General features: G+C 67.1%; 35 protein-coding genes and 5 pseudogenes. 22 read left to right on the top strand and 18 right to left on the bottom strand.

From position 1 onward, the window contains the following. Positions 1-439: 439 nt before the first annotated feature. Positions 440-1755, top strand: a pseudogene (locus tag ACZ4N4_RS44855) (FAD-dependent oxidoreductase); the annotation flags it as partial. A 60-nt stretch (positions 1756-1815) separates the two neighbouring features. Here the strand turns inward: ACZ4N4_RS44855 and ACZ4N4_RS44860 are convergent. Further along, on the bottom strand, positions 1816-2745 hold the full coding sequence (locus ACZ4N4_RS44860; RefSeq protein WP_467600227.1) for a LysR family transcriptional regulator: 930 nt from the start codon (positions 2743-2745) through the stop codon (positions 1816-1818). Positions 2746-3124: 379 nt separating this feature from the next. On the opposite strand from ACZ4N4_RS44860, the gene ACZ4N4_RS44865 reads away from it, so the two are divergent. From ACZ4N4_RS44865 to ACZ4N4_RS44875, 3 genes are all read left to right on the top strand, one after another. Continuing rightward, positions 3125-3913 (top strand): SDR family NAD(P)-dependent oxidoreductase, encoded by a 789-nt coding sequence (locus ACZ4N4_RS44865; RefSeq protein ID WP_467600230.1) that lies wholly within the window; start codon positions 3125-3127, stop codon positions 3911-3913. A 46-nt stretch (positions 3914-3959) separates the two neighbouring features. Next, the gene (locus ACZ4N4_RS44870; protein WP_382729506.1) at positions 3960-4307 is read left to right on the top strand and encodes a carboxymuconolactone decarboxylase family protein; all 348 of its coding nucleotides are present in this window, start codon (positions 3960-3962) and stop codon (positions 4305-4307) included. A 144-nt stretch (positions 4308-4451) separates the two neighbouring features. Next, positions 4452-5003 (top strand): OsmC family protein, encoded by a 552-nt coding sequence (locus tag ACZ4N4_RS44875; protein ID WP_467600234.1) that lies wholly within the window; start codon positions 4452-4454, stop codon positions 5001-5003. A 63-nt stretch (positions 5004-5066) separates the two neighbouring features. Here the strand turns inward: ACZ4N4_RS44875 and ACZ4N4_RS44880 are convergent. Then, positions 5067-5582 (bottom strand): annotated as a pseudogene (locus ACZ4N4_RS44880) (transposase); the annotation flags it as partial. A 654-nt stretch (positions 5583-6236) separates the two neighbouring features. Between ACZ4N4_RS44880 and ACZ4N4_RS44885 the strand changes: the two are divergent. After that, positions 6237-6671, top strand: a complete 435-nt coding sequence (locus tag ACZ4N4_RS44885; protein WP_467600237.1) for a hypothetical protein — start codon at positions 6237-6239, stop codon at positions 6669-6671. Positions 6672-6862: 191 nt separating this feature from the next. Further along, positions 6863-7222, top strand: a pseudogene (locus ACZ4N4_RS44890) (SsgA family sporulation/cell division regulator); the annotation flags it as partial. 522 nt (positions 7223-7744) lie between these two features. Here the strand turns inward: ACZ4N4_RS44890 and ACZ4N4_RS44895 are convergent. Then, positions 7745-8044, bottom strand: coding sequence for a TetR/AcrR family transcriptional regulator (locus ACZ4N4_RS44895; RefSeq protein WP_467600240.1), 300 nt, complete (start codon positions 8042-8044; stop codon positions 7745-7747). Between the two features lie 768 nt (positions 8045-8812). On the opposite strand from ACZ4N4_RS44895, the gene ACZ4N4_RS44900 reads away from it, so the two are divergent. From ACZ4N4_RS44900 to ACZ4N4_RS44925, 6 genes and pseudogenes are all read left to right on the top strand, one after another. Continuing rightward, positions 8813-9661, top strand: coding sequence for a helix-turn-helix domain-containing protein (locus ACZ4N4_RS44900; RefSeq protein WP_467600243.1), 849 nt, complete (start codon positions 8813-8815; stop codon positions 9659-9661). Between the two features lie 855 nt (positions 9662-10516). Continuing rightward, complete coding sequence (locus ACZ4N4_RS44905; protein ID WP_467600246.1) at positions 10517-10984, top strand: Rossmann-fold NAD(P)-binding domain-containing protein; 468 nt, start codon at positions 10517-10519, stop codon at positions 10982-10984. Between the two features lie 88 nt (positions 10985-11072). Continuing rightward, the gene (locus tag ACZ4N4_RS44910) at positions 11073-11366 is read left to right on the top strand and encodes an RNA polymerase sigma factor (RefSeq protein WP_467600320.1); all 294 of its coding nucleotides are present in this window, start codon (positions 11073-11075) and stop codon (positions 11364-11366) included. Beyond that, on the top strand, positions 11254-11640 hold the full coding sequence (locus ACZ4N4_RS44915; RefSeq protein ID WP_467600249.1) for a sigma factor-like helix-turn-helix DNA-binding protein: 387 nt from the start codon (positions 11254-11256) through the stop codon (positions 11638-11640). Before ACZ4N4_RS44910 ends, ACZ4N4_RS44915 begins: the two co-directional genes overlap by 113 nt. 662 nt (positions 11641-12302) lie before the next feature. Then, positions 12303-13151 (top strand): phosphatase PAP2 family protein, encoded by an 849-nt coding sequence (locus ACZ4N4_RS44920; protein ID WP_467600252.1) that lies wholly within the window; start codon positions 12303-12305, stop codon positions 13149-13151. A gap of 528 nt (positions 13152-13679) precedes the next feature. After that, positions 13680-13989: pseudogene (locus ACZ4N4_RS44925) on the top strand (transposase family protein); the annotation flags it as partial. Between the two features lie 82 nt (positions 13990-14071). On the opposite strand, the gene ACZ4N4_RS44930 reads toward ACZ4N4_RS44925, so the two are convergent. From ACZ4N4_RS44930 to ACZ4N4_RS44965, 8 genes and pseudogenes are all read right to left on the bottom strand, one after another. Beyond that, positions 14072-14860 carry an alpha/beta hydrolase family protein gene (locus ACZ4N4_RS44930; protein ID WP_467600255.1) on the bottom strand — a complete coding sequence of 263 codons (789 nt, stop codon included), beginning with the start codon at positions 14858-14860 and terminating at the stop codon, positions 14072-14074. A gap of 463 nt (positions 14861-15323) precedes the next feature. Next, complete coding sequence (locus ACZ4N4_RS44935; protein ID WP_467600258.1) at positions 15324-15989, bottom strand: hypothetical protein; 666 nt, start codon at positions 15987-15989, stop codon at positions 15324-15326. A gap of 184 nt (positions 15990-16173) precedes the next feature. Continuing rightward, complete coding sequence (locus tag ACZ4N4_RS44940; RefSeq protein ID WP_467600323.1) at positions 16174-17544, bottom strand: homogentisate 1,2-dioxygenase; 1371 nt, start codon at positions 17542-17544, stop codon at positions 16174-16176. An 83-nt stretch (positions 17545-17627) separates the two neighbouring features. Further along, positions 17628-17910: pseudogene (locus tag ACZ4N4_RS44945) on the bottom strand (DDE-type integrase/transposase/recombinase); the annotation flags it as partial. Positions 17911-18295: 385 nt separating this feature from the next. Beyond that, positions 18296-18619 carry a putative quinol monooxygenase gene (locus tag ACZ4N4_RS44950; RefSeq protein WP_467600261.1) on the bottom strand — a complete coding sequence of 108 codons (324 nt, stop codon included), beginning with the start codon at positions 18617-18619 and terminating at the stop codon, positions 18296-18298. Positions 18620-18989: 370 nt separating this feature from the next. Further along, a complete protein-coding gene (locus tag ACZ4N4_RS44955; RefSeq protein WP_467600264.1) occupies positions 18990-19265 on the bottom strand; it encodes a YciI family protein in 276 nt (91 codons plus the stop codon). Positions 19266-19368: 103 nt separating this feature from the next. Then, complete coding sequence (locus ACZ4N4_RS44960; protein ID WP_467600267.1) at positions 19369-20643, bottom strand: alpha/beta fold hydrolase; 1275 nt, start codon at positions 20641-20643, stop codon at positions 19369-19371. Beyond that, a complete protein-coding gene (locus tag ACZ4N4_RS44965) occupies positions 20636-21838 on the bottom strand; it encodes a homogentisate 1,2-dioxygenase (protein ID WP_467600270.1) in 1203 nt (400 codons plus the stop codon). Before ACZ4N4_RS44965 ends, ACZ4N4_RS44960 begins: the two co-directional genes overlap by 8 nt. 589 nt (positions 21839-22427) lie before the next feature. On the opposite strand from ACZ4N4_RS44965, the gene ACZ4N4_RS44970 reads away from it, so the two are divergent. Together ACZ4N4_RS44970 and ACZ4N4_RS44975 are read left to right on the top strand one after the other, a co-directional pair. After that, the gene (locus tag ACZ4N4_RS44970; RefSeq protein WP_390644640.1) at positions 22428-23171 is read left to right on the top strand and encodes a maleate cis-trans isomerase family protein; all 744 of its coding nucleotides are present in this window, start codon (positions 22428-22430) and stop codon (positions 23169-23171) included. Positions 23172-23356: 185 nt separating this feature from the next. Further along, a complete protein-coding gene (locus tag ACZ4N4_RS44975; RefSeq protein ID WP_467600273.1) occupies positions 23357-24460 on the top strand; it encodes an alpha/beta hydrolase fold domain-containing protein in 1104 nt (367 codons plus the stop codon). A 213-nt stretch (positions 24461-24673) separates the two neighbouring features. Here ACZ4N4_RS44975 and ACZ4N4_RS44980 read toward each other — a convergent pair whose 3' ends face one another. After that, complete coding sequence (locus ACZ4N4_RS44980; RefSeq protein WP_467600276.1) at positions 24674-25525, bottom strand: helix-turn-helix transcriptional regulator; 852 nt, start codon at positions 25523-25525, stop codon at positions 24674-24676. 862 nt (positions 25526-26387) lie between these two features. On the opposite strand from ACZ4N4_RS44980, the gene ACZ4N4_RS44985 reads away from it, so the two are divergent. The 4 genes from ACZ4N4_RS44985 (at position 26388) to ACZ4N4_RS45000 (ending at position 32079) form a co-directional block, all read left to right on the top strand. Next, complete coding sequence (locus tag ACZ4N4_RS44985) at positions 26388-28100, top strand: hypothetical protein (RefSeq protein ID WP_467600279.1); 1713 nt, start codon at positions 26388-26390, stop codon at positions 28098-28100. Beyond that, positions 28073-29644, top strand: a complete 1572-nt coding sequence (locus ACZ4N4_RS44990; protein WP_467600282.1) for a hypothetical protein — start codon at positions 28073-28075, stop codon at positions 29642-29644. The genes ACZ4N4_RS44985 and ACZ4N4_RS44990 overlap by 28 nt, the downstream gene beginning before the upstream one ends. Beyond that, the gene (locus ACZ4N4_RS44995; protein WP_467600285.1) at positions 29641-31005 is read left to right on the top strand and encodes an AAA domain-containing protein; all 1365 of its coding nucleotides are present in this window, start codon (positions 29641-29643) and stop codon (positions 31003-31005) included. Before ACZ4N4_RS44990 ends, ACZ4N4_RS44995 begins: the two co-directional genes overlap by 4 nt. Before the next feature lie 315 nt (positions 31006-31320). Then, complete coding sequence (locus tag ACZ4N4_RS45000; RefSeq protein ID WP_467600288.1) at positions 31321-32079, top strand: DUF5131 family protein; 759 nt, start codon at positions 31321-31323, stop codon at positions 32077-32079. A gap of 35 nt (positions 32080-32114) precedes the next feature. Here the strand turns inward: ACZ4N4_RS45000 and ACZ4N4_RS45005 are convergent, their stop codons facing one another. Both ACZ4N4_RS45005 and ACZ4N4_RS45010 read right to left on the bottom strand, forming a co-directional pair. Further along, positions 32115-33224 (bottom strand): three-Cys-motif partner protein TcmP, encoded by a 1110-nt coding sequence (locus tag ACZ4N4_RS45005; RefSeq protein ID WP_467600291.1) that lies wholly within the window; start codon positions 33222-33224, stop codon positions 32115-32117. Between the two features lie 272 nt (positions 33225-33496). Next, positions 33497-34129 (bottom strand): hypothetical protein, encoded by a 633-nt coding sequence (locus ACZ4N4_RS45010; protein WP_467600294.1) that lies wholly within the window; start codon positions 34127-34129, stop codon positions 33497-33499. A gap of 130 nt (positions 34130-34259) precedes the next feature. Between ACZ4N4_RS45010 and ACZ4N4_RS45015 the strand changes: the two genes are divergently transcribed. Then, complete coding sequence (locus ACZ4N4_RS45015; RefSeq protein WP_467600297.1) at positions 34260-34868, top strand: hypothetical protein; 609 nt, start codon at positions 34260-34262, stop codon at positions 34866-34868. Here the strand turns inward: ACZ4N4_RS45015 and ACZ4N4_RS45020 are convergent. After that, positions 34770-36095 (bottom strand): AlbA family DNA-binding domain-containing protein, encoded by a 1326-nt coding sequence (locus ACZ4N4_RS45020; protein ID WP_467600300.1) that lies wholly within the window; start codon positions 36093-36095, stop codon positions 34770-34772. The genes ACZ4N4_RS45015 and ACZ4N4_RS45020 overlap by 99 nt on opposite strands. A gap of 145 nt (positions 36096-36240) precedes the next feature. On the opposite strand from ACZ4N4_RS45020, the gene ACZ4N4_RS45025 reads away from it, so the two are divergent. Next, positions 36241-37218 carry a PIN domain-containing protein gene (locus ACZ4N4_RS45025; RefSeq protein WP_467600303.1) on the top strand — a complete coding sequence of 326 codons (978 nt, stop codon included), beginning with the start codon at positions 36241-36243 and terminating at the stop codon, positions 37216-37218. Positions 37219-37587: 369 nt separating this feature from the next. On the opposite strand, the gene ACZ4N4_RS45030 is transcribed toward ACZ4N4_RS45025, so the two are convergent. Beyond that, positions 37588-39570 carry a hypothetical protein gene (locus tag ACZ4N4_RS45030; protein WP_467600306.1) on the bottom strand — a complete coding sequence of 661 codons (1983 nt, stop codon included), beginning with the start codon at positions 39568-39570 and terminating at the stop codon, positions 37588-37590. 1833 nt (positions 39571-41403) lie between these two features. Here ACZ4N4_RS45030 and ACZ4N4_RS45035 point away from each other — a divergent pair. Together ACZ4N4_RS45035 and ACZ4N4_RS45040 are read left to right on the top strand one after the other, a co-directional pair. Next, entirely contained in the window at positions 41404-43440 is a 2037-nt protein-coding gene (locus ACZ4N4_RS45035) for a DnaB-like helicase C-terminal domain-containing protein (protein ID WP_467600309.1), read from the top strand. Then, positions 43441-44061, top strand: a complete 621-nt coding sequence (locus ACZ4N4_RS45040; RefSeq protein ID WP_467600312.1) for a hypothetical protein — start codon at positions 43441-43443, stop codon at positions 44059-44061. Positions 44062-44483: 422 nt separating this feature from the next. Here the strand turns inward: ACZ4N4_RS45040 and ACZ4N4_RS45045 are convergent, their stop codons facing one another. Then, positions 44484-45788: an AlbA family DNA-binding domain-containing protein gene (locus tag ACZ4N4_RS45045; protein ID WP_467600315.1), complete on the bottom strand. Its 1305-nt coding sequence runs from the start codon at positions 45786-45788 to the stop codon at positions 44484-44486. A 62-nt stretch (positions 45789-45850) separates the two neighbouring features. Beyond that, positions 45851-47224, bottom strand: a complete 1374-nt coding sequence (locus ACZ4N4_RS45050) for an AlbA family DNA-binding domain-containing protein (RefSeq protein WP_467600318.1) — start codon at positions 47222-47224, stop codon at positions 45851-45853. Positions 47225-48311 lie beyond the last annotated feature (1087 nt).

Raw genomic sequence — 48311 nt, forward strand, 5'->3', positions numbered from 1 at the left:
GTCCGGCCACGCCCAGGCCGTCGACCCCGACGCGGATGGCCGGAAAAGCCGAGGCCCAGAGGACGACGACCCCTGCCAGGGCGAGGAAGCTGCGGCTGCCGGTGCTTCTGCTCATGGGAACGACGATGCCCCGCCCAATGGTAAAGATCCAGTTACTTATTCTTGTGTTACCAATAAGGATCGCTTACACATTTTGGGAGCGGCCCGCCTGGCGACTGGATCCCGCTTGGCGCCTGCCTACAGGGGGATTTGATCGATTTTAGGGCGGTCGGTAGCGACGGTGAACGGCAGCTTCGCACCGGCCGGTTCGCCACGGCCGGGAGGCTCCGTGATGTCGCCCCGTCTTCCGCAGTTCTGAAGGGCACCGTTTTCCCGGTGCTCGCGAGTGGGGTCGCGGAGGCGGACGTCGGAGACTTGCAGCAACAATTAAGACTCTTATTCGGTAAAGCTAGTGGAGGGTGAGCTGGTCGGTGGCGAGTGCTCATTCTGGGCCTGTGAGCCCAGCAAGGCGCTGCTGCGGCAGCGCGCGCGGACGCGCGACATGTCCCTGGACTGCGCCAAGCGGTGCAGGGGCCCTGGATGTCGCCGCTGTTCTGTCGCACCGCGATGCCATGTCCGGCCATTGGCAGGACGAGGACCAGGTCGAGTGGCTGCGGAAGGCCGACGTTGACCTGGTACGCGGTCACGGACGCCTTGACGGCCCGAAGCGGGTGACAGTGCGGACCTCCGAGGGCAAGACGGTCTGGCTGTCCGCCCGGCACGCCATCGACCTCTGCACGGGAAAGCACAGCTAGTGCCGGACCTGCAGGGACTGACGCAGACCCTGGACCAGCCGAGGAGCCACCAGCGCCCACGAGGTTCCTGGTCGGCTGGCCGTGGTGGGTGGGGGAGTTGTGGCTGTCGAAATGGCCACTGTCTGGCAGGCGCTCGGCTCCCACGTAACCCTGCTGGTCCGTGAGGACGGACTGCTGCAGCGGATGAAACCCTTCGCCGGAACGATGGTTGCTCAGAGCCTGCGCGAGGCTGGCGTCGACGTGCGCTTCGAAACGAAGGTGACCTCGGTGGCACGGGCCGGCAGCGAGGTACGTGTCGAGCTTGCGGACGGCGGAGAGCTGACGTGCGACGAGATCCTGTTCGCCGTCGGACGGGCTCCGCGCCTCCGACGTCGGCCTGGAGACCGTCGGCCTCACCCCGGGCGACTGGCTGACCCGTCTACGACACCTGTCAGGTAACCGCCGTGGACGGCAGCTGGCTCTACGCCGTCGGCGACGTCAACCATCGCGCTCTTCTCACCCACCAGGGCAAATACCAGGACCGGATCGCTGGCGCCGTCATCGCAGCCCGCGCCAAGGGCGAACCGGTGGACGACACACGGTGGGGCGCGCATGTCGCGACGGCCGACAGCGTCGCAGTCCCCAGGTCGTCTTTACAGACCCAGCAGTCGCTTCCTTCCGTCGGCCTGACCGTGCGGGAGGCCGAACAGAGACGGCGACGGGTGGATGTGGTGGACCACGACATCGGACAGGTCGCGGGCGCGGCCCGTTCGCCGAGGACTACCACGGCAAGGCCCGCACGGACTGCCGCACGGTGGTCGGGGCCACCTTTCTCGGCTCGGGAGTCGGAGAACTTCTGCATTCGGCCACCATCGCTGTCGTCGGCGAGGTGCCCCTCGACCGGCTCTGGCATGCCGTACGTGCCTTCCCGACGATCAGCGAGGTCTGGCTGCGACTGCTGGAGGCCTGTCGCAGCCAGTGAGGCCGGCCAGAAGCGCGGCTACTGCTGGCCCGCCTCGCTTCTTGGCCGCCCACATAGCCATTACCTCTGCTTATCCCTTGGACGTTCGGGACGTGATGTTCGAACGGCCGAGGGCGTTTCCCCGGGATCGGTCAGCGCGATGACGAAGTCCTCCAGGTCGGCGCCGAGGGGTGTGTCGCAGTCCCAGACGGCTTCATAGGCGATCTCGACGGGTTTCCCGGCTCGGAGCAGGGGACGGCAGCCGGCGTGCTCGTGCGTGACTTTGGAGCGGGGTAGGAGCGCGGCCCCGAGGCCCATGGCTGCCCACTCGTCGACCGCGCGGAAGCTGGCGGCTTCACCCGGATACGCGCGCAGCGCCAGGTCGTGGCTGCGGAAGAGTTCGGTGGTGAAAGTGGTCAGTCCGCAGGTGGGGGGCCCAAGGATGTAGGCGGCGTCTGTCGCGTCCTCCAGCTCGACCGGACTGTCGGTCGCGACGGCGGCAGGGTCGATCACGACTATCGGTTCCCGGGCGACGACATGATGGCGCATGGCAGGCATGCCGGGCACGGCGGGGACGAGGACGATGTCCAGGCGGCCCGCCTGCAGGTCACTGCGCAGCGGATCGAGGTCCGCCTCCCTCAGGACGAGATCACGTGGGGGCACCAGACTGCGGGCCGCGTCGAAGGCGCGGGCGACGAGTTCCGCCCCGACCAGGGGTGACACACCCATGCGAATCGTTTCGACGGCCGGGCCGGCCAGCCGCTGGGCCTGGGCAGCCAGCATGTCGAGAGAGCCGAGAGCATGGTCGATCAGGGGCAGAATCCGTGCGCCGTGCTCGGTGGGCCTCACGCCGCGGGGTGAGCGGTCGAAGAGCTTCACGCCCAGCTCTTTCTCCAGCCGTGCGACGCCGTTGGACAGCGCTGGTTGCGTCACGCCGTAAGTCCGTGCTGCGGCACTGAAGGACTCCGTTCGAAAGACGGCCTGGGCGTAGCGCAGCGCCTCGATATTCACGCCTCTGCCTTTCCTGGTCATAGCCAAAAGCTATATCTGCATCACCAAAGATCCTCTACCGGAGCTGCGCGGGGCGATCTACGGTCGAGGACATCGCCGGGATGTGGGCCTCAGTAGATCAGTTCAGCCCAACTTACGTATGCGTAAAAAACCACTAACTGGACCTTAGTCCTGTATTACTGCACTGTATGGCGTAAGGGGACGAACACCCACCCGCTTCTGCAGTTTCCGGGCCACATCCGCTCCAACGCGGCAGGCCTGGCCTGTTCCGGCGAACGGACCCCACCGGTGGATCCGGGGGCGCCACCTCGAGGACGCCGGCCGTCGTGTCCCGCGCCCGGCCACCAACTTGCAAAGCCACCAGATTCAGGAGAGAACCATGCCCACCAACGCTTTCGATTTCACCGGGCGGAAGGTCGTCGTGATCGGCGGTACCAGCGGCATGGGGCTGGCTTCCGCCCGCCGTGTCCTCGAGGGCGGCGGCAACGCCGTCGTGACCGGCCGGTCCGAAGCCAGCGCCGCAAAGGCGGTGGCCGAACTGGCTTCCTACGGGAAAGCGGTCGGACTGGCCGTCGACCTGTTCGACCCCGCCTCCGTGGACCGCCTGCGCGACACGCTGACCGAGCAGCACGCCGATGCCACGCTGCTCGTCAACGCCGCAGGCGTCTTCGAGCCGAAGACCTTCCTCGCGCACACCGAGGAGGACTACGACCGCTACCAGGCCATCACTCGGGCCTTCTACTTCATCACCCAGACCGTCGCCGGCAACATGATCGCCCGCGGCAGCAAGGGAGCCGTCGTCAACATCGGTGGCATGCTGGCGCACCAGGCCATGGCCGCCACGCCGTCCTCGGCGTACTCCGTGGCCAAGGCCGGCCTGCACTCCCTCACCCAGCACCTGGCCATGGAGCTGGCCCCGTACGGCATCCGCGTCAACACCGTCGCCCCGGCTGTGGTGCGCACCCCGATCTACGAGGCGTTCATGCCGAAGGACGAGATCCCCGCCATGCTCGAGTCCCTCAATTCCTTCCACCCCATCGGCCGCGTCGGAAACCCCGATGACGTCGCTCCCGCCATCGCCTTGCTCCTCTCCGACCAGGCTGACTGGGTCACCGGCGCCACCTGGGATGTCGACGGCGGCGTCCGGGCCGGACGCAACAAGTACTGACAGGCCCTCCCACCCCGCTCACCAGCCGACAGCCCAGGAGCACGCCGTGTCCTACCACGAACACACCGACCACCAGTACGCCAAGCACATCCGCGCCGGCGCCCCGGAAGCTTTCAAGGCGTTCATGGCCTTCGACAACCAGGTCCTGCGTGGCAGCGACAAGGTCATCTCGCCCAAGCACACCGAACTCATGGCCGTGGCCGTGGCCTTGACCACCCAGTGCGCCTACTGCATCGAGGCACACACCAAGGCCGCACACTCCGCAGGCGCCACCCAGCAAGAACTGGCGGAAACCGTCATGATCGCCGCGGCACTGCGCGCGGGCGGTGGATACGCCCACGGCTTCATGGCCATGAAGTTCTTCGACCAGGCCGAGCAGAACAACGCTCTGTGACCTGACATGGGAACCATGCCGATGACCACCTCTGTCGGCCTGCGGTGAGCGCCGCGCCCCGGACGCAGCCCCGCAACTCGGCTGTGAGCACGGCGGCCGGAGCTCACGGCAGGCCGCCCCTATGCGACGAAGGAGACCACACCGATGACCGATATCAATGAGGTCGACGTCCGTGCCCTGCGGGACAGCGTCGACGCCATGCGAGCCGATCCCGGCCTTGGCCGGGCCACATTCGCCATCGACGGTTCGTGGCAGGGCGGCTACCGCATCACCACGCGGACGGGTGCTCTGAACCAGGGCGGCGAACGCGATGAGACGCGCGTCGCGAAGTTCGCGATGCCCAGCGACGAACCGACGGCGTCGCTGGGCACCGACACCGCACCCACACCCGCTGAATACGTGCTGCACGCGCTCGCCGGCTGCTACACCGTCACCATCACCACGCACGCCGCCCTGCAGGGCATCGAGCTCAAGGCCATCGGTCTGGAACTCGAAGCCGACATCGACATGCGCGGGTTCCTCGGAATCGCCCCCTCGGTTCGACCGGGCCTTCAGCAGATCCGCGTGCGCGTCGACCTCGACGCTCCCGCCGCCACCCCCGAGCAACTCCAGGAACTCATCTCCCTCGTTCAGAAGCGCTCGGCCATCCGCGACACCCTCGCCAACCCGGTCGACGTCCACACCACACTCGCCTGAGTACAACACCAGGCGCCAACTGCGGCGATCCAAGTGCCAAGGAGCTTCCCGATGCTGATGTCAAGCCGCTTTCGTGGCAGTGTCGTCCCCGGGGGCCAGGCGAAGCGCGTCCAAAGGCGCGGTCCAGGAACTGCGACCCGGCTCGAGTGCGCAGATGATCGAGTACGGCCAGCCGGGAACAGGGATGTGCTGGTCCTTTCCCCGGCCGTAGGTGTGACACAGGATCCGCTGCAGTGAGGTGTGGGCATCGGGGCGTAGCCAGCAGGTGATATCGATGGTCAGGACCAGCCTGCCGTCGGCGGCCCGAGACAGTGGCATTGCGGCCAGGGTCCGCTGCAGCCGGCTGGTATCGATGCGGCCACGGGCGACGTCGGCGTAGAGCCCGCCGTGACCGCGGCGGTGCTCGCCGACCAACGACAGCTCGGCCAGCGATCTCACCGGCCCGTCGCCGCACAGGATGGCGTCAGCCAGCTCGAACAACGCATCCGAACGAGCGGTGAGACAGGAGTAGAACTCGCCCCGGAAGCATGACAATTCAGCCAACGCCTCTTGTCGGGTATCGCGATGCAGCAGACTCATCCCCACGGCCTTCGTGCTGGACGTGTGTGTTCCTTGGTCGGAGCACATGTTCAGACGAAGGCCGCTTTGGTGTACGGCGGTTACCGCACCGAGCGATCAAGTTCGAGGCACCATTCGACGTCGGCCGTTAAAGATCAAGTTAGGCGGACCGGCTGGCTGGACGTCACACGTGCGACGCGGCCGCCAGCCCGCCGCCAGAAGCTCAACAACCACCCGCCGCCAGAAGCTCAACAACCAATGGAGTGATGACAGCGTGCGGAAGAGCCAACCGACTCGCTCATCCCGCCCTGAGCCCTGGAGGCGTCTGTTGTGCGCGACGGCGCACTGCTGTATGCCGTTGCGCGTCTCCGTGCTGTGCCCCGTGCGGTAGACCGGCAGCCCGGTGGGGGAGCATCGATGCCGGTGCCCATGGAGCGACAGCCTCGCCCTATGGGGACGGGGATCCGCCAGGCGTTCCACCGCCGGTATCTGGCCTGCATTGTCATAGGGCAAGCAGCGGAACCGACGGCCGGGAGACAGGCTGATGGACATGGGATCCCCTCCGGATCCCTCGTCGCTCGTCCCCGGTTGATTCGGAATTTCCGGATCGCAGACCACGGACATGGCTTCGGCCGCCTAGTCGGCGGAAGCGCGGCATGTCACAAGGAGATGACTATGAACAGGTGGATCAGGCGCGTCTCGATCGCTCTCGTTTCTGCGGCGACGGCGGGCGGAGCCCTTCTCGGTGCCAGCGGCTCGGCGTCAGCCACGACGGCTTCGGGGTCCGTAGAGCGCGCGCAGACCTCGATCGCCGCCTTCGGGACCGACGGCGGACGTGACGGCTACCGCGACGACGGGTACGGAAGCGGTCACGACGGGGAACGGGGCGACGGCGGGGCCGGACACCTTGGCTGGTACAGGGTCGACGACCGTCGAGGTGACCACCATGGCCGGCACCACCACCGCAGGTGGGAAGAATGGTGGGACGGTCGCCATCTGTATGTTTGGGACGGGGACCGGTGGGTCAAGGTGACGTGGCGGCACGACGTCGATGTCGATGTCGACCGCTGGTATCTGGACCAGTTCGTGTGGTACGTGAGCCACCGCTGATGCCGCCCAGGCCACGAGGTCGGCAAGGACGCAGCCTGGGGTTGCGTCCTGTTGGATGGCCGCTCGCCGGGCCGGAGTCAGGCCCGGGCTGATGAGATTGCTTCCCGACCGAACGGGGGTACACGCAGAGGCCGCGTGCGCTGTTTTCGTCTTCCAATCCTTTCGGCTGCGCTGCCATGCCGCCATGTCTCATGCTGCGAAGCGCACGGGGAGCGATCGGAGTGCTCGGCGAGCGGAAAGAGGTAAGTGAGGCACAGGTGAGATCGGAACGAACCGTGGCGTACGAGCTGCCCGTGCGGCCTCTCGTGTCACAGGTGTCGGTGTCGCTGCGTGTAGCACTGCGGTACGAGGCGGATGATCCTTATGCTGTCCGTGCCGCCTTCTATCCCCTGGGCCGGGGTGGGAGGGTTGAGTGGTTCCTCAGCCGTGACATGCTGGCTCAGGCCCTGCGCGGACGCAGCGGGCAAGCAGATGTGCGGATGTGGTCGACGGGCGGTGCGGGACGCGAGGCGCTGTGCATCGCTCTTCGTTCGCCTGCGGGATCGGCCCTGCTGGAACTCCTGCGCGGGGCATGGAATCCTTCCTGCGCGAAACGCGGTCCGTGGTGCCGCCGGGGGCCGAGTCCAGCCGGTTCGACCTGGACGCCGGGCTGGCACAGTTGGTGGCGGGGAGCTGAACGCTTGCCCTGGATGGTGGCGCCCCCTTGGGTGTCAGGTTGCGGTTGCCGGCCGCGCCCCCCCGGGGCCCGCTGTATGTCCTATTGCCCGGCGACCTCGCCTGCGGTGGCGGGCCATGCCTTCTCGGGGCGGTCGAGAGTGGTGAGGGTTCGCTCGACCTCCTGGGGGCAGCGGGGGCTCGGGCAACTCGTGGACGCACTCGGCGCAGAAGGCGTCGAGCACAGGTGAAAATGGCGGCGCCGGGCGGTGGGGGCGACGGTGCGTGTGGTCTGGATGATCCCGGCCTGGGACCAGACACGAAGACGATGTCTTCCGGGGTGACGTCGTCGCGGAGGACACCCTTCTCCTGGGCGTTGCGGAAGATCTGAGCGCCCAGTTCTTCCGTGCTCTCGAACGTTATCCTGCCGAGGGTGTGGACGGGCAGCCGCACCGTGCCAAGTAGTTGAAGGCGCTGTCACAGGCCTGCAGCTCACATAATCTTTCCTCAAAACCCCTCCCAGGCGTCGTCCATGGCTGCGGCCTCTCGGTGGTGCCGAGCAGCTCTGGGAACTTCGCGGCGAAGAGCTCTTCGACCAAGTCGAGCCGGTTGGGGAAGTGGCGGTAGAGCATTCCGATCGCGACTCCGGCCTCTCGGGCGACGCCCTCCAGAGAAGCATTCAGGCCCTGCTCGGCGAAGGCCTTGCGGGCGGCGGCCATGAGGTAGCCGGGGACGCTCCACCAACGCACCCCCGGTTCGAGTGACAGCTACGTGACCTCGGCCGCTGGCATGGCGGGAATCAGCAACAACGCCGCCTGCGCGGCTGCCAAAGCAGCCCAGATCTCACTGATCCGCAGGGCCGCCGCGGAATTCGCAACCGAGGTCTGCTGTCCCCTGCTCCATGAAGCAATCCTTCTTTGTTTCCAAAGCATAAGTAACTGGACATCTCGTTTTGCTCGATGCACCGTAAATCGTGTGAACGCAAGCACCGGCAACCGCAGCGCCCGTGAAGGGGGCGTTTTTATCCTGCCGTCGCAGGGTCCGAACGCCCGGACGGCTTGGCCCGTGCGACCGGGTACCCCCAACCCGTCAACATGCGAAAGCAGTAGGCCATCAGGCCTCGGGCCCCGTATTCAGTATGTCGGCAAGGGTCGGCTTCCCTGGGGTTGGCGAAGATCGGCCTCGGCTGCTGGACCAGCAGGCCGGCTCGCCGATCGTCCCGGGCGAGATGCTCGGACCGAGAAGTCGTCACGTGGACCGGGACACCGAGGGCGAAACGTCCATCTGGCGGCTGCGGTCACGGGTGTCCGCTCTGACCGGGGCGGGAAGCGTGGGCAGCTCGATTGTTTGCATTGGTTGCCGCTGTGTTGGGGCGTCGCCGGGAACCCTGGCCGTGGGGCATTCCTAAAGCAAAACTGGCGCCCCGTTTGGGAAAAGTGAGGTGGACATGCGGTTCGGAATCTTCGGCGTGGGAGATGTGTTTGCCCATGGCTGAGTTCGCAGAGGAGATCAGGTCAGGCGAGATGTCGTTTCTGCGATCACGCCGGGAACAACTTAGACCTGAACAAGTGGGTTTGCCCTCCTTTGGTCGGCGGCGGACCCCTGGGTTGCGGCGGGAGGAGCTCGCTGCGCTCGCCGGTTTGAGTGTCGAGTACCTGGAACGGCTGGAGCAGGGCCGGGATACCAATCCCTCACATGCGGTGCTCGCCGCGCTTGCCGAGGCGCTGCAGCTCTCCGACAGCGAGAGGCAGCACCTTGCGACGTTGGCCATGAAACGTCGCAGCGCCGCGCTCTTGCCGCCTCCCCGTCCGGTAAGCGATGACACACGACCCTTGGTGCGTACGCTGCTGGATCATCTAGATCCCATGCCGGCGAGCGTGTTCGGGCCGATCTGCAACATTGTGGCATGGAACAGCACATGGGAAGCCCTGGTCAGGCCGCTGGGGGTGTTGGATGAAGAATCGCCCAATTTGATTCGCTACCACTTCCTGAATCCCATGGCGCGCGGGATATTCACCCAAAGCGACTGGGCTACCAAGGCGGACGAGCTGGTTGGCTGGCTGCGGGCTGCCCAACCGGACTGGGGTAGCGCTGATGAGTTTCACGCGCTGGTCGACGGCTTGGGCTTGGTCCCCGAGTTTACGTCGCGATGGGCTGCCCACCCGGTTGCTGAATACACGCAGCCTTCCGACACAATTTTCTCTCACCCCGATGCTGGAATCCTGGGCATCACTACCGAGGTGCTCCTCGTCGGGGAGGCGGGTCAATGGCTCCAGATGTTGATCCCGGCCGATGAGGGGACTGCGTCCGCCATCAATGCCCCTACTCCGGGCTGACGGCGAGCCGTGAGCGGGCCCTCAGCGGAATCGCCTCGCCAACCTGAAGCAGGTCAGCCCTGGCGTACAGGCCCCCTGTCCGTGCCGCGGGTGACCTGAGCCGGAGATTGGTCGGCAGCACTTGGCGACTTTGTCGAGGATCTCGGCGGCGGTCTTCGGTGGTCTTCGTGCAGATGAACGGCCGCGGGTGTGTTCAGGTCTGCGGGTCAGGCTTGGATGTCACGTTCGAGGGCTTGGACGGAGCGGTGGACGTTATCCCGGAGGCTCGTGTGGGTGAGTTCGGCAAATCATCTTTCCACCAGACTCAGCTCGTCCTGTGTCGCACGGCGACACCGGACGGGCTGAGGTCGTTACTGACTTCGGCTCGTCAGGGAGTCGGTACGGATGCAGGCGGCCGAGTTGGGGGCCCGCACGATCGCGTGTGGATCCGTCCCGAGGCCGGCTCAGTCGCACCGGAATACCTCCTCGCCCTCGGTTCGCCTGCTTGCCCAATGACGATGCAGGCCACGCACCGGCGGTGGAACCCCGGGCTGATCCCCGTCCTCGCAGGGCGGGGGAGTCTTTCGTGAGCTGCGGCATCGAGCGGACGGCCTTTTCGGCCTCATGGACATTGGCCGACTTGCCCGCGGCCCCCTATCTGCCCGGCTGACGTCACGCACGTCGCCTCAATCGCTCACGCGCGAAGCTCTCAGGCAAGCGGTCAAGGAGTCTGCGTCGCCGGGCGACACCATGTGGTGCCCAACAAGCGGCAGCCCCGCCCTGTGGGGACGGGGATCAGCCTGGCGTTCCACCACCGGTACCTGGCCTGCATCGTCATAAGGCAAGCAGTTGAACCGAAGGCGAGGAGACAGACTGATGAACATCAGGCCGATGCGATCGTGGATTCACCACAGCAGGGGCAAGGTGCTGCGGCAGGCGCAGGCAGGAGTGACCGACCGCACAGCCGAGACCCTGCAGGAAACCGTCCGACTGGTCGAAGCTGCTGGCGACTTGGCCGAGCCCGTAGTCTCCGAGGCCACTGATGAGTCCCAGACCGAAAGAGGCGTCACGGCCGCGACCACAGACACCGGCCGGCTCGCCTTCGCCCTGAAAGACAACGGCTACGAAGGAGAGTTCCCACTCACCCAGGACTACTCCACCGACCCACGGAACCTGGTGATCGCCATCGTCGTGCGCGGCACCTTCCTGTCAAGGGGTCGGCATCGTGGGCGAGCAGCGGTGGACCGTCTGCCGAACCTCTGGCTTTCCGGCCAAGGACAGCATCGCCGCCCTGCTGCTCTCCACGGCCCAGGAAAGGCAGCAGTGAGCCGGGTACCGTCCTGAGACCGCCGCTGTGCAAAACGCTGGCGCTGCGAACGGCCCTCTCACCGCTGCGCCGGATCCAGCCGAACTCGTCGTGCTCTTCGAGCGCGTGGCCACGCCATTCCTCGACCAGTTGTACGCAGCGGCAGTACAGATGACCCGCGACCGCGGGGACGCCGAGGACCTGATTCAGGATACCTATCGGAGAGCGTTCGACGTCTTCGGGTCATTCGCTTGGAAGACAAATCTCAGGATGTGGCTGTTCCAGGTCTTGGCCGACACCGCGCTCGATGCTTGTGGCGAGCCGCAGCCCCCCCGTGCGCTCAAGCTCCCCGCCGGGACGCCCCGTCGGCCGGTTGCCGGAACCAACGCACCCGACGTTGCGGGTTCCCCAGACCGCTGAGGCGCAGGCTTTGAGCCGGCTGTCAGACCATGAGGTGAAAGCTGCGCTTCGGCAACTCCCGCGGAAGCTCGCCATCGTTGTACACCTGGCTGATGTTGGAGACTTCTCTCACATGGAGATCGCGGAGATCCTCCGCGTCCCCTCCAACACCGTGCGATCCCGGTTGCACTACGGGCGACGATGTGTGCGGGGGCTGCTCACCGACGCCGCTCGCCGGCGCGGTCTTCTCAGTCGCACGGGCAAGGGCTCTGTCGGAGACTCGGCTGCGCCGTGAGGCGTGGAATCCGCGCGCGGGTGGAGCCTCCACCGTCGTTCCGTCGCGGCTGGACCGCGGTCCGCATGTGCCCGCGCGTGCAGAAACTCCCGGATCGGGTTGATCTTGCCGGTCAACAGGCCGGAGTGAGGACGGCGGCGTCACCGCAAGACCTCAGGGCGAATGGGTGCCAAAAGCCGCACAATCCACGCATGGGGGGAGCGCAGGGAAGGCTGCACGCCCTGCCAGCTGCTCCCGCTGCGGCTCGGGCTCGAGTAGCCAGCGGCAACACAAACTCACGTAATTTCAGCGAAATTGAACCACCAATCAGGTAAGGCGAACATGGGACCCCTGGCCGCAGCGGCACCTGGTGCCGCTGTATCACACCGTAGGACCAGCGCGCAGTTCCCCGTGCCGCTGTCGGTCGTGCATACGGTGACCAAGCGATGCCGGCTGCTGACCGATGACGGTTTGCCGTCCTCCCGCCAGGCCTTGGCACCGCACGTACGTGCCGTCAGGCAGTACGTCACCGACGCCTGGAGCGGACACCAGCTTGAGGAACTCGGTCGCGTCCACCACGCGGCGCTTACCCGCCTTGCCCTCCTGGGCCCCGACCGGAGCGGGCCCCGCCCCGCGCCGCACCCGGGCGTCCAAGGCAGCCGCCACATTGTTGAGCACACGCGATGAGGGTGGTCGCGTTCTGCGCGCGGCGCCCCCGCTGCGCGGTGTCCAGGGCTTTGCTGGGTCGTTCGCCACGTCTGTCGCGGCCATCGGGAGCCTCATCCCGCATCGTCCTGCGGATCGGTATCGTCATAGGGGCCGTCCTCGGCTACTTCGGTGTCAGAGGACTGACAGACAGCTCGCAGGTCACGGCGTTGCACGACGCCGCACGAGTCGAGGCGGCCGAGCGGGGCCTGCACCTTGACTGGGAGCCCACCGTGCAGAGCCTGGTGGTCAACGACCAGGCCATCACTCGCCTCCTCAACTGGATTTACATCTTCGGCCACTGGCCGGTCATCGCTCTAACCCTGATCTGGTTGTTGTCCCGGCACCCGGAGCTATACGTAAGGGCGGCCTGCGCGATGCTGCTCTCCGGGGCGGTCGGTCTCGTCGCCTTCGCCGTGTTCCCGGTGGCCCCGCCCCGGCTGGCGGCCCTGGGTATGACCGACACCGTCACCGAACAGTCCCACGCCTACCGGGTGCTGCAGCCGCCCGCCTTCACCAACCAGTACGCGGCGATGCCCAGTCTCCACGTCGGCTGGAACCTGCTCATGACGCTGGCGATACTCGCCGCCACCAGGACGATCTGGCTGCGTGTCCTGGCTGTGGCGCTCACCATGTCCATGGACGCCACGGTCGTCCTGACCGCCAATCACTATGTGCTCGATGCATTTGCGGGCGCGGTGCTGGCGCAACTGAGCTGGTATGTGGCAGGACGCCTTCAAGCCCTGGCCACGCGCCGGCACCGGCCCACGGCGCAGGACGGAGACGAGCTGTCACCTCCGGTCCTTGTGCCGCTGCGAAGAGGCTGACCACAGTAGATCTCCCCACCTCGTCGAGACCGCCGGCGTGTGGCCGTGTGCTGCCATCAGGACCGATCGGTGCCTCTTATGCAAGCATCGATCACCGTTCGCTCGGCGGAGAGCTGCGCGCGGCGGTGGGGTCCGCGGCCGAGTGGCTCCGCCGCGACACCAAGCGGTTGCAGACCCGAACCCGAGGCCGACGCCCTGCAGGAGACCATCTGGCGCGGCGCGGAGCGGAGCGTGGGGAGTGGCCGCCGACCATCCGGCGTTGGAACACATCCCCGCACAGCTGACAGGTATGGCACGCCTCTGCCCGGTCCGGGAGAGACGGTAGGCGGATGAGGAGTACCGCACATGCTTCGTCGACGTGGCGGTGCCTCTCCGGCTCGGATTGACGTGAGGCCCAGGTCGCTGTCCGTGGGATGACCGGACGACGGCCTGTTCGCGCCGCATCGTGGGGACGGTGCGGCGCACCCGGGCCGGGTGGGGTTCCTCCTGAGCGGAGAGGAGCTCCACCCGGCTGTCGGCGAGCAGGACTTCGGCATTCCGCTGGGTCGTGTCCTAGCCGGTGCCAATCGCCGGATTCCCCGCTGCTCGCTGCGACTTGGACCGCCTGGGCGACCTGGAACCATTGCCCGACGGCATCACTGTGCACCTGGACGCCGGCTACGACTCAGGCCGAGACCAGCGCCCTGCTTGACGAGCGCGGCCTGCACGGTTGCGTCGCGCACAATGGCGATACGGCACGATCCTGGCCAGTCAGCGTTGAGAACCCGAACGCACCCAGGCTTGGCAGAACGCCTTCTGCCGCCTCGCCTGCTGCTACGAGCGGCGCGCCACCGTCATCTTCTGCCGCGGCAGGCCGTTGAACAGGTCGTGGACGGGGTGGTCGAGCACGTGGAGCGCACCCACGCCTGACAGAACGACTTCTACCGGCTCACGGGCCGTGACCTGTGGATGTACTGGTCGGCCCAGGCGCTGACGATGCGGGCGGCCCGCTGCGCTTGTCCTCGTACAGTCAGGAGATGGTCCGCTCCTTCGAGCGAGACGAAGCTTCGCGGGTGTCGTGCCTCGCGGAAGATCTCCCCCGCGTTGGCGATGTCGACGGTGTTGTCGGTAGGCGAATGCAGGACGAGTAGCGGAACGTGCAACTCGCGTATCCGGTCACGCAGACGAGCATGGCGGACGTCGTCGACGAAGGCACGCTTGAGGACCAGGGTCCTCCCGCCGACGAACCACTCGTGCGACCCTTCACTGAGAACGCGATCCACGACCGCGTTGTACTGCCCCTCGACGTGGCTGGGGTCGACAGGTGCCCCGATCGTGGCGACCGCGCGGACGCCGGTTGCCTCGGCCGCTGCGGCGATGGCGGCGGCGCCTCCCCACGAGTGCCCCACCAGCAGGTCTGCTGGAGTGCCCCGCTCCGCCATCAAAGTTGCCGCACGGATCGTGTCCTGGACCTTGATGGTGAAGGAACCGTCCCCCCAGTCGCCGTCGGAGTCTCCGATCCCGAGGTTGTCGTAGCGCAGCATCCCAATGCCCTCGCGTGCCAGCTGCTTGCTGACGCGCGAGGCGGCCGGCGAGTTCTTGCCGAGTGTGAATCCGTGGACGAAGATTCCCCAGCCCCGGATCTCGCCGTCTGGCAGATCGATTTCTCCTGCCAGTTCCGGGCCGACGATGCTGTTGAATCTCACTTTTTCAGTCATATCGTTGATCACCTAGGCATGGAGCTGTTCGCGGGGTCGGGGAGATGAGAGCGAGACCGGCGAGTGCCACGCGCGTGCTCCGCGCCAGAGAGCAGTGAGCTCGGTGCTTGTCACTGTCGGCGCGTCAGAGGGTGGCTTGTGGACGGCGGCCGGCTGGGTGGTGAGCAGCTGGCAGTCTCAGGGCTACAAGTCCTTCAAGGACTCGTGGGCCCGCCTCAGATCGGCTAGACGAACCGCCGGATGCGAGGCCCGCATCTCCGGTGGTCGGGGGAAGGGGGAGGGCCGAGCGAACCGGCCCTACCCGATCGACGGGTTCTCGCGTGGGCGTGCTCGGTGAGGTGAGCGGGGGACCGGAGGCGCGGCTGATACAGTCAGGGCAGGACAGGTCGCGCCGCGCCTCCGGGGTCTTGCCGGACTCGGATGAGGTCCGGTGGTGAGGGATGACGGTGCCTCGTCGATGTCACTCGGGGTGGGCTCACATGGCCAGGCTGAGGGCCACGGCGGTGGCAGCGGAGAACCCCGTGAGAATGATGGGGCCATGGCCTTTTTCCGGGTGTCGGGCGTTGCGTAGTCGCCGGACTGGGCATGGAAGCCCCCGGCTCCGATCATCGTGAGTGCGAAGCCGATGGCGGCCGCGATGCCCAGGGGCTGCCAGAAGAGCCCCACGTGACGGCATCTGCACGCAGGCACTTAGCACGACGGCGTCGGCGCCGCGAGTGTCGAGTCGGCGCGCGAGTTCCGGCAACTGTCCCTGGTCGAGGCGTCCGATGGCAAGGTTGTCATCCATCTCCAGACGGATCGTGTCCTGGACCTCGATGCCTTTTCCCTCGATGCAGTCGATCACGCGGGCGGTGAGCGGCTTGAGGTACGGGGTCACGAGTGAGACTTTGCGGGCACCGATGTGGTGCAGCCCGGCGGCGAGGGCTCCCGCGCTCGAGACGATGTCCACGGCTGCATCAGCGTCTGTTGACGTCTTGGTGAGCGGCCTCGCGATGTGACGGTGCGCGCGGCGGCCCTGAGTCATGGTGGCGACCAGGCAGGCGTAGGCCATGACGTCCACGGACGCGTCAGCCGGCTCGACCGCTGCACGGTTGGCGTCCGCGTTCATGGCGGCGAGCTCGCTTTCGCTGACTGTCTTCATCCGCTGCCCCCTCCGGCGACGAGGGCTGTCCTGCCTGCGTACTGATAGGTCATTTCTTTGTGTTTTCTTTTTTGCTTTGTCGGGCGCCTGCGGGCGACGACCGTCCGCAGGCGCCCGGCGCCCGCAGGTGTTTGTCGCCGAGGGTGCACTGTGGCCCGCGGGCGGCATTGGGGCTGAGGCCGTGTCAGTAGCGGAAATTTTTCGGGAGGTTGGCCTCGCTGCGCAGCACCTCACCGTCGGGGGATCCGACCGCCTGCGCCGCCTGCGGCGTGAGCACAATTGGCCACTGGGTCTCCACCATGACCATCATTCCCTCGGACTTCTCCGGTACGAGGTCGGCCTGGGTGGCGGCCTCCCAGATGGGTTCTCCCATCCCGTGCGCGGTCATCATGTTGGTCAGCGTGCTGATGCCCTGCCGGTAGCCGCCCGGATTCGGCGCCTCCTCGATCACGCCGACCCACTCGGTGCTCACGTTGCGGTGGTACCACGGGGGCCGGAAGGTGTTCTCGGCAACGGACCACACGGACGGCACGATGAGGAAGTCGATGTTGGGCAGGCCCGGTGTGCTGGTCGTCGAAGTGAGGGCCGTCAGCAGCGAAGGATCCGGGTGGTCGTAACTGACCGTGCCCAGGGCCTGGAAGTCATAGAGGTTGTAGACGAAGGGGACGCTGTTCCCGTGCCACGCCACGACGTCCAGCGGAGAGTGGTCGTAGGTGGCGCTCCAGAGATTCCCGGCGACCTTGTGGATCACCTCGAAAGGCCGCTCTTCGTCGTCATAGGCGGCGACGGGGGCACGGAAATCGCGGGCGTTCGCCAGTCCCGTGGCGCCGATGAGGCCGAGTTCCGGGAGGGCGAACGGCGTGCCGAAGTTCTCGCACACATAGCCGCGGACAAACGACGGGGCCTCTTCCTGACCAGCGGTACCCAGGATCTCGACGCGGAACTTGACGCCACGGGGGATCAGGGCGACCGAGCCGGGCTCCACGCTCAGCAGACCGAGTTCGGTGTGGATGAGCAGGCCGCCCAGCTCGGGCATGATCAGTATTTCGCCGTCGGCATTGCTGAACACGCGGTCCGTCATGGACGTGTCGGCCGTGTAGTAATGGAGCGCCATGCCGCTACGCAGGGCGGGATCGCCGTTGCCGCCCAGGGTCCACAGGCCCGAGACGAAATCGGTTCCCGGCGCAGGTGCTGGCCTCGGCGCCCAGAACAGCAGCCTCGGCTCCACGGGAACCTGCGTGAACGGCGGCGTGAGCAGGGTCCCGTGATCGATGCGCGTGAAAGGCGGATGCACGATCGACGGACGGATGCGGTAGAGCCAGGTGCGGCGAGTGATCGGCCGGAGTTCGGTGAACGCCGTGCCAGACAGCAGCTCCGTGTACAAGCCGTATGCAGGGTGCTGAGGGTTGTTGTGTCCCCTCGGCAGCGCCCCCACCAGGGCCTCACTGCTGTGCTCGTTGCCGAAACCGATGGAGTAGCTCAGCGAGGCCGCCCTCTTGCGGGCCTGTTGCCGCACCCGAGCCTCTGCCGTGATCTCCTCAGGGGTGACTGTCATTTGAAGGTCCTTTCGCGTTGAGCTTTGCCCGATACGTCTCACCGTTCGGGCGCTGTGATGTTCGTGGCACACACAGTCGTATGGCGCCGGTTGTAGTGGGCGAGCCGGCGGAACAGCTCGAGCCGCGTCTGGGCCTTCGAGGTCCAGCTCCCGCTTCAGGCCCTGGAAGGGGCATTGTCGTGGCTCGATCCGACGCGCCCCGTGCTGCGGCGGATGCCGTGTCGTCGGCAGGCGTCGGCGAAGGTCCGGCTCACGTATTGGCGCCGCTGTCCGTGTGGAATACGACGCCGTTGACGTGGCCGCCGTGAACGGCGACTACCATCTCGTCGCGTCGGTCACCAGGGACGTGCGCATGTGATCAGCGATCACGCAGCGTGTGGGTGGCTGCCCGGCGGAGAATCTCGCGCTTCAGTTGCCACTCCTTCTCCACCTTGAGCAGCCGGGCGTTCTCGGTCCTTAGCCGAGCCAGTTCCTCAGCCGGACTGTGGCCGGCCCCGGCGACGCGTTATTCGGACGTGTGCTGGACGGTGTCCTTGCGGACCCACGTGCGCAGAGGGGTGTCCACTCCCAAGGATCAGCCTCAACATCAGGTGCTTCCCGGTAGTTGCGGCACTACCCGCCACCGTGCTCAACGGTAGGCAACCCGCGTTAAGTTACGCGGGGGGCATCGGTCCTCAGCTCCCGGACAGTCACGGTCCCGAACGCTTCATACGGTCTACTCGGTCCGGATCCATTTCGCTTGCCTGTGGTCTCACGGCGCCTGTGCCGGCCGCTTACCGGCCTGCTCGTGCAGGAAGGTTATCTCCATGGACACCAGGTACTGCTCGACCTCCTTCGCCATCGTCTGGGTGTGAGACTGGTTCACGTGGGTCTGGAAGGCGGCTTCGTCAGGGTAGAACTCGTAGATGACACGCTGGAGGGGCTCGTTGTCGGGGATGTGGTTGACATAGACCAAGGCGCCCGGCTCCTTACGGACGCCTTCCAGCGTGCGATCCACAAGGGCGTCGAAGTGCCGAGCGGCATCGGCGTCGCGGATGGTGCAGCGCACGATGAGCGCGTACCCACTTTTTGTCATAGATCCTCCTGAAATGCCGTAATACGGAAAAGTGATGGTGCTGGCCGGTGCCTGTGTGAAAGGCCGCTTTGGGCGCATCGACTTTTGCGGCCAGTGGGGCGTTCTTCGGGGTCTCCTCTGAGGTGGCGGTCACGACCGCTTCCGCCTAATCGACCCGATGGCGGGCGGACTTCCCGGCGGAACTGTCCACCAGACCGTCCCTCCGCTAGGCCGGGGACCGACTGCAACAACTGGTGCAGGACCCCGGCCGATCAATGTCTCGGTGATCCCGGGGGTGGTCCGCGCGGTGACCTTCGCTGTGGTCGTCGACATCCGGGGCCAGCTCCCGGCGACCGCGCAGGTCGCTCACGTCACAACTGGTGGTGGGCGCTTACTGTTGCATCGATCCCCTCACGACGTTCCATTCGCGCACATGGAACGTTGCCTGGCCGGAGCGGATGAGCGGGCTGTCCTGATAGATGTCTCGCGCCTGCTCGAGGGAGTCACAGCGCAGGACGGCCATACCGCCACGGCCGTCGACGAACGGGCCCGCGAGCACGAGGGTGCCCGCGTCGTACAGCTCGTCCAGGAGGACTCCCTGCGCTGCACCCACTTTCTGGTCCGGCGGTCCGCCCGGAAACTCAAGCGTTACGACGAATTGCTTCACAAGATCCTCCACATTGCTGGTCGACCGAGATAACAGTTCTGTTGGTCCATGCCCGACCGGTGTGGTGGCGGGGCGCCCCCACCACACCGGCCAGATGATTTGCTCAGCGGTTCTCCGCCGCGGGGAAGCGCGGAGCGAGCCATTCGACGAGGGTCTGCAGGGCCTTCTCCCGCTCCGGGAGGGGGAGGCCGAAGTGGTCGGCTTCGATGAAGTGCATCGTCTTGTCCTCGGCCGGGCTGGCGTGGAACTGTGTCTGGTTGTCGTCGGGGAAGGCGAGGTTGTCCCCGGTGAAGTTGATCACGAGCAGTGGTTCGTGTACTGACTCCACCGTCTTGAGCAGGTTGGCCCGTGTCGACAGTCCTGACCAGGTGCTCAGCCACGCGCGCGGTGTGATCAGCCGGCCGAACCCGTTGGGCGCGTAGTTCGTCTCGTCCGGTCGGGGCCCGAGAATCGAGGCGGGCTTGCGGGTGGACTTCCAGGAGTGCAGGCTCACGTCCAGGAACGCCGGGTCGGCCTCGGTCCGGTGGACGACCATGTACTGGCCGACCAGTGCGCGGCGGGTGATGTAGTTGCGTTCCTCCAGCGGCAGGTCGGCGAACCCCGGCTCCTGCGTCCGCTGCCGGTGGCGCTGCTGGTCGGCGATCAACCCGCGGGCCCGGGCGTCGAGTCGGGCCACGCGGGCCCGCTGCGCCGCGCGGTAGCGCTCCAGGAATTCCTCGGAGTAGGTGCTGGGCTCCGGGGGTTCGCGGAACCCGTTCGCCGGGTTGTACATGTCCAGGTCCGGATCCACCGCCAGCGGATCGTCTTCGTCGATCACCGAAGGGTCGATGCCGGTCAGCATGAACGCTCCCTGGCCGGGGTGCGCTGCGAGCAGGACGAACCCATCGGCGCCGGGCATCTCCACCGCGTTGAGATCCAGCGGCTCCCCGGCCGCGGTGTCCGTCAGCCGCCCCGGCGGTGCCGTGCTCGCCTGCTGCTGGTAGAACGCCAGAAGCGATCCACCGCCGCTGTTGCCCAGCAGCACGATCTTCTCGAAGCCGCGCTCGTTCTTGAGATGGCTCAGCCCGACCGCGAGATCGAGCAACACCCGCTCGTGCTCGCAGTCGACGTCGTTGTTCAGGCTCCGGGGCTGGTGGACATAGAAGGCATACCCGGCCTCCAGGACCGCCGGAGCGGCGTAGTGCCGACTCATGTCGCCCCGGGGATGCGACGCCACCACGACCGTCCGCTCGCCGCCCCGGGCGTAGAGGATTCCGCGTGAGGCGACACCGTCAAAGGCGTTGACCGGGATGACCGTCGTTTCGGTCCCTGCGGGCAGCGCATCGAAATCGATGATGCCGACGCCCACAGTACTGATCTTCTTCTGCTGCTCAGTCATTGTCCGGTACCTCGAATGCGTCGTTGTCTGTGATCGTTACTGGGCCGAGCCCCACCCGGAATATCTGCTCCTCGCGCTTCTTGGCCTGCGCCTCCGGCGTTGGGGTCAACGATTGCGCCGTGTCCACGAAAATGAACTCGAAGTCCGCACGGTCGCCCGGCTTGATGTTCTTGCGAAGCTCCTCCTCGACCGAGGTGGGAAGGCCGTGGTGCAGCCCCCGCGGCGTGAGCGAAACGCTGGCTGGGGCTACGGGCAGACCGAGAGCTGTCCCGCTGTGCGTGAACATGAACTCGTCGTAGTCCATGTTGCGGTGGTACGGGGGGAATTGCTCCGCGTCCGGAGCCGCCTCGAGCGGACGGGGAAGGAGATTGCCCACGACGACAGTCGACGTGGCGAAAATACTGTGTGCGCTCGGCATGAGATGGATGCGGTCGCTGGTGATCGGTCGAAAGTCCCGGATGTTGATCTTGAATGGGAACAGGTCGCCCTTCCACCCCTCGGCGTCGATCGGGTCGAAGTCGTAGAACGCCGAGGTGTACTCACCATGCAGCTTGATCCGTACGGGCCACTCGCCGTCCTCGGTACGGCCGTCGCCCAGCTCGTCCAGGGCCGGGGAGGGTACATACAACAGGGCCGGGTCGAACGGAGCGCGGCGACCCAGCGGGCCGATGTCGGCGAAGCCGAGCTCCTCGGTCGTCTCGACGATCAGGAAGTAGTTCACCGGACCGGTAGGGCGGATCCGGTATGTCACGCCCTTTGGCATGACGACGTAATCACCGGGCTCGTAGGGGATCGGGCCGAACTCGGTGTAGAAGGCGCCCGTGCCCTCGTGCACGAAGTACAGTTCGTCCCCGTCGGCGTTGCGCGCCGAATAGGTCATGTTGGCGCTGCGCCGGCTCACCCAGATGGAGACATCGGGATTGTGGAACAGCCGCAGCGGGCCGCCATGGGCGTGCGTCAGGTCGGAGGGCTCCAGCAGCCGCCCGTCGATGTCGAGGTGGTTCCCGCTTCCCTCGGCGCGCTTCCAGGCGGTCGGTTCGTTGCGTCGGTACAGGTGTGCGTCTCGGCCCTCGAAGCCATGCCGCGTGAGCATGTCCTCATGCAGGTCACCCACCTCGTGCCGGGCCACGCCTGCCTGCCGCAGCACCGTGCCCCTGCTGTGGTGAATCCACGATCGCATCGGCCTGATGTCCATAGGACTGTCTCCTTCGACTGTGTCCGACCGTTGGGCATGACGATGGACGCGACGTGCTCCGTGGTGGAACGCCGCAGGGATACGGGTACTCGCAGGGAGACGCTGCCGCTGCGCGCCGGTGCTGTTGGGTATTGCCGAGCCATGCGAACCGCACGACCTTGGTGCGTGAGCGCCGTGAGGTGCCGCGCGTGACGTTCCGGCCGGGCCTGCGTGGGTCCGTGGGCAGCAGGCCAACCTCAGCGAAACCGATGGACGTCCACCCGGTGCCGCGCCTGCGAGAAGGAGCCTCGCCCTGCGGGTACGCCTATTCCTGGGGCGTTCCACCACAGGTACGCGGCGTACATCGTCATGGTGAGCGGTCGAAGCAGAGCGCAAGGAGACAGTCCGGTGTGATCGGGCGGGCCGGGCGGGATCCACAATCCCGGGTGCCGGCGAAATCAACGGATGCCCTATTCACCACCTCTCGTCCGCGCGAGTCGGGCGGTGGTCTTGCCGGCGACTCACGCGCGGTCCGATGAGCGGCGTCATCTGTGCGTCGCAGCACAGACCACCAGTGCCGATCCACACTTACAACGAGAGGCGACTATCGATGAGTTCATACCGCGTGGGACTGTTGGTGCCGAGTTCCAACACAACGATGGAGACCGAGGTTCCCGAGGTGCTGCGCCGGGTGGCGGCCACAACCGGCGACCGGTTCACGTTCCACTCCAGCCGGATGCGGATGAAGACGGTAAGTGAAAGCGAGCTCGCCGCGATGAACGCGGACGCCGATCGCGCGACGGTCGAACTGGCCGATGCGTCCGTGGATGTGATGGCCTACGCATGTCTGGTCGCCATCATGGCTCAGGGCCCTGGCGCCCACCGTGACATCGAAAAGCGGCTCACCAAGACGTCGGCGGAGGCGGGTGCAGCCGTGGACGTCGTGTCGAGCGCAGGGGCTCTCGTTGCCGGGCTGCACCACATCGGCGCCCGCAAGGTCTCCCTCGTGACCCCGTATCTCAAACCTCTCACCGCACGCGTAGTCGAGTACATCGAGGAAGAAGGCATCGAGGTCCAGGATGCGATCAGTCTGGAGGTGGACGACAACCTCGCCGTCGGGCGCCTCGACCAGGGACAGCTGCCGGACATTGCGCGTCGGCTCGACACGCGCGGGGCCGACGCGGTGGTGCTGAGTGCGTGCGTGCAGATGCCGTCACTGGAGGCCATTCCCGCCGCCGAAGCCGCCGTCGACCTGCCAGTCATCACTGCTGCCACCGCTACGTCCTGGCAGGTGCTGTCCGCGCTCGGGGCCTACGCCTCAGTCCCAGGGTCTGGCGCACTGTTCAAGGGCTGAGCCCGGGCGGATTTCCGAGGAAGGCTGACAACAGCCATGGCCTGTGAGGACCGCTTCGGCGAACGAATGATCCTGTGCGGCGGCACGTGGGGGCGAGCCCGTCCCGCCCCCACCTCGCGAGCGCGCAGGTGTCTCATGCCTGGACCGCATTCCGTACTCATCATTTCCTGAAGAAGGAGTCGGCCGTGACGGCTGAATCTGCCGGGGAGCTTCGCGATGGCGCTCTGAGACGTCCTGGTGCCCCTGAGCGCTCGCTCAAGACCGATCCCCAGGTGCATCCAGGTGCCGTAGCGGCGCTGGCGCCGTTCGGGCTCGACCAGTTGGCGCCGGCGCCACCGGTGAGTTTCCATTCCGCACGTGCGGAGCTTCTGCATTTCGCCGTCGCTGCCGAATCCGCCTCCGAGCCGATGTTCGACACGATGAACGCCGGCCTACCTGAAGTCGAGGGCGTCACAACCAAGACGCACACCGTCACGGCAGCGGATGGCCATCAGATCCAGCTGTACGTGACCCGTCCGGAGACCGTAGAGGGCCGGCTGCCGTGCCTCTACCACATACACGGCGGCGGCATGGTCATCACGGGGGCCACAAGCGCCGGCTACACCCGCTGGCGGCAAGAACTTGCCGCTACCGGCCTGGTCGTCATTGGTGTCGAGTTCCGCAATGGCGCGGGCAAGCTCGGGCCGCATCCGTACCCGGCCGGCCTCCAGGACTGTGCAGTCGGCTTGCAGTGGGCCGCTACGCATGCCGCCGAGCTGGGGGTGTCGAACATCGTGGTATCGGGCGAGTCAGGTGGCGCGAACCTCGCTCTCGCGCTGACCATCAAGGCCAAACGGGAGGGCTTCCTCTCCACGATCTCCGGGGTGTATGCCCAATGCCCCTACATCTACGGTAAGTGGGCCCACGACGGCGAGGAGCTGCCATCGCTGGCCGACTACGACGGGTACGTCCTCGAGCGCGACATGATGCAGGTACTCGCCGAGATCTACGACCCGGGTTCGGAGAACTCCGACGAGGCGACCTGCTGGCCCTCCCGGGCCACGAGCGCCGACCTGGAAGGGCTCCCGCCGCACGTGATCTCGGTCAACGAGGTCGACCCGGTGCGGGACGAGGGACTCGACTACTACCGCAAGCTGCTCGCGGCGGGCGTCCGGGCGGTGGGCTGGATGAACATGGGGCTGCCCCACGTCGGAGAGACCCTCTTCCGTGTGGCGCTGCCCGATGTCTACGCCGCAAACGTCCGCAGCATCAGCAGCTTCGCATATTCCCTGCGGCGCCCGGCGCCATGAATGTGAGGAATCCGCCGTTGTTCCAGTCGGCGATGCCAACAGCGGCCGTGATGAGCGGTGCGATCCGGTTCCCGGCGTGGAAGCCGGCTTCCTCACTGATGCGCCGACGCAGAGAGCCGACGGGCAAGGGACTGCGCGCCGGCGCTGACCTGCTCAGGGTTGGGCAAGCGGCTGCACTGTGGCCTGCTCGCGGTATGCCGTCGGCCCGGAGTGCTAGCGCGACGGGGCGATGTCGAGGGGTGCGGAGAGAAGTGCATTGATGGCGGGCGTGGTGTTTTCGTCGGGCAGCCACAGCTGGAGCCAGTGGTCGGCCTCTCCGACGCGGAGAACCTCGACAGCGACGTGCAGGACTCCGGCATCGGGGTGGAAGAGACGTTTGACGCTTGACTGCTGGTATGCGATCGGGTGGGCAGCCCATCGGCGCGCGAACTCGGGAACCGTGCCCAGTTCGTCGACCAGGGTACGGAACTCGTTGTCCTCGCCCCAGTCCGTTTGGGCGGAGCGCAGCCAGCCGACCAGCTCGTCCGCAGCAGCTGCCCAATCGTTGTCGGCGAATACCCGGCGCCCCCGGGGGTTCAGAAAGTGATTGCGGAGCAAGTTGGGAGGGTCCTCATCCAGCACTCCCAGCGGCTTGACCACGGTTTCCCACGCCTTGTTCCATGCCACAACGTTGCAGATCGGCCCGAGCAGGAACGCCGGGGTGGGATCAAGATGATCCAGCAGTACACGTACCGTCGGGCGTGGCTCATCACTGACCGGGCGGGGAGCCGGCCAGAGCTCGGCGCTGTGCCGTTTCATGGCCAGCATCGCAAGGTGCCGTTTGTCGTCATCGGAGAGCCGCAGTGCCTGGGCAAGAGCGGCGAGCACCGCGACGGAGGGATTGAGGTTCCGGCCCTGCTCCAGCCGTTCCAGGTATTCCACACTCAAGCCGGCGAGCATGGCGAGCTCCACTCGCCGCAGCCCGGGGGTTCGCCGCCGGCCAGAGGAAGACAACCCCACGAGTTCAGGTTTCAACTGTTCCCTGCGTGATCGCAGGAATGCCGCCAGCTCGCTCTTATCGGTCATCCCTCCATGATGCTTCCCGGTCCGCGCCGTATCCTCCCCCTCTGGTTACCATGATCGAATCGACCGGTCGCCGTCTGCGGCGACCTCCCCGGTGAGGGGCACCCGCTAAAGCGTGTGCCGCCAGTGAGAACGAATCCGAGTGGGCGGCCGCGTCCGTCGCAGCTCGATTGCCATGCGGTCCTCGTTTTCGGTCGCAGGGGAGGGCGCGGGCCGCTCGTCACGCGCTGGTGCCGGGCACGTTCCGCAGCAGTGCGGCGGTCATCGCCAGCAGTGTCTCCGCCTCGGCCCGGTCGTACTTGAAGTCCTTGGTGACCGCGTCGTTGTGCAGGGCGCCACGTCTGGCTGTACAGGGCGTCCTGGATCCGCCACCACCGCTCGGTCTGGTTGCACTGGCTGCCTTGCTTTTTCGACCCGGGGTAGTCAGCAATCAACGCAGCAGGGCAGCGACGCTGGCCCCCGAGCGGATCGAGCAACTATCCGTACGGATCGGGCCCTTATAGCGTACGCACAGCGTACTAATCACGCACCAAGGGCTCGGAGTGCGATCTCAGACCCTGCCTGCCTGGAAAGCGTCTCGGGCAGTGCTCTCGAGCGATCCGTGCCGATGTCCAGGCGTCGCGGGGTGCGATCGGCCGGTCTGAGCCTTCCGGCTCTGCGAGGTGATCCCCGCATGTATCGCTGGGTTCGCGGTGGCCCCGGCCGAAAAGCGCGATTGGCACCGCTGCCTTCGACGAGGGCTGGCCCGTGGCGCCGGGAAGTCATTCAGGGCGGGGGATTTGGGTGAGCGTAGAACCCATGTCGGTGAGACCTCGTAGGCTTGAGGGCTCCGCCGTCTGGGCGGATTCGTCCGTAAGGGGTGCGGGTGCCGGCTCTTCCTCTTCCCAGCGCCACGGGTGCGCGCGTGGCCGGGGACACCTATCAGTGGCTGTACGTGTGGGAGGGGTGCGTCCAAGCCTACAAGGACGCGCTCGACGGTGTCCGCGGCGCGGTGGTGGCGGTCGGTGTCGAGGTCACGGGGGCCGGCAATCTGGATGACGTCGTCTACTACTACGCGGATGGGAAACCGACCCGCTACGCGCAGGTCAAGTACGCGGCGGACGCGTCGACCGCGGTGGGGGAGGAGTACCTGTTCAAACCGAGCGGCGACGGCGGACTGTCGATCCTGCAGAAGATCGCCCGCTCCTGGCAGACCCTGACCCGGAACGGGGAGCAAGTCCAACTGGCCCTGCTAACCAACCGGTCGTCAGATCCCGCGGACGTCCTGTTGAAAGGCCGGGACGCGCGAACCGGTCTGCTGCGGCCCCGGGCAGACCAGCAGGGCCCCCGCTCGGAACGGGGACAGGCGCGGGCCCGCTGGGCCGCCCACGCCGGGCTCGATGAGGCCCAACTCCTCAGACTTCTGAGTGTGTTGGAGTTCGATCTGGGGCGCGAGGAGCCCCTCCAGCGCAAGCTCGTCTCCCGCCTGATGCAGGCCGCCGGTCTGCAGCACGATGATCAGGCGATCATGACCGGCATCCAGTGGGTCACCCAGCAGGTCATCAACGGCAAGCGCCGGCTGTCCCTCACCGACATCCGCGCGGCGGTCAGTAAACTCGGCCTGCTGGCCGGTCGCTCGGCCGGCCCGGGCACCGCCCTGAACGGCGAGGCCCCCGCGCTGGTCGCAAGGCCCCGCCCGGTGACCGCCTGGCAGCCGGACCGCCTGGGCGTGCACCGGGCCGTCCAGGAGCACGACGGCATGAAGTTGCCCCCTTACATAGAACGGGACCACGACGGCGAACTCCGCAGCCACTTGCGCACGGTGGCCGACAAGGGTGCAGGCATGGTCGTCGTGCGCGGGGACTCCTGCACCGGCAAGACCCGCTCGGCCTGGGAAGCGGTCACGGCCAGCGTGCCCGACTGGCAGCTGCTGTATCCGAAGTCCGCCGCCGGACTGCGCTCCTGCCTTCAGAGCAACGTGTTTGCCTCTCCCACGGTGATCTGGCTGGACAACGCCCACTATCTGCTCGCCGAGGCGGACGGCAACCGCGCTGCTGAGGACCTGCTCGGATTGCTGGAACAGCCGCCCGCCCCGGTCATCGTCCTGGCCACCATGTGGCCCACCCCTCTCGGCGCGCCCGGATCCAACCCCAAGATGAAGGGCCGGACCCGGCACATCAACTCTCTGCTCGATCTGGCCCGTACCGTCCACCAGCCCAGGGTCTTCGACACCCCTGGGCTCAACCGGTTCGAGGACCAGGCCCGTGGCGACGGCCAGTGGACCCAGGCAGCCGCCCAGGCCCGCGCGAACGGTGAACTGTGCCAGCGCCTGGCGGCCGCCCCGGAACTCCTGGACCGCTACCGCCATGCCGACCGCGCATCCGGCAAGGCCGTGGTGACCGCAGCTGTCGAAGCCCGCCGCCTGGGCGTACGCGGGCCGCTTCCCCTGGCCTTCCTCGAGCACGCCGCCCTCGGCTATCTCAGCCCCGACCAGTGCCGCAAGCTGGACCGGCAGACCTGGTTCACCGACGCCCTCGCCTGGGCGCGAACCCCGGTCAAAGACGTCGTCTCATGGGCGAAGTCGACGTCCAGGCCCTGATGCCTCATCGTCTTGACCAGGCCGCCGAGCCGGGGCAGGCGTCCGGCGTGCGCGCGCAGATGACGAGCCTCGGCGGCAACGCCCAACGCGCCAGCCAACTGCGCCACCTCCACCTCAGCGACCAGCCACTGATGCTGCTGGCCCTGAAACAGACCGGGCCCGCCGCACGGCCGCTGGCCGTCATGCTGGGCACCGACCCGCACCGCCCCCAACTCCTGCTCGCCCCGCCCTCAGGCAGCACCACTCCCATGCTCGCTTCCCTGGCAGACGCCGTCACCGCCTACATCGATGCCTGCCAGCGGCACAGCGAACACCTGCCCGCCACCTCCAGCAAGCCGGCCCGCCGCCGCTACACCGACGCCCCCCAGATCCTCGTCCCCAACCCCCAGACCGTGCAGCACCTGAGAGACCTCGGAGCCGATCTGCGGTTCCGCAGCACCGACGACCACCATCCCGGCTCCCGGGCCGTCCAGCGCCTGGGACACTGGCTCACCTATCTCACCGACCGCGCCGACCTGGCCGGTTCAGCCGCCCTCATCCCCATGACCAGCTTCCTCGGCATGCACTGGATCAGCGGCCAAAGCCCCCTAGAGGACGAGGACCTGGCCACCCTGCTGGCCTGGATCGACCCGCCCCGCCACGCAGCCTCCGGACGCGACGCCGCACTGGCAGCAGAAGACCCGGCCACCCACCGCCCAGCGGGACCGGTCACCGACGCCGCCTTCGACAACGACCACCTGGCGCCCCTGTTCGACGCCTATGCCCGCGCCCGGCGCCAAGCCCTGGCCCAGGAGCAGACCCGCACCCTGCACGAACTCGACCGCCTGCTGGCCACCTACCTGCAGCCCACCTGGGACCTCATGTGGCAGGCTTACGCACTCCTGCAGGCCCTCCCCGAAGCCAAGAGCACCGCACGCCGCTGGGACCACGAACGCACCGCCTTCACCGACGAATGCCTGCACCTGGCCCAGGACGGACGCTCCCGGCCGGCCCGCGACCAAGCCGTCGCCGCCGCCGTCCGCCTGGCCCACATGGAACACGCAGCAGCCGCCTTCGCCGCCGAACGCACCGCCGACGACCCCTTCGCACGAGCCGAACTGCGCACCACCGGCGAAGCCTTCGGCGGCACCGTCACCGCGATCGACTCGAAGCACACCCTGCGCGGGCCCACCGGACGGCCACAATGGCGGCCCCGGTTCACCGTGTCCACCTCCGACCCGCTGCGCATGGAACCCGGCCAGCTCCTGGCCTGCCACGCCTACTGCAAGGTCGGCTACAAGATCTGCGAGATCACTCCCGCCGACGGCGCCACTCTCGTCAAACTCGAGATCATCGCAGGCATGGGACACGCCCACCGTCCCACCTACGACGTCCTGCCCGAAGCCGGTGCCTTCCTCGTGTTCACCATCGCACCGGATTCCTACCGGATGCCGGAATTTCCCTCACGAGAACAGACCCCCTGGACCCATGGCGGGCCTCCTGCCGACCATCCGGACGACAGCGACGAGGACACGGGCGCGGGCGAGGGAGAGGAAGAACAGTGACACCTCCCCACCAGCCCTCGCCGCAGCAGCAGATGGATACGGCCGCCCGCGCCATCCTGGAGCAACTGCCCACGCTCACCCACCGCGGAATCGTCGTGCACTCCCCGCCTGGTGCCGGCAAATCCACCCTGGTCGCCCGAGCCGCCGACGCCCTCGCGCAGTCCAGCGCCCCCTGCCCCGTCATCGCCCAGACCAACAGCCAGGTCGACCAACTCGTACGACGATTCGCCCGGCACCACCCGCATCTGCGCACCGCCCGGCTCACCGCAACGGAACACTCAGTCCCGCACGATCTGCAGGCACATCCCGGCATCCGTATCGCTACCCGCATCGAAGCCCTCGAGAAGACGGCCGACGTCATCGTGGGAACCGCCATGAAATGGGCCACGGTCACCGACCGCCGATGGCCGTGGGCGATCATCGACGAGGCCTACCAGATGCGTTCCGACAGGCTTTTGTGGACCGCCAACCTCTTTGACCGGGCCCTCTTCGTCGGAGATCCCGGCCAACTCGACCCCTTCTCCGCGGTCGAGACCGACCGCTTCCAAGGCCTGCCCCATGACCCCATGACCAGCGCGGTCGCCGTCCTGCTCGGCAACAACCGCGACCTGCCCGTCCACTTTCTGCCCGTGTCCTGGCGCCTGCCGCCCTCAGCCGTCCCCCTGATCAGCGACGCCTTCTACCCCTTCACGCCCTTCCACGCCGGAAGCCGTGAAGCCGACCGCACCCTCACGTTCTCCATCCGCGGCATGCGTACCCCCACCGACGAGGTCATCGAACACGCCGCCCGAACCGGATGGGCACTGTTCGAACTACCAGCCCGCATCACCGGCCAGCACGACATCGAAGCCTTCCAGGCCGTCCTCCGCATCGCCGAGCGGCTGCTGGCCCGGCGTGCCATCACCACCTGCGAGGAAAACCCCGAAGGCCACGTCCTGCAGCCGGGGGACATCGCCATCGGCACCGCCCACCGCAGTCAGGCCCACCACATCCGCGCGCTCCTGGCCCGCCACTACCCCCAACTCCACGGCGTCACCGTCGACACCGCCAACCGACTCCAAGGCTGCGAATTCCGCGTCATCATCGTCCTGCACCCACTCTCCGGCCGCGGCGACGCCTCCGCCTTCCACCTGGAAGCCGGCCGCCTGTGCGTCCTCACCTCACGCCACCGCCACGCCTGCATCGTCGTGGCCCGCGCCGGCATCGCCGAACTCCTCGACGCCCACCCCTCCAACGACCCCGCACACCCCGGAGCCGCCTCCAAGGTCGCCGACGGCTGGGAGGCCAACCACGCCGTCCTCGCCCACCTGGCCGACCACACCGTCCAGACCCGGGCACAGCCCGGCCGCCGACGCGGATGAGCAGTCCCCGGCACGCGCCCGCCCGCAGCGTGCGCATCGGCAGGGCCCCGGACACTGTGCAGCAGGTTCGGGCCGTCAGGAAACGCTGTCAACAAGCCGGAACCGCTTGCCGACCGTTGGCAGGGTGGCCGGTTTGCACTGGCCCACCATCTCCAAAAATTAAGACAAACGTTCTATTATTGAGTTAGTGGCTACAGTGCGCCGACCAGGTGGTTGGATGCCGGTGTCCGGTGATGCGACACGTCGTTGGGGATGCAGCGGCTCTGACCGGGCCGCCGACGTGAGGCGCGGTTCGAGGGGATGGAGGGCCGGCCAGTGAGTGACCGCAGCGCGATCGAGTGGACCGAGGCGACGTGGAACCCGACGACGGGCTGCGACCGCATCTCCGCCGGATGCGATCACTGCTATGCGCTGACGCTGGCGAAGCGGCTGAAGGCGATGGGCTCGGCCAAGTACCAGGCCGACGGTGATCCGCGTACGTCCGGGCCGGGCTTCGGGCTGACGCTGCATCCGGACGCCCTGCGGGTGCCGTACGGGTGGAAGAGCCCGCGGACGGTGTTCGTCAACTCGATGAGCGACCTGTTCCACGCCCGGGTGCCACTCGACTATGTGCGGCAGGTCTTCGAGGTGATCACTGAGACGCCGCAGCACACCTACCAGGTCCTCACCAAACGTGCCCGACGCCTGCGGCAGATTGCCGGGCGGCTGGAATGGCCGGCGAATCTGTGGATGGGGGTCTCGGTGGAGAGCGCGAAGGAGCTGCCCCGCATCGAGGATCTGCGCCAGGTGCCGGCCGCGGTGAGGTTCTTGTCGTGCGAGCCCTTGCTCGGCCCGCTGAGCGGTCTGGATCTGACAGGCATCGACTGGGTGATCGTGGGGGGCGAATCCGGGCCGGGGGCCCGTCCCATGGACCTGGCCTGGGCGGCGGACGTGGTGGCCAGGTCCCGGCAGTTCGGCTGCGCTGCGTTCGTGAAGCAGCTCGGCTCCCGTTGGGGCAAGGAACACAAGGAGATCAGCCAGTTCCCTGCCGCTCTGCGGGTCCGTGAATACCCCGAGGAACGCGTCCACGTCTGATCCGCGGACTAGAATGCCCCTGGACGGGTGCCGTTTCAGGCGGGCAGGCTGACCTGGCTCTTCGTCGTGAGTTTCCCACTGGAGAGCAGGGTCACCTGACCGTTTTGCCGCATCTCCCGTATGGCCTGCAGGGCGTGCTTCGGCAGCCAGCGCGAGGTCTCGGCCAGCAGCCATTCGCCCACCGTCTCCACCGTCGCCGGTCCCATCGACAGGCGCTGCGCGACCAGTTCCAGAAGCTCGGTGTCGGCGAGCCCAGCCGCCTGGAACAGGTCGATCTGGCCGTCAGGGACGGCCCCGCGCGTGCGCGGGTCGCGGAAACTCTCTCCATCCCGGTCGTCGACCTTCCACATGGCGTCCTTCATCGCCTTCAGGCCGGCCGTGCTGCCGGTGCCGAAGACGAGGTAGAGAGGCTGTCCGGTGCGGGGGACGAGCTCGAACTGCAGCTGGTACGGGAAGCCCGACCGGCGCAGAGCGTCCCGGTAGGTCGACAGCCACACGCGCCACCGCTCGTCGGGGCGCAGTTCAGCATCAGCGGGCGCCCAGAACGCCCGGCCGCCGAAGACTGTGTCGAGGACATCCGGGTTGAGGTTCTCGCGACGGCTGAACCAGTTGGGTCCGAAGGTGGTGACGACCTCGCTGGAGGGATTGCGGGCGATGCGCCTCATCACATCCAGCGGAACATTGACACTGCCCCAGCTGTCGAAGATACCGAGGATGGGGTGGCCCCAGGCACCCAGCCGGGTCAGTAGGGGCATGCTGTCGGTGCCGGCGTCACCGCGCTGGACCTCGAGGTGGACCGGCAGGTCCCGCAACGGCCCGAAGCGAGCGTGGAGTTCGCCCATCAGATGCTTGTGCCGGGCAGGGTCCTTCTCGATGAAGATCAGGTGCACACGCCGCGGACTGAGGTGCATGCGGTCGACCGCGCTGTGGTTCAGCAGACGTTCAAGAATGAAGACGGGCGAGCCCGGCTCGCCGTCCTGATAGCGGCCGGGACCGGCAAACGCGTCAAGGAGCGTGACGCGGGGGCGGGCATAACCAGTGCGCTGGGACGTCTGCAGCAGAATGGGCCACCAGGCATCCAAGTAACGCTGGTACAGGCGGTGTTTGGCGGCTGTCGCCGGTTCCAGCTTCCATAACACACCCATCCCGGCCCCCTCCAGGTCGATGGGCGGGCATGTGCCGGCCGCACCCCTAGGCCATTGATGGTGAGAGCAACCCGGTTCGGTGTAAAGAGCACGTACGAGCCGTCCGCTCCTGTTTGTGTACTGCAGACGCCGAAGCACGGCGATGCTTTGATCGGTGGTTCGTGAAGGCGGCAGGACAGGCCAACAGGCTCTTGCTGTGCCCGGTCAGACCCGCTCGGGGACGCCGCCGGGCCGGTGGCCTCACTCGCGGCCGCGCACCACACCACAAACGATCATGATGCGACGTGCCGATCAGTCGCGGCTCTCGTTGTCAGTTCCTCTCCGTAGCCTTGGCACAGAGTCATCTGCGACAGGAGGGCAATGTGGCCCGCAACTCCCTCAATCAGCGCGCGATCGAGAAGCACCTCAAGGAGATCGCCAAGGGTTATGAACGCGCGGCCCGGCGAAACCCGATCCGCGTGCCGATCCAGACGGAGGCGTCTGCAGAAGGAGGCGCGTTGCCCGGCCGTGACACCGCCGAAGGCGCCCCGGTCCTGTCCCGGCTCCTGCTCTGGCTGGAGGAGCAGGCCCAGCTCAGTTCCGGAAGCTACGTCAACGTGACCCGGTTCGTGGAGGAACAGCAACTGGATGGCGAGGACCCGTTGGTGCTTGCCATCCAGTTGGAGAAAGGCGACCTGGTCAAAGTGCTGCGCGCCTATGGGGGCATGCCCCACGTGCATCTCACCGACGCCGGACGCGCCGCGATCCACCGGTTGAAGAAGCTGCGGACAGACCGCGCCGCTCGTCTCCGCTGCACCATGGACGCCTTCCAGCGGTGGCTGTTCGACACCGCCGGCAACCAGCAGCCCGCCGACCCGGCCCTCTTCCTCACCTCGCCTGCTGCTTATTTCGCCGGGGTCCCCCATTTCCAGCGACGATCTGCACCAGGCTCTCGCCCACCTGGTAGAGCACAAGCTGATCGAACTCATCGACACCGACCCCGCCACAGTCGCCATCACACCCCAGGGCGTCAGCTGCGCCCTGGCAGGAGGAAGCGTGCAGGACCACATCAACCAGCCCCGCCCCGGCGCCACGTACAACAACTACATGCCGAACGCCAAAAGCGTCATCATCGGCGAACAGCAGCACTTCACCCAGACCAACACCGACAGCGTCGACCCGACGCTGTTCGCCCAGCTCGCCGGGTACATCGGCCAGGTCAGCACCACCCTGGGCATGCCCGAGGCGGACCGAGCCGAGCTGGAGCGCGTCGCCCAGGACCTCCACACTGAGGCGACCTCCGACAACCCTGAGCCGGGCCGCCTGTGTCAGTTCGCCACCCAGCTCAAGGACAAGCTCCTGGAGGCCGGTACCACCATCGCGGCCACAATGGGCGTCCAGATGGCAGAGCAGGCCCTCGCGGCGTTGACCCAGTCGACCCGCTTGCAACACCGAAACTCCCGGGGATCAACCACATCCCCGGGCCCCCGGGCTTGGGACCGCGTGGTTCAACGGGCGCCGGCATCATGGTGCGCCAACCGGTCAGGGCGACCGGGCCGGAGCCCGCTACCTCTTCGCCAGCAGCTTGGCCGTGCTCACGCGGTCCGCGTCGACGAACGGGTTGACGGTGACATCGAGACCGAAGAGCGCGTAGATGTGGCGTAGTGCTTCGTAGGCATCGCGTTCCGGATCGCCCAGGGCCTGCCAGCTGTGGTTCCAGTCATCGCTCGTAGCTGGCTGCGGAGCACCCCGCAACGGGAAGGCCGGGTCATCACCAGCGGCGAGTACGCGTCCGGGCGACTGGGTGAAGTCCGAGGCGACGATCCGATGTGTCCATGAGCCGTCGACCAGCGGCAGCACATGCCGGTCGACCAAGCGGAAGTACTCCAGCGTGATCTCGGTCAGCACCAACACGCTGATCCTGCGTGCTCCGCCGTCGGAGTAGCGCTCCATGGCCCAACCCAGCATTTCCGAGGTCGCCGACGCGGCCCCAGTGACCGCCCCGTCCGACTCGACCAGCAGCCCGCGACGGGGAGCGTCGGCCAGCAGGAGACCGCCCTCGCGAGGCTCCGGACGCCTGTACACAGAAGCCCAGTTGAAGGCATTGGCGTCCCGGAGCGTGTCCTGCTTGTCCAGGACGTCCCGCAGACCACCGTCGGCATACATGCCGGGGACAAGGCCGCGCGGGTGATCGGGAACGCTCTGGAAGAAGAGCACCGGCGTCTCCTCCATACCCAGTGCGGCACGCAGGTCCTCCCGGCTCTTGACGCGGTCCGCGGCCGGAGCGGGCACGGCGGAGCCAGGTCGGCCATGTCGCACGCGCAGGCCGTCGTTCACGAGCCGGTACACCTCATCCGGCGGGAGGAAAGCGGTGGTGTCGCCGTTGCGGATCGGGATGGTCCAGCTGTTCTTGATGAACTGGCCGTCGTCGTTGATCCCGCGGGTGACGAGTGCCCACCGCTCGGACTCAGGCAGCGCCGGTACCTCGAGGACGAAGTAGTGCCCGGCCGCCTCCGGGTCGCCTTGGGGGTGGTCGTACCAGAAGAACTTGACCTTGAGCAGCGGGCGTACGTACTCCGTGAGGACGTCCTTGTAGGAGTCGGTGTTCACCACCTTCTTGTCGAAGGGCGTCACCTTCTCCACGACCTCGTGGAGCTCGTTCGGCCGCTTCTTCGCCTTGAAGCCGCACACGATCAGACCGCCGCCGGCGTTCGCGAACGCTGCGACATCCTTGGCGAGTTCGAACTTGCCCTTGTGGGTGCTCAGGTCGTACGGCCCGTCGGGAGGGACGCTCTTGAAGTCGACCCACTCGCTCTCCGGCGTGCCCACGATGTCGTACGGCTGCTGTGCGGTGAGGTAGGAGACGAGCTGAACCATGCTGTCGGCGGCCATGCCGCCGGAGCCTATGCGATCGAGGCCATCGTCCGCACCGAGAATCGTGATGCGCCGACCTGCGACAACTGTTGCGCGAGCCGAATGTCCGCCGTGGAGTTCGCCCATGTCACCGCAGGCGTACGGGCCTTGCAGGGAGCAGGGCTTGCGCGTTGGTGTCGCTGCCTCTGCATCAGTCCGTCGCCGCCTCGACGCGCTGACGGGAGGGCTTGTCAGCGGCGTGCGGCATTATCGGCAGATGGCCTCCACACCTGCCCCGCCGACGTACCTGGATCGCCTCCGGGCGGACCTGGACCTGATGGAAGCGGACTTCCTGCAGGTCCTCGCGGACTCACAGATTCGCAACGTTGATCCGAACCGTCACTCCAACGGCATTGTTCACTTCGGAGCGCCGAAGTGGGGCTGGGTACCCAGCAGTCCCGAACTCGAAGTCCGAAGGATGGAGCTGCTGGGGCGAGTTCGGGAATGGGAACCGCTGTTCCGGCTCCTGTTCCCACACCCGACGCCGGAGGTCACCAAGCGCCTCGATAAGAGCGTTGCCCTGCTGCAGCGCTGGCTTGAGCGCCCCCGGGACACCACCATTCCTGCCACCATCGAAGGGGCTGCCGACAAGATCAAGGAAGCGGCGGCCACGCTCCGGAAGCTGGGCGAGCTCTTGCCCGAGGACGAATGGCCGGTGCGCGTCACGGTCGACACGAACATGCTGCTCGATGACCCCGACGTGGCGATCTACACGTCCGTGCTCGGCAAGCGGTACATGGTCCACCTGTTCCCGGTGGTCCTGCGGGAACTGGACGACAAGAAGCTCGCCGGCCGCACCCCGGATCTCCGGGACGCCGCGAAGAAGGCGGACCGCCGCCTGAAGGGGCTGCGGACCAACGGCAACGTGCTGCGCGGCGTACGGGTGGCCGGCGATGTGCACGCCATCTTCGAGCACATCGAACCCAAGAGCGACACCCTGCCGAACTGGCTCGACCTGGACGTGCCGGATGACCGCTTCGTGGCCTCCACTTTGTTGTTGCAGTCCCGGCACCCAGGTTCTGCGGTCTATGTGGCCACGAGAGACATCAATCTTCAGACGAAGCTCGCTGCCGTCGGATTGCCGTTCTTCGAGGCGCCTTGATGGAAATGGGTGGCCCCGGCCTGGGGTGGGGGACCGGGGCCATCAGTTGCGCCGGGTCAGCGCTGCTGGATCGACCGGAGAATCCGCCGGTCGCGCTGACACTCAGGGCGCCGGCGGCACCGCGGACGATGCCGGGGCCCGCTGTACGGGCGAGAGAGCACAGGCGATGGCGGCTCCGCCGTCCACGAGCTGCCGCAGCCGGGCCCGGGCTGTTCGTGTCGTCCCAAGGCCGTCTGGCCCGGCCATGGCTCCTCGATTGTGTTCATCGGTGGCCCGATGTCCGGCCCGGGTGTCTGCCGCAGCCGATGGACCGCAGGAAGGCGGGACGGCCAGCAGACGCCCGGACCGGAGGTGGGGTGTGGCCAGAGATCAGGTGGCGCGCAGGCGGCTCACGGTGCCGGTGAGGTCGAAGAGCTGGTTGCGGGTGCCATCGAGCCACTGCTGGGTCACGGTGCCGGTCGGGCCGAGGTGGAGCGCGTAGGCGGTCAGCGCCGTATCAGCGAGGGCCAGCTGCTCCGAGACGTTCGTCTCGTGCTGATCATTCGTGATGATCTTCCCAGGGCGCCGGTTCTGCCAGGCATGACGGAGCCACTTGTCGGTGGCGGGCACCGGTTCGCCGTTCTTGGTGACCGGCTCGTAGCGGGTGCCGTTCGGCGGCGGGCTGTCCTGGACGACCTGGGGCGGGATGACAGCACCCTGGAACTGCCAGTAGGTAGTGACGATGGCTTCGGCCTGGCGTCGGCCCCATGCGGCTCGCGGAGTGGCGCCGTCGGTGAGCATGCGGTTGACGAAGGCACTGGCCTGGCCACGTGGCCGGGTGCTGGCCTGGGAGCCGTAGGCGGCCTGCATAATCCCGCTGGCGGTTGCCGCGATCAGCGTGCGGACGCGCGCCTCGGCCAGAGCTGCCGTCCGCAGCCGCGGCGTCGGATTGCCGGTGATGTCGTCGATCACTTCGTGGAACGATCGCTGCACGGGCTCCGTGGGCAGGCTGTTCGAACCAACCAGCAAGGATTGTGCCGCGGCCGCGTGATATTCGGCCTTCGCGCGGGGCAGGCAACGCCGCACAAGGTGTGCGACGACCTCACCCCTGTTGTGCACCTGCGGGCTGCCGGCGCCACCGTTCAGGCCGAGAGCCTCGTAGACACGCTGGGCGGCGGCCGTCCTCCGGCTGAACGCCCACACCGCGAGCAGGGCCAGGTACTCCAGCTCCAGTCCGGCGGGGCGGCCGGAGGGAAGCTTGAGGTACCGCGCGATCGTCCGGCCGTAACCGGGGACGGCATCCAGGACTCCGGCGTCGGCGAGTTGGTCCACGGCCTGCTCCGCGAGCCGCGCCGCCCCGGTCCCGCCCGGCAGCGAGGTGGCGTCGTTGTGGATCGACTCGTAGCGCCGGGTGATGGACGCGGAGAAGTCTGCGCGCTCCTGCTCCTGGTAACCGGCGACCACCACGGAGGCCGTGGTGGTCCAGCTGTTCACCGCCTCCAGAGCGAGCCTGGCCGGGATGCTGACCTCCCGGTCCCGGCCCTTGTACCGGACGGTGAAGTCGACGGTGCCGGACGACCCATCCGTCTCGTTCAGCGCGGCTCGCGCGGCGCGTACCGCCGCGCCGAGGTGGTCCAGAATGAGGATCTGCTCCTGGGCGGGCAGGGTCGTGAATGCCGGGAGGTCATAGGGGAGATCGGTTTCCTGGCAGAACCGACACAGTGCGTCCTGCTTGGCGGCGACCCGGCCGTGGCCGTCGATCACCAGCAGGCCCCTTGCCAAGATCTTTCCGGAACTGTCCACGACGCGGGCGAGGGCTACGTCTGCTGGTCGACGCTGGCCTTCGGTGGTGACCGTTGCGATAGAGCGGCCCGACATGCTGAGCCGTACCTGCTCGAGCGCCCACCGCTGCCGTGCCGCAGTCCAGTCCAGCGCCTGCGGGCCGGAGGCCAGGAGTTCCAGGACTGCGGTCTTGTCCGGTGCGGTCGCAGCGGGGAAGGGCCGTGCGCCGAGGATCTCCTCGGCGCCGCTGTAGTCGCTCTGCTCCAGGTCCCGGATGTTGGAGACGAGCAGGAGATCGAGAGTGTAGAGCCGGGTACTGGGGGCGAGGACCTGCCGGACACCGGCCAGTACGCCCCCGTTGAGGAAGCCCAGCTCCTCCCCGGTGCCGGCGAAGTCCGCCGGGAACAGCGGGCGTACGGCGCCTGGTTCCACGCATGCGCGGGCGAAGATCGCGCTGCCGTCGTTGTCCGGAGTCCAGTCCGCCTGGGAGACGGCGGGACAACCGCGGATGTTCTTCTGCAGGTGCTCAGTGGCGTCCGTAGGGGCCCGCTCGGGGATCGTGGGCAGGACCATGTTGGCCGTGCTGTCCATCGGAGTTTCTGCCTTCGGTCGGCAGGACCGGAGCAGCACGTGCCACCCGGTCCGTGACGTGGAAGGGTGCACAGGGTTTTCCTGTGCTCCCGGCCAGATCGGATCCCGGCCGTAGCCGGGCCTGCGCCTGGGCCGGCCGCGTACGGAGGCATCAGGGTGCGATTCCGGCCTTGGCCGGACCTGGCGATCCCGAACCGTGCCCGTACGGGGCGCGATGAATGGCGAGCCTAGCGCAATAGCCGTACTCCGTACTCCATTTCGATCAGAGGGAGTTGAGCATCATCGCGGGGAGGAGCGGGCAGAACCTGTCGCCGGATCCCGAATTTGTCCTTCCGCTAGAGCAGCAACCTGGTGGCCCCGCCGCTGTGATGGCTTACGGGGAGTAGTCATGCGCGGCCGCCCAGAGCCCAGCCCCGAGCGCGTCGGCTCGGGGGCGACCGAGTCTCCAGCGTGTGCTCCTGACGATGAGCCCGAGGACGAGACCGAAAGACAAAACGCAGCCCGTCGAGCAGGCCGCTCTCCGCGCTCAGCTGAAGGCCAGGGCGGAACCTGTCACCCCATGGAACGGGCCGCCGCTCATCCCTGACGGCCCCGAGCTGAGGGCCTGGAGCACCGTCACCCTCCGGAGACAGGACCAGGCCCCGTGATCACACGAGATCCCGACCATAGCGTTACATAATTCAGCGGCGGACGTTACATCACTTCGGGCGAATATTATGTACCGTCAGCTAGGCTGGGTGGCAGCGTTACATTTTTGACGGCACGGTCCTCCGCACCCCCTCGGCGGCCCACTGCCCGACCTGTCCCTCGCAACCCGCTTACCGCTTCTGCTCTTGGAGTCCCCGGGTGTCCTCCTCGCGTTCATCCCACACCGCCGGTGAGGCGTCTTCCGGCGCGGCCGTGCCGGACAACTCCGCCCCCACTGCCCCGCCCGCAGCCTCGACGGAGCCGTCCGACCCGGCTCCGCGCTGGGCGGGCCACTGGCCCCTGAGTTTCCCTGAAAACGCCGACCGCCCACACGGCGAGGACAGTCAACCCGAGTCAGCTGAGGGCCTGTTGGACGAGCGGGAAACAACCTCCACCACCCCTGACACGGGAACACCACACACCCTGGCGCGCACCCGCCCTGCGACGCTGCACGGGGCCCGCAACGCACTCAAGCAGCTGATCGACGCCGCCATCCAAGGGCACCCCACCCCCCTGACGCGCGGCCCGCACCACGCTCTGCTCACCACCCCCGCCCACGCAACCGAACTGGGCTGGGACCTCATCCAAGCCCCCACCCACAGCATTGCGGACGCCCGCAGACAGCTCGGGGATCTGGTCCAGTACGGCGCCCAGGGCCACCCCCAGGTGCTGTGCCGCCACAAGACCCCCGTCGCCGTACTGATCGCCGCGGCCGCGGACGGCACCCCCGCCCCGCCCGCACCTCACGCCGAGCCCGCGCCTGACACAGCGGCCCCGGACTCCGTTTCACCCCCCGAGGGCCTGCAGACAGTCCAGAACCCCCTTCCGGCCACACCAGCAGACGAAGCCGCCAAAGACCTCGCACCTGCGACGGTAACTACCTCTGTCGAAGCGGCCATTGCCTCCACCATGTCCTCGGAACCGCAGCCGGAACCGGCAGCCCACGACACGCCTGCACCTGCCGATACGCCCCCCGCCTCACCCGGCACCACCCCAGCCCCACTGACCGCCCCCACCGGCTCGCCAGCCGCTACCGCTCCAACCCCCGCCGATCCCGTACTCCAGCACCCGGTCACACCGCCGACCGCCCTCCCAGCACCACCCTCGACCCCGTCCGAGCCGAGCCCGCCGGCCTTCGCTCCCGCGATGCCCGGCACCGGTCACGAGCCCGCACTCCCGGCCGGCGGCCCACCAGCCATCGCTGCGCCGCGTACCCCGCGACGCCTGGCCGCGCTCGCCCAAGCCCTCGACACCGTCCTCCCGACCACCGCCCCCACCGGGGAATCCACCACACCCACACCCCTGATGGGCCTGTCGACCGGCATCCGCGCCCTGGACGACGTCCTCGGCGGCCTCCAGCCCGGCCGCTTCTACCTCGTCGCCGCCGCCCCGGGCGCCGGATCCAGCCTGATCGCCACCGCCGCCGCCCGCACCAGCGCCCTCGACCAGCATCAACCCGTCCTGTACGCCGCCTCCGGACTCACCCGCGCCGACATCGCCGCGCGTATCGTCGCCGCGCACCTGCCCGTCGACTACCGCCGCCTGCGAGCGGGCCGCCTCACCCCCACCGAACAGGACGACACCGCAGCCCTCCACCACCACCTGGCCCAAGCCCCGCTCTACATCGACGACGGCACCGACCTGACCACCGACGCGATCGCCGAAAGCGTCCCGGATCTGCCGGGCCTGGCCCTCGTCGTGGTCGACCGCCTCCAGACCACCGAGGACCCCCGGCTGCCGCTGTCCGGCCCGTCCCAGATCGCCGACGCCGCCCAGGCCCTCGCCCACCTGGCCCGCACGCACGAACTCCCCGTCCTCGCCGCCGTCGACACCGACGACTCCCACCTGATCGCCGCGCTCAGCCTCGACGTCACCATCACCCTGGCCCGCGACGCCGACCAGATCCACGCCACCGTCACCGAACGCGATCTCGGCCCGCAGGCCACCCTCACCCTCCACGCCGACCTCGCCCACGCCCGCATCACCGATCCCTACGTCAGCCCCGTCACCCCCACTTCAGCACCCCAGACGCCCCCGACCGCGACCCCGCCCGCCCCCGCACAGATCCCGCAGACGCTTCTCCAAGCCCCCACCAGCGCATCCTCGGCCCCCACGGCCACCCAGCCCGCCCCGACGGCCCACACTGCCGCCCGACGCAGGCCATCGCCCCACCGCACTACTGCCCCACCCCCGCCCCAGGGCGGCTACGCCAACCGGGACTACAGCTACTTCACCGGCATGATCACCCGCGCCGTCGACGAAGCCCTCCACGACCACGACGGCGACATCGCCACCGCGACCGAAGCCCTGGTGAAAAAGGCCGTGCCGAACGCAATGGCTCTGTTCGAAGCGACCCGCGTCGGCGGAAATTACGAGCACACGGTCTATCCGGAAACCCTCGAATTCCTCCGAAAGAAAACCAAGGACGGCGCCGATGAAATCTGGGAAGGCCGCCACAACTGGACCAACACCCAGCTCACGGACGCCCTACAAAACGGCACCCACCCCCCGATCACCGTCAACGCCCTCGACACCAACGCCAGCTTCCTGTCCGCCTTCAAGACCCACTTGCCCATCGGCGCCCTGATCCACGACCCGCACGGCGGCTTCGACCCCAAACGCTCCGGCATCTACCGCCTTCCCACCCGCCCCACCTGGCACCACCCCGACCTGCCGGACCCGATCGGCAACCGCCGCGAAGACGGCCCAGTCCTCCTCGACGACGCCACCATCCGCCTCCTCATCCGCTGCGCCCGCCTCGGCCTGTGCGAGGCCCCGCACATCACCGAATGCTGGACCTCCGGCGCCAGCGAAGGACTCCTGGAAAAATTCCGCCGCGTCCTGACCGAGGCCCGCGCCAACGCCCTCGAAGCCGACGGCACGGTGACCGTCGAATACATCAAAGCCATGTACTCGAAATTCACCTCCACCATCGGAGAATCAAGCGTCAACCGCGACATCCGCCGACCCGACTGGATGCACATCATCCGTTCCCAGGCATTCGCCAACCTCTGGTATAAGTCCCATCGTGCCTACAGCAACGGCCTGGCCGTCGTCCGTGTCCGCGGTACCGACGAACTCCACGTGACCGGCGACTGGCGCACGGTCTTCACCGAAGGCCGCCTCACCACCCAGATGAAACAAAAAGACCAGTACCCCCTGCCGAGGAAGAGCGCCCGATAGATGTCGACCGACGGATGGAAAAACTTCGGCAACTACGGGGCAGATCGCGACCCCGGAAATGTCCATGGCAAAATCGCCCTCGCCCGTGCCCTCGAAGACGCCCTCGAACGCCTGATCATCGACGGCGGAATCAAATCCCCGGTCGGCACCCGCCGCGGCCTGAAAGCCCGCATGCGCTACCTCACCACCACCAAAGGAGGCCCCCAGGCTCTGGCCGACGCCGGCATCCACGCCACCCCCACAACGATCCGCGCCTGGACCCGCGGCACCCAGCGCCCGCGCCCGGCCAACCTCGAAGCGATCGACACCGCCTACTGGAACCTGCGCGCCCACAACGTGCTCGCCAACCCCGGCGCCCTCAAGCAGCACCTCAACCGAGGCGGCCGCGGCACCCGCATCGAGATCCACCCCGTCAACCAGGCAGCTGTTGACGAGCCACGCCGTCGCGACAACCTGAGGATCCAGCACCGGCAAGTCCGCTACATCTGGGACGACGCCGTCGACGCCCTCGTCGCCAGCGACCTGGACGCCATGGAAGACCTCTGGGACGACGTTATCGCCGAACTCGACTCCGACTGGGGCGCTTACACCTACGTCTCCTACATCGGCATCGGCGCCTGACACGACCGCCCGCGGCCGGCCCGACCTGCCCTGAAGGTCTGCGGGGGAGTGTCAGTGGCGCAGGTGCGGTGACCTGGTTGTTGACGCCGACGGATGGTGCTCACCCGTTGCTGGCATGAGTGACGAAGGGCCATGCCATTCTCACGCCGACCACCAGGCCGGGCCAAGGCCGCACATCTATTTGAACCCCTTCCGCCCCCGGCCAGCGCTCGCCGTCCTGCAACCCAACGCTCATGCCGGTCAGACGGAACCAGTTGCTCACACGCTGCCCGAGGGCAGCGTGGAGGGGACCGCGGGTCGAGGCCTGCGGGAGCTGCGGCCACAGCGACAGTGTCCCCGATCCGCTCATTCCGTCACCCCGCGAACCGCATTTCGTCGGCTTCCCAACAGAAGCGGCAGTGGCAGGCGGGGCCGGCAGCTTCTCAGGTCGGCAGGATGTCCATCCCGAATTGGTGCAACAACCCTTCTGCGAGATCGCTAGCCGCTGCGATGAGGGCATGGTCGTCGGCAAAGGGAGCCAACTCGGTGTGAGCGGGCTGTATCGTCCGCGGCTGCCGTGCCCACTCGGCTATCTCGGGGCGCCCATGGCTGACGACGACGGGGATGAAGCGGAAGCCAGCACCGGGCTCTAGGGCGGCGCGCAGGTCGATGGGAGTATCCGCGTGCAGAGCCAGTCGATGTTCGTGGACGAGGGACACGGTCTCGAAGGCGGCGCTGATGAGTACCCACGCTGCCACAGGCAGATGCACGTCCCCTTCCTCGACGCCCGTATACGGCGAGGCGCTGTGGGAGAGGTCGACGGCGGTGACGACGGTTCCGTCGTGATGCAGCTCCACAAGTATTCGACACTGGTGTGTGGCCCGTGCCGGGACGAGCATGTTGGTGTCCACCCAGCGCCGCAGGCCCTTGCGTGGATTGTTGGCGAGGAGCTCAGGGAAGAGCTGCGGGCCCAGTAGCCGCGGCATCGGGATGGCGCTGGCGAGCAGGCCCTCAGCCCGCTTCGAGCTCCGGGACATGACGTCCTGCGCCTCCGCGCGCGACAGCGCCGGGACCATTCGGGGTATAGGGCGCGTGGGTCGTGCGGCTACGACCAGCCACGCGGCCGCGTGGTTCTCCGACTCCCCAAGGACAAGCTCGGTGGTGTGCCGCATGTGCTGGTTCAAGGCTGCATCAGCAGCATCCTGGCGGGCGAAGCGGGCCCGGTAGGCGAGCGCAACCTGGTGCTCGGGCATGTAGTACGTGTCGTCTCGGTGTCGGAAGGGCGCGTTGAAGGTGGTCTTGTCCTTGTCCTTCTGCTGCCATCCGTAAAGGAAGTGCGGCGCCATCTCGCTGGCTGGAACGTCAACGACCAAGAGGTCCTTACCGCTGCCATCGGTCGCCGGCAGCTTGAGGTAGCTGACGCCGCTCACAGTGGGCTGGAGATGCACACGTAGCCATTGGCCGAGCTGCTTGTCGTTGACCTTGTCCAGGTCGATGCCGACTCTCTCGATGGTGTCGCTAACGCCGTAGACGAGGAGGCCGCCTCGGGTGTTGGCCATGGCGGCGACGTCCTTGGCGAACTCGTTCCACTCTCCTTTGACCTTGGATTCGGTCGGCAGAGCCTCTTTCCAGTCCAGGTCGTCGCTCTCGCCGAGTTTCCGTCGCACGGCCTCGGCGACCATGTCGTAGGTCACCGGTCCGGGCGGATGGCCGAGGTAATCGTGCAGCCGTGTCCATGAACGCGCCATCCGAGCAGAGTAGATCCCGAATGGTTGGGCGTGGTGTCCAATTTTCGGGTATCTGCAGGTCGTCAGGCCAGCAGGCTTTGCTGCCGCGCCCAGACGGCGACGGCCCCAGCGTTACGGACGCTGAACCTGTCGGGACGGAGTTCACCGAGGCGAGTGATGAGGCCGGTTTCGGGATAACCGAAGGCCTGGAGCAGCTCGTCGGCCAGCGCCGCGGTGGCCTCCAGCAGGCCGCGACCCTGATCGACTACGTCGTCCAGAATCACGGCAGCGTGGGCCTCGGCGTACTGGCAGGTTAGGGTGCTGAGTTGGGCGCGCTGTCCGGAGCCGGGGTCCAATGGGTCGACGCGGAAGGGGAGCGCAGCCGGTCGGTCGAGGTCGATGGCCATCCTCCGCGCGGGGTGCTCCGCCATGTGTGCTACGAGGGCGGCTTTGACGAGCGCGGTCCCGCTCGCTCCGGCACGGTCGCGTGCGTGGCTGGCGAGGAAGGGAAGAGCACACAGCAGCTGGTAGACGACGTCGCCGGGTTCGGAGAACTGCAGGTCTACGTCGTTGCCGCGCAGGCGTGATTGGTGGGTGTGGAGGCCCAGGCCGATGACAGCGCTGCCGTCTCGGTGCAGTTCGGCCCGGGCTGCGCGGGCGCCGGCAGGTTCCGTCACGATGAGCCGTCGCGGGCCGACGGCAGGACGTGTGAAGGTGCGGTGTCCCTGGCCGAGATAAAGCTCCGTGCGCTGAATCTCGTCCTGGTAGCGGGCGAAGCGGGCGGAGTCGATGACCATGTCGCCCGGTGCCTCGGGGGCCAGGGTAACGATGAGGTGGGGTGTCGTGCGGTCGGCGAGGGCATCGACGAGATCTTCCTCGACGTCGGCCAGGCGCTGGTCGCGTTCGGCGGCCGCCGTGAAGCGAGCGCGGTAGGCGGTGGCGACGTCCGTCTCGGTGAGCCATTCAGTTTTGCTACCGCCGCGCCTCGGGAAGCGCAGTGTGTCCTTGGAGGGCTTGGTGGGAGGAGCCGTCACGGCGTGTGGGCCGTAGGTGCTGCGGGGCACCGCGAGCAGTAGGAAGCCGGTGCCTGGAGCGTCAGGGTTGGGGACGCGGATGGTCTCGTAGGGAACGCGCGGCGCGGTGTTATTCGCGATGACCTGCCGGATGTGCCGGACGTGGCGGTCGTCCAGGTCGACGTCGAACACCTTGCTGGGCACGCCCTTGTTCTCGGCCATGCCGAGGACGAGGAGGCCGCCCGTGTGGTTTGCGAAGGCGGCGACGTCCTTGGCCAGTTCCTCGCGGCCTTTGTCGTCGGCGCCGTAGTGCGCCTGCTTGTAGTCGAGGTCCTCACTCTCGGCAGCTTCGGCGTTGCCAACCAGATCGGCCAGGATGCTGTAGTCGACCTCGTCGAGCCGTCTACCGAGCAGATCCTCGAGTCTGCGCAGTCGCGTCACCATGCGCCGACCCTACTGCCGGCACAGAGCAGTTGAGGTGTGCAAGCCAGCAGGACGGCGGAGCCGTCCGCTCGTGCTGGTGAACGGATGAGACCGGTCGGCGGGGGAGTGTTGGTTGAACGTCATGATCTGGGCGTTGGCGGCGCAGGTGCGGTGCCCTGGTCGGCGACGCTGACGGGTGGTGCCCACTCGTTGCTGGCACGAGCGACGAAGAGCCATGCCCTTCTCACGCCGACCAACCAGCCCCGGACCGCCAGTCCAGAAGTAACCTGCCTTTCCCATAAGGCTGTTGACGGGCTGTTCCAGGCGGAATCTGCACCTCATCGTCTTCGTGTGACCAGCCGGACGTGGAGGTTGTCGAGCGGGCGCCGGCCGACGGTGGCGCCCGCTGGCGGGGGCGAGCGTCGTACAGCGCCGCAGAGGGCGTGGCCCGCGACGAAGAACTGACCAAAGAAACCTGAGCACAAGAAAAACGATCCCTTAATGAGGTTCTGATATTCTACTTTGCGACACAATTGTTCACCTCTTTGGAGAACACCATCCGAAGAGGAATGGTATAGAACCCCCAACACCCCACCAGAAGATAGATTATGTAACGCGAGTGAATGCACCAGAAATGTACGCCTCCGTCTAGACGGAGGCACAGCCATCCCGCTGAGACGTTTTCTGACACCTCTTTTAAGCCTTGAATACTCAAGAGGTCCAGACCACTACTCATATCACATAGAGTAGCCGTTACATAATTTATGTATCGACCCCGAGGCGTTACATAATGGGTACATATTTGGTGGGGAGAAGCGCCCGGAGGGCACTTGAACGTAAGTCAGCTTTACTCTCGCCGCCAACAATTGAAGCCCCAAGATGTAAGGTGGCAGGTCGGAGATATAAAGCAGCAGAGCTAACCTGACGATACATCATCAGAACGATGCCGCCACTCCACAATTATGTAACGCCAGCGAAGGCCGGCACCTGCTTCCTATCTAGCTAGCCCGTAACGCTGCGGAGCGGCGTTACAGACCGTCGCGGAGCGACGGTGCAACGCTCCGTCACGTAGTGACGGCGCGTCATGTCTCCGGAGGAGACGGCGCGC

This window comes from Streptomyces sp. NPDC026538 (genome assembly GCF_055567535.1).

Bases quoted from the DNA above. Each gene is read 5' to 3' on its own strand.
- ACZ4N4_RS44875 (WP_467600234.1), top strand. From the start codon at position 4,452: ATGACCGATATCAATGAGGTCGACGTCCGTGCCCTGCGGGACAGCGTC.
- ACZ4N4_RS44905 (WP_467600246.1), top strand. From the start codon at position 10,517: ATGAACATCAGGCCGATGCGATCGTGGATTCACCACAGCAGGGGCAAG.
- ACZ4N4_RS44960 (WP_467600267.1), bottom strand. From the start codon at position 20,643: ATGACTGAGCAGCAGAAGAAGATCAGTACTGTGGGCGTCGGCATCATC.
- ACZ4N4_RS44920 (WP_467600252.1), top strand. From the start codon at position 12,303: ATGAGGGTGGTCGCGTTCTGCGCGCGGCGCCCCCGCTGCGCGGTGTCC.
- ACZ4N4_RS45045 (WP_467600315.1), bottom strand. From the start codon at position 45,788: ATGGCGCGTTCATGGACACGGCTGCACGATTACCTCGGCCATCCGCCC.
- ACZ4N4_RS44865 (WP_467600230.1), top strand. From the start codon at position 3,125: ATGCCCACCAACGCTTTCGATTTCACCGGGCGGAAGGTCGTCGTGATC.
- ACZ4N4_RS44950 (WP_467600261.1), bottom strand. From the start codon at position 18,619: ATGACAAAAAGTGGGTACGCGCTCATCGTGCGCTGCACCATCCGCGAC.
- ACZ4N4_RS44980 (WP_467600276.1), bottom strand. From the start codon at position 25,525: ATGACCGATAAGAGCGAGCTGGCGGCATTCCTGCGATCACGCAGGGAA.
- ACZ4N4_RS44970 (WP_390644640.1), top strand. From the start codon at position 22,428: ATGAGTTCATACCGCGTGGGACTGTTGGTGCCGAGTTCCAACACAACG.
- ACZ4N4_RS45005 (WP_467600291.1), bottom strand. From the start codon at position 33,224: ATGGGTGTGTTATGGAAGCTGGAACCGGCGACAGCCGCCAAACACCGC.
- ACZ4N4_RS44965 (WP_467600270.1), bottom strand. From the start codon at position 21,838: ATGGACATCAGGCCGATGCGATCGTGGATTCACCACAGCAGGGGCACG.
- ACZ4N4_RS44935 (WP_467600258.1), bottom strand. From the start codon at position 15,989: ATGAAGACAGTCAGCGAAAGCGAGCTCGCCGCCATGAACGCGGACGCC.
- ACZ4N4_RS44895 (WP_467600240.1), bottom strand. From the start codon at position 8,044: ATGGCCGCCGCCCGCAAGGCCTTCGCCGAGCAGGGCCTGAATGCTTCT.
- ACZ4N4_RS45010 (WP_467600294.1), bottom strand. From the start codon at position 34,129: ATGGGGGACCCCGGCGAAATAAGCAGCAGGCGAGGTGAGGAAGAGGGC.
- ACZ4N4_RS45035 (WP_467600309.1), top strand. From the start codon at position 41,404: ATGCCCGGCACCGGTCACGAGCCCGCACTCCCGGCCGGCGGCCCACCA.
- ACZ4N4_RS44900 (WP_467600243.1), top strand. From the start codon at position 8,813: ATGGCTGAGTTCGCAGAGGAGATCAGGTCAGGCGAGATGTCGTTTCTG.
- ACZ4N4_RS45030 (WP_467600306.1), bottom strand. From the start codon at position 39,570: ATGGACAGCACGGCCAACATGGTCCTGCCCACGATCCCCGAGCGGGCC.
- ACZ4N4_RS45040 (WP_467600312.1), top strand. From the start codon at position 43,441: ATGTCGACCGACGGATGGAAAAACTTCGGCAACTACGGGGCAGATCGC.
- ACZ4N4_RS45020 (WP_467600300.1), bottom strand. From the start codon at position 36,095: ATGGCCGCCGACAGCATGGTTCAGCTCGTCTCCTACCTCACCGCACAG.
- ACZ4N4_RS44990 (WP_467600282.1), top strand. From the start codon at position 28,073: ATGGGCGAAGTCGACGTCCAGGCCCTGATGCCTCATCGTCTTGACCAG.
- ACZ4N4_RS45050 (WP_467600318.1), bottom strand. From the start codon at position 47,224: ATGGTGACGCGACTGCGCAGACTCGAGGATCTGCTCGGTAGACGGCTC.
- ACZ4N4_RS44885 (WP_467600237.1), top strand. From the start codon at position 6,237: ATGAACAGGTGGATCAGGCGCGTCTCGATCGCTCTCGTTTCTGCGGCG.
- ACZ4N4_RS44915 (WP_467600249.1), top strand. From the start codon at position 11,254: ATGCTTGTGGCGAGCCGCAGCCCCCCCGTGCGCTCAAGCTCCCCGCCG.
- ACZ4N4_RS44940 (WP_467600323.1), bottom strand. From the start codon at position 17,544: ATGACAGTCACCCCTGAGGAGATCACGGCAGAGGCTCGGGTGCGGCAA.